Source organism: Serratia sp. CY81684 (assembly GCF_052166595.1).
Taxonomy (GTDB): Bacteria; Pseudomonadota; Gammaproteobacteria; order Enterobacterales; family Enterobacteriaceae; genus Serratia; species Serratia nematodiphila.
Genome location: NZ_JBJNOO010000006.1, coordinates 1 through 57,407 on the forward strand (window position 1 = coordinate 1; position 57,407 = coordinate 57,407).

Genomic DNA, 57,407 nt, shown 5'->3' on the forward strand with positions numbered 1-57,407 from the left:
AGGCTCAGGAACAGGTTATCTTCCCCCACGCTGGCGGCGATGGTGTTAAACGTCGCCTGGGCCGCGGCATGCCACTGGTAAAAGGTTTCACTGCGCTGAGGGCCCTCATCCTGCTCTGAGCGGTTCCACTTCTCGGCGAAGTTTTCCTCCGGCATGTGCGGGTTGCTGACCTGGAACTCTCCCTGCGTCGACACGATGAAATCCGGCATCAGTTCCAGTACGTCTAACAGAATATCCAGGTCGTTGTCGTAGGCGCGCCTGGCCGCAATGATGTGGTTGTAGGCATGGCAAGCCAGCGTGGTGATGATGACCGAAATTGGGCGGCAGCGCTGCTGGAGGTCATCCTGCTCGACGGCCCATTCGTCACGGTGGCGTTTGAGAATTTGTACGATGCGATTAAGCAATTTTTTGTCGGTGCTGTCCGGCAGCGGGAGCAGCGCCTCGGTGCCCACGCGGCTGGCGGAATCCATGACCAGAATGGTGCGGAGGGGCTGCACGCTGGCGCTGCTATCGAACCACTCGGCGTAGCCGCTGGGGTTGGACTCCTTCCAGGCGGTTTGCGCATCTACGACCCACAGCGGCTGGCCCGGATGTTGTGCGCCGGTGTGATCGCGGCCCGGCGTGATATCCAGATGATAATCTCCGGCATAGTTGATACGGAATCCACGGGGTAAATCGCTTAATAGATCTTTATAAGTGTTATGCGACTCCAGTCGCCGGCGAATGGCCGATATTACGCCGGTATAATCCGCCTGGGTGGCATGGGGCAGATAACAAATCAGGTCAATATCGTATTGCTCTTCATTTTTGGGCTTAACGGTGGTGTTGAGCCGCACGCTGCCCTGCGGGTAAATAACGGCATCTTGCAATAGCGGATCGTCGCCTTCAGACAGGAAGGTGCCGACCCCGTTATAGGCGCTTTTGATGTTGGCGTATTGGGTTTTGGTGAGATCCAGCGTTTCAATAATTTGCGATAATAAATCGGCGATACGCTGCTTTTTTCCTGCCGGCAGGCTTCTGGCGGTAGCGGAACCGTACATAGTATTTCCTTATGCTATGGGGGCCGCTGTACTGCGGGCGTGAGAACGCCACAGCGGCCAATAATAAAAAGGGGGGAAGCGATGGGCCGCAAGCAGGCCCACACACCGTATCAGTCATGACACTCGGGTGACGTCAGGGGCATTCCGGCAGGCTGAGCAGGTTATTGGGGTGTTCGCCGTCATTTTGCGTTTTGAGGTATTTATTCCCCGCCGCGCTGATTGAGACAATCACCCAGACGGAATGGCCATTCGCGGTGACCCAAAAGCGCCAGGTGCCCGCCTCGATACCGGCAATGGCGTCTGCTTGGGACAGAGACCAACGGGTGCCATCAGCATTGACGCCGCCGATAGCCTGAATGCGCTCATGCGCGTTTTGGCGATCGGATTTTCTGATACAGGTGACTTGATGGTCCGACATAACAACTCCTCGGTTAGGGGCATATTTACGCATAGGCGTAAGGGAAAATAAAAATAATGGGCCGGATAGCCCTCTACGTAACCTGGGTTGAAATCACTGCCATAAATGTATAGCCGGCTAATGGTGGTGCATTCAATAGCTAGCCTATTACGGGTGCTGAAGCTTCTAATTGTCTGTGGCGTTAATCATGTTTTTTGTCCTCATTAAAGTCAACATCAATAGGATGGTTTTTTTGATTTGTTATTATGTAATTTTTATAATTTGAGGAAATAATTTTTATAATTAATATTTATTTTAACAATGTATTGATGGCAGCTCGATTCTGAAGGCGTTTATTTTTGTAATTTAATTTAATTTAATTTAATTTAATCGCAATACTAGGTTTTATCTGTCATTGATAGGTTGCGCATCAGCCTGATAGCCCTATTAAATTCACGAGAGATATCAGGGCTAGGGCCGTGTTTTAGCTTGAGCGGGTGGGTATACCTCCGCTATGCGCAAGGTGTAGATCATGGTGGCGTTGGGGGGAACTTTCGGTGGGTAGCCTTTCTCCCCGTAAGCCTGTTCAGGAGGAACCACCAGGGTCATCGTACCGTGGTTTTGCAGCAGCGAAATGGCCTCTTTAAACAACGGTGGGAAATCCGCCACCGGCTGCGACAGCGTGGCGCCAGTTGCTTCCATATCTTGCACCACGGTGCCGTCGACCAGCGTTTCTTTTACCACCATATCCACCGAGGCGGTAGCGGGGATCTTCGCATCGCCCGCATAGTCGATACGGTACCAGAACCCGGACGATGCCCGGTGAACGCGCTTATCTTTCTTGAACTCCCCTAGATAGGCCGCGCCTTTTTGCCGTTGGGTTGCGCTGATTTTTTCTCTTGCGGATACCACCTTTTCCTCGGCGGTGGCCAGGATGTTATTGAGTTCATCATCCGACAACATCCGCTTGCCCGCAAAGGCATCTGCAATGCCAGCCAAGAGCATTCCCTTCTCCGATCTCACTCCCCAACGCTGCCGTTCTTCCTGCATTTGCAGAATTTCCTCTCCCAGTGAAACGCCTGCGGCGTAATCCTCACGCGGTTGTGCGCCTTTGAGCGCATCGGCCGTCACCAGAAGGGGGCTTCGCGCTTGCAAAGAAGCCATGTCGGCTCGCGTATCTGCCAGTTTCTTAACGGTTTCATCCAGTTCGGTTTGCATCAGTTGACGCTGTGACCGCCATTCAGCTTGCTGTTCCCGCAGCACCACGTCGCGCTTTTCTGCTTCCAGCAGCCAATTTTTTTGCTGGTTGGCTGCCGCTGATAAGGCCTGGTTTTCTGCTTTTGCTTTGGACAACTGTTGCTGCAATACCGCCCGATCCTGATCCCACCGCTGCTGTATCTGTACCAGGTTGGCTTTTGCCTGACGCTCTGTCGGTGTCACCCCCAACGCCTGGCGCAAGCTTTGCGCCAGTTGGGATAGCGCGGCCCAATCCGGCGTTGCCGTTACGGCGTTTTGTCGCAGACGGGTTATCTGTAATTTTAGCTGGGCTATTTCCGTGCGCTGTTGCTCGATAGCCTTATCCTTCATTCGCCAGGATTCGCGCTGTACTGGCGGTTTGTTGTCGGGCTTACCTTTCTCGGGGCTTGGGGTTGGGTGTTTTTCGGTGCGAGGGCGATCCCGCGCGGCAGGGGCTTTTTCTGCCGGGTAGCCTTTGTCGCTGTATTGCTCGGCAAACTGCAGCAAGGCCGGAATATCGGCATTACCCTTGCTTGGCGCCGATGAAGCCGCGGGCAGCAGCATCCCCCCAGCCAGGCAGGCCAAAAAACGGTAGGTCAGCCGTTTCCAGACGATCATTTTATCGCACCGCCGCGTTTCGCCAGTTCGGTAAGCAATGCCTGATTAATCTCGGCGCATTGATAGCTCACCTGATAACGATAGAGGGCATCAACGGTCTCTTGCGTGCGCTCGTTGACCTGGGGGCGCACACCGGCATATTGCGAAGCGCCGGACATCAGGTTGTCGAACACCTGTTTTTTAGTCGGGTAATCCGCCGTTTTCAGCGTCCCCAGTGCGTTTAAATTCTGTTGGCACTGCTTTAAATCCTGGGTTTCACGCTTGACCTTTTCATCCTGCAACGTGCTGGCCGAGGCGGTTTTTATCTGAGGCGTTTTGGTGGACTGGCAACCGCTTACCAACAGTACGCCCATCAATACTGCCGTGATGGGTAGAGACGAATGGCTCATGTTCAATTTCCTTTTCGTTGTTGATGGCTGGTTAAACCGCCTTGTAGCATCCAATGGAACAGTTCGTTAGTTCGCTTAAAATTCAATTTTTTCATCGCTGCGCGTTTGTGCGAGCTTATGGTCTTCTCCTTAATGCCCAAGAGGCTGGCAACGCCGGCATGTGTTTTTCCCTGCTGGAGTTGATACAGAACTTCTTGCTCACGCGGTGTGAGTGATTCGTGGTGGCAAACTTTGCTGCCTTGTCGCGTTCTTTCGGGCGAAGGTTGCGGGGCAAGTAGGGTGTTCCCAATAAGCTGCAACACGCTGTTCACCGATTGATGCCGGTATAAGATATTGGACTTGGCCAGGCCACGATAGAGATGCTGCAGGTGAGCATCTTTTCTTTCCGCGATGGCAAAATAAAGTGTTGCACTGTGGCCCCCTGGTCGATTGCCAGGTGAGATTAATGTACCGCAGCGAATGGCCTGAAAGACAATATCAGCAGCTATTCCCGCACAGGTACCAGTGTAAAAACGAATGTTTCTATGTTTTAAATGGTTGGATAGTGCCTTAATGAGCCCTATGGTGTAAAAGCTATCATCGTCGATTATGCGGATGGCCAATGTTGTCTTTATGGTGCCATTTTTCGTACCGGTCATGTGCTCTGCGCTCTGGTTTTCGTTTTTTGCCCTGGTCATTAATTTATTTTTAGATTCCGATTATCATTGTTATGTATGTACTTAGTTTGGTATGTACTTATCGACTAATCAGAATCAGCCATAGACTAACCAACGAGAAGTGTTCTGTTCAAGTTAACGATGTTTAATGGTCATGATTGGTGATAGTTTTTTATAATCTAGTTTTTATTAGATTTTTTCTCTGTGAATTTGGTTGTGTGGGGGGGGTATTAGATAGTTGGGCTGCAGGGGGCGTGAGGCTCTAAAGTGGCTTAATCAATTAATGACAGGTGATTAAGCCTGTTTATGAAGTTAATCTGGTGTTTTCACGCAAACAAAATGGGGGTTGGTTAGTCCTTTAATAAAATAGGCTTCATCATTTAATCTCTTGGTTTCCATATAGAAAGCGATGCCGGGTGCTTCTGGCAATACATACTGTTGCCAGAGGTGGTCTGGTAGGCTATCTATGGGGTGGTGCTCTTCCCGGGTGATCATGGTTTTCGAGTAGCCTTTAAAATCAGATTGCTTAATGACCATGAAAAGACGCCTGGAAATAACATAACTATTATCAGGATCTTTGAGGGAGCCCACCGCGAGCAATTCACTGCTGCCTTTATGGGCGGTGACGACGCTGATATCCAGATTAAGTTCAAGCGTTTTACCCTCTTTTGAAACGATGTGCGAACTCAAATGCGTGTTACAGCGAAAAGGTTTCCAGCTCTCGTGGTGGCGATAAACAAAAGCGCCACTCAAGACAACGATGATGACGCTCGATAAAACGATCACAATCTTTTTCATGTAAACCTACTCAACCTGTTTGAAGTTGTTACAGTTTGTATAGCTCATATCGCTGTTTTTGGCGCAAGCGGCCATAAAAGACACCTTAAGCAAGTTGTTGGCAGGGCGCGCTTCCATATAGTAAATGTCCCGATCGGTCTGCGTGCAATCGACCTCTTCATCAGCCAGCATCTTTTTCACTCGACCTGCTTGATCGGGCTCAGGTTTCCCTTCACCCAGAGTAAAGATCCGACATTTATCCTGAGTCCCGATGAGTGCGGGTTGTTCATTTTTGCTCAGGGTTAACCACGTCGTCGCCGCCGCGGTGACGCCCAGGGCAAGAAGGAGAGACAATGCCGCCATTTTCATTTTGCGTGATGGTTTTTTCGAACTTACGGCCACATCGCCCGCGACGATGTTTACCTCTGTCGCCTGCTGACTTATCGGCGGCAGAAGATCCATCTGTTCAGCCGATAGCGATTCCTTTGGCGGCTTGGTCTCCGGGTGGATTTCCGCATCCATTTTAAAGCCTATCCGCGGCACGGTGATCAGTATGTCTTTGCTTAGCCCAAGTGCTTCAAAGGCTTTTCTCAGCTCACTGATATGGTTGCTCAATGTGGCGCTGGACGGAGAAAACCCATAATCCTCCCAGACGTGCTTGATCAGCGCTTCACGCGTTAATTCAATTTTATTATTCCTTATCAGCTCGCTTAATAACCGTGTAGCCGGATTAGATAACCCTACCGTTAGTAAGTTATCGTTCTTAAGCATCAACAATTGACTGTCCGGATCGAAAATCAGGGTGAGATTTATTATATATTTCATTTGGATACCTGTTTAATTCTGGTGCGTAAGCATAAAATTAGTCAATGATAAGAATAGTCTTGCTTGGGTAGTGAGGGGGAATCTAAGGGAGGTTAACACTTGTAGTCAACACCCTTTAGAAAAATTATTCACCACCTGAAATGACATTGAATTTAAAGGAGTGTTATTTTTTAATTAATTCAAATCATTGGTTTTATATTCTTAATTTTATTTTAATTTTTTGTGATTTTGGAGTTTTAATCTAATTAATTGCAATTAATTAGATTATTTAGCTATTGTGTTTTTTTGTCGATATCATGATTTCCAGTTGCCGGTAGTGATAACACGGCCTTGAGAACGGAGGCGTAAGTTTCCTATTCCATGGGCCGGTTGTGTGAATCTGAATACATGGCGACTTCACACAAATGGGAAATGACCTTAATTAAGGATAAAGTAGAAATGAAATTGAATAAAATTATGATGGCAGCAGTATTGGCATTCGGCACTATTTCTGGCGCACAGGCTGCTGATCAAGGACACGGTAAAGTGACCTTCACCGGCTCCATTATTGATGCACCTTGCTCAATTGACCCTAAGTCTATTGATCAGACTGTAGATCTGGGCTCAGTGTCTAACGTTTCCCTGCTTAATGGTGGTAACTCTGACCCGAAACCGTTTGAAATCCATCTGGAAAAATGCAGCCTGGACACCGCTAAAACCGTGACCACCACCTTTGACGGTGCGGCTGGCAAAAATGGCCTGCTGGGTATGACGGGCGATGCCAAAGGCGCCAGCATTGCGATTACCGATGGTAGCAATAATGTCATTGAACTGGGCAAACCTACCACGGGCCAACTGATCAGCGCGGGTGCCACAGAAGCAACTCTGGCCTTCAGCGCTTATCTGAAAGGCGACGGCGGCGATGATAAATCTATCGTTCCGGGTAAATTCCAGAGCGTGGCTAACTTCATCCTGAACTACAAATAATTTGATTTATTGACTGGATTAATCATGCATGCGGGCAGAGGCCCGCATGCATTCTTGTCAGGGTGGCGTGCAGGAGAATAATGAGATGAAAAGGCTAAAAATGCGTTATTCGGCGTTTTGCCTGTTAATGCTGTTACCTATGGAGAGCAGCCTGGCTGCGGCAGGTTGGGGGCGGGTTAACATGCAAGGTGCCGTAATAGAAACGGCCTGCGCCATTGATACCGACAGCCGAGATCAGACTATTGATATGTCCACGGTGCCGTTGAGCCAAATAATGCGTGATGGGAAAGGTGCTACCCGACCCTTCAGTATTCGCCTGGTTAATTGTGTTTTGGATCGCATAGATGAAAATTTACCGAAGTGGCAACGATTTCAGGTGACATTTGATGGTCGGGAGGATAATGGATTATTCGGTGTCGATGGGCAAGCGCGCGGGGTTGCGCTACAACTTGCCGACAGCGAAGGCAATATCGTTTCGCCAGGCAACCCAACGCCGTTGCTGGACATTACCGAAGGGAACAGAGAATTAAATTATTCGCTGCGACTGGTCAGTAATCAACAGTTATTACGCAGTGGGGAATACACTTCGAGTATTAAATTTAAAATGGATTATTACTGAATAGATTCTAGCGATGCGTTAAACATTAAATTTTAATTCACAGGGTGTGCCTTTTACTTATTTCCTTTTCGTGGAAATAAAGAGGGTTTGCATTGATAGCCTTGGCGTAAAAATAAGAATAAAAGGGATTGATAAGCATGATGATGCCGAGCTGGACTTTATTGCCCTTCCGCCCGCGTGCTGTGGGTATTTATATTGCCTGCGCATTGGGTTTGTTTGGGTATTACGCCAGTGCGGAAGAGGTGCAGTTCAATACTGACGTTCTGGATGTTAAAGATCGCGATAATATTGACCTGGGCCAGTTCTCGCGTGGCGGTTATATCATGCCGGGCGATTACATGATGCTAGTGCGTGTTAATAAGCAGGAGTTGCCTGAGCAAAGTGTTATTTTTTACCCGGCGGAACAGGACGCGAACGATAGCGCTGCATGTATCAGCACGGCAATGGTGGAACAATTTGGCTTAAAACCAGACATGAAAGAAAAGCTGACCTGGTGGCATCAGGGCGAGTGCTTATCGTTGGAGAGCCTGCCGGGCACCGCGGTGCGCGGCGATTTAGGTACCGCCAGCCTGACCCTGAGCGTGCCGCAGGCCTACCTGGAATATGCCGCCGATAACTGGGATCCGCCGTCGCGTTGGGATGAGGGCGTGCCGGGCTTGCTGTTGGATTATTACCTCAACGCGCAGACCCAGCGGCAACAGCAACGCGGGCAGCAGGGGTATAACCTCAGCGGCAACGGTACGCTGGGCGCAAACCTCGGGGCATGGCGGTTACGGGCGGACTGGCAGACACGGCTGGATCATCAAACCGGCAGCGGTGAGGGCACACGCCAAAATTGGGACTGGAGCCGTTATTACGCCTATCGCGCAATACCGCATTTGGGGGCAAAGCTGTCGGTTGGTGAGAACTACCTGTATTCCGACATCTTCGATAGCTTCCGCTTTACCGGTGCCAGCCTGATCAGCGACGACAGCATGTTGCCGCCGAACCTGCGCGGCTATGCGCCGGAGGTCACCGGGGTGGCGCGCACCAACGCCAAGGTGGTGATCAGCCAGCAGGGGCGGGTGCTGTATGAAACCCAGGTCGCATCCGGTCCGTTCCGTATTCAGGACATCAACGATGCGGTTTCGGGGCAGTTGGATGTGCGGGTGGAAGAACAGGACGGCAGCGTGCAGGAATTCCGTATCGATACCGCCAGCATCCCGTATCTGACCCGACCGGGGACGGTGCGCTACAAAGTGGCCAGCGGCCGCCCTTCGGACTGGAAGCACAGTACCAACGGCCCGCTGTTTGCGACCGGTGAATTTTCCTGGGGAGTCAGCAACGGCTGGTCGCTGTACGGTGGCGGTGTAGCGGGCGGTGATTACAACGCACTGGCGGTCGGTATCGGGCGGGATCTGATGATGTTCGGCGCACTGTCGTTCGACGTGACTCAGTCGCGGGCACGCTTGCCACAACTGGAGGACGGCACCCTGACCGGCGGCTCCTACCGGCTGAGCTACTCGAAAAACTTCGACGAGTACGACAGCCAGGTCACCTTCGCCGGTTACCGCTTCTCGGAACGGAACTATATGTCGATGAGCGAATATCTGGATGCGCGTACCTACGGCACGCGTAACCAGAACAGTAAAGAGATGTACACCATCAGCTTCAGCCAGCACTTCCGCGATCTTGGGTTAAGTGCCTACCTGAACTACAACCATCAGACTTACTGGAACAGTACGGCGAACGATCGTTACACCCTGACGCTGTCGCGCAATTTTGATGTTGGCCAGTTCAGGAACCTGAGTCTGTCGCTGACGGGGTACCGCAATAAGTATAACGGCGTCAACGATGACGGCATGTATCTCTCGCTGTCGATGCCGTGGGGCGGCAGTGGGTCGCTCAGTTACAGCGGCAGTTTCGACCGCAACGACAACACCCACCAGGTGGGGTATTACGATCGGCTGGACAACGGCGACAGCTATCAGTTGAGCAGCGGCATCACCCGCAACGGCGCAACGGCGAGCGGTTATTACACCCATCAGGGCGATATAGCGCAGGTTAACGCCAACGCCAGCTATCAGGAAGGGCGCTATTCATCCGCTGGCCTGTCGCTGGAAGGGGGCGCCACCGCCACCCTGAAAGGCGCGGCGCTGCACAGATCGGGGATGATTGGCGGTACCCGCATGATGCTGGACACCGGCGGCGTTGCGGATATTCCGATCGGCGGTTATGGCGTGGTGACGCGTACCAACCGCTTCGGCAAGGCGGTGGTGACGGATGTCGGTAGTTATTACCGCAATCGGGTCAGCATCGATGTAAACAAGTTGCCAGAGAATGCCGAAGCGACACGATCAGTGGTGCAGGCCACCCTGACCGAAGGGGCGATTGGTTACCGCCGATTTGAAGTGATCGCCGGTGAGAAAGCGATGGCGGTGATCCGCCTAGCGGACGGCTCCACGCCGCCGTTTGGTGCCACGGTGCAAAACCACAAAAAGCAGGATGTGGGCATCGTTAACGACGACGGCAATGTGTACCTGAGCGGCATTAACCCGAACGAGGAAATGACCGTGCGATGGGATGGGCGGGCGCAGTGCGCGCTGACATTACCGGCGCAAATACCGCCAGGCGATGTGGCCAAGCTGTTGTTGCCGTGCCGCCTGTTGCCGGAGGCGGCGGCGGAATAACGACGGAAACGAAAACCTATTTAGCCACAGAGACAGGCCGGGGCTGCTTTTCTACCACTGGCCATTTTATTGAATTTAAAGAAGTGAGTAATTAACGATGAACCTAATGAAACAATCCTTTTTTCCGCTGATGAGCGGTCTGCTAGCCGGTGTGTTGGGCCTGCAGCAGGCTCAGGCGGCGATAGCGCTGGATCGCACCCGCGTGGTGTTCAACGGCAGCGAGAAATCGACCAGCCTGAGCGTTAGCAACGAGAACAAACAACTGCCTTACCTGGCGCAAGGTTGGGTGGAAGACGCCCAGGGCAATAAAATAACCACTCCGTTGACGGTACTGCCACCATTGCAGCGCCTGGAGCCGGGGGCAAAAAGCCAGATGAAGGTACAGGCTTTACCGGCTGCCAACCTGTTGGCGCAAGATCGTGAGACGCTGTTCTACTTCAACCTGCGCGAGATCCCGCCAAAGAGCGAAAAACCCAACACACTGCAACTGGCACTGCAAACGCGGATCAAACTGTTTTATCGGCCAAAAGCGCTAATCAGTGCCGAAAGCGCGGCACCCTGGCAGGAACAGCTGACGCTAACCAAATTTGGCGACAAATTTCAGGTGAACAACCCAACGCCGTATTACGTCACCATTGTGGATGCCAGCAGCAAACCAGGGGCGGTGGGGGCTAAGGGCTTTGAACCGCTGATGGTGGCGCCAAAAAGCAAAGAGACGTTGAATCTGGGGGCGTCTGCGCTGGGCAATGCGCCGGTACTGACCTACGTCAATGATTACGGCGGCCGCCCACAGTTGCAGTTCAGCTGTAGCGGGGCCGAGTGCAAGGCTAAACCAGTCAAGCCAAGCTGATAAGCGGGCGTAAAGAGGGAACTGAACATGCAACAGAGAAAACAGAGGAGCGGCTTCCTGTCTTGCCCTGAACGGCAATACCTGTTGGCCCGAGTGGCTGCGGTGATGATGGTGCCGGTGGTGATCGGCAGCATGCTGGCGCTGATGCCCGCGGCCAGCGCGGCAGATAACGGGAACGTTGACGGTGCCAATGGGGTGTTGCATGTGCGTGGTGCCTTGACCGAAAGCGCCTGTCGCCTGGAAATGGCCTCGGCTTATCAGGATGTGTGGCTGGGGGAAACTGGTACCGCCCGGTTGGCGCAGGTAGGAGCGCAGGGTACGCCGGTGGCGGTGCAGTTGCGTTTGCGGGATTGTTTACGCAGCCCGGCAAACAGTCGCGATCAGCGCAGCGGCAACCTGCTGTGGAACCTGAATCAACCTGCGGTTTCCGTTAGCTTCGTTGCACCGGCGGATACGGATAATCCGCAATTGATCGGGGTGCGTGGGGCTTCCGGCATCGGGTTACGGATGCTTGATGCACAGGGACGGGACATTCGTCTGGGGAGCCGTGGGGCGCCGCTGGTGCTGGCGGCGGGGCAAGATAGCCTGACCTATAGCCTGATGCCGGAACGGACGCGGGCTCCGTTGCGGGCAGGTGCTTATTTGGCCCATATCGACTTCAGGCTTAACTATGATTAGGGCGAAAGAGATGGCTGCTGAACGCGTATATCGATTGCCGCTGGTTATGGCATGCTTGGCGCTTGCGAGCTGGTGGGCAACCGCACCGGTGCTGGCAAAAACCGCTACGGCGACGGTAACCGTCAAGATTACGGTAGTGGAGCCGCCGTGCGACATCAACAACAACAACTTGATTGAAGTGAATTTCGGTAATGACGTGATGACCACCCGCGTTGACGGCGAATATAAAAAAATGCCGATCGTCTATGCGGTGCAGTGCCAGGGAGGCGCGGCCGGCGCTGCACGGATGCGTATTGAAGGTAACGGCGCCACGTTTGATTCCGAGGTATTAAAGACCAATAGAACAGATTTAGGCATCGAGCTGCTCAACGTTAATAGCGGCAAGCGGCTGCCAATTAATAGATGGTTGAACTTCAATTATCCCGCATTACCCGTGCTTGAGGCTGTGCCGGTAAAACGGGTTGGCGCCAAACTCAGCGGCGGAGTTTTTTCCGCCGGTGCGACGATGATGGTGGAATATCGATGAAACTTTATTCAGGTGTTGCCTTGTTGTTCGCCTGCTGCACACTGAGCAGAGCGGGAATGGCGGCGGAGAACATGACGTTTTTCGGCACCCTGGTCGAACCCCCTGCCTGCACGATTAATAACGGCGGACTGGTGGACGTCGATTTCGGCAATCGCGTGGGGATAAAAAAGGTCGATGGGGTGAATTATTTGCAGCCAATGAACTACCAGGTCAATTGTGATCCCAACGCGCAGGCTTGGGCAATAACGCTGGAAATCGTTGGCGTCTCGGCGGATTACGATCGGGCGGCGGTGGTGACTGGTGTCAAGGATCTGGCCATTCAGATTAAACAGAACGGTGTCCCGTTTGAGCTTAATAAGCCGATACCCATCCAACTGACGAACCTGCCCCACTTGGAGGCTGTGCCGGTAAAACGCCAGGGCGCGACGCTAAAAGAAGGGCCATTTGAGGCTACGGCTACCCTAAAGGCGGTTTACCAATGAACGGGTATCCGCGGTTTCTCAATACGGCGCTGATTGCCGGGCTATTGGCGCTGAGCTGTGCCGCACTGGCCGACAATGTACGTTTGCATGGCGCATTGGTGGCAGAGCCCTGTGTGATCGCGCCAGGGGACGAAAATGTGAGGCTCGATTTTGGCACGGTGATCGACAAATACTTGTACGCCAATGAACGTACCCACGGGCAGGCGTTCGATATTCGCTTGGGGGAGTGCGATTTGAGCCTGGGGAAAACGGTCAAGGTGACCTTCAGCGGAACGGAAAACCAGAGTCTTAAGGGGTTGCTGGCGATTGAGGGGGGCAGCCAGGCGTCTGGCATCGCGATCGGTATGGAAACGCAGGGCGGCCAACCTCTCCCGCTGAACAAGGCCGGTGAGGGATACCGGCTGGTTGCTGGCAATAATACCCTGACGGTGCTGGCCTATGTGCAGGGTGAGCCGGAGGCTATCGCTCGCCGCACCATAGAGCACGGCCCGTTCAGCGCGATTGCCACCTTCCGCTTGGAATATGAATAAGGCGGATATGGACTGGCTCGAGGCCTATCGCTGGGTGAAGAGTCGACGGCGACATGCGCCGCCCAATGCGGATATTTGGCATTTGCGTTTCCACTGGGCCGAGCGTAGAGCCGCCATTTATCGGCGAGTGCGCAACGGCGATTACCGTTTGCTGCCGATGCAGCTTTACCGCTATCGCGATCGCAGTTGGGTGCAATGGAGCGCGCAAGATGCGCTGGTGCTGAAATGGGTCTGCTTGCGGGTGGAAAATGACCTGCCCACCCATGAACGCTGCGTTCACCTCAAAGGGCGTGGTGGGGGTAAACTGTCGGTCGAGAATGTATGGCGTGAACTCACCTGCGGTGATTACGCCTTTGTTTATCGAACGGATATCCGCGGTTATTACCGGCATATCCGCAAGGCGCAAGTACTGAGCCTGGTGCAGCAGCATATTGATGATCCGGTGCTTATCGATCTGATTGAGCAGTATTTGTATTACAGCGTCGAGGACGGGGGCGAGATTTTTACCCCGCGGTACGGCATTTGTCGCGGTTGTGCGCTTAGCCCGCTGATCGGCGCCAGTCTATTGCATCATGTCGACAGTTATTTTTCCGCGCAGGAAGGAACCTTTTATTCGCGCTATATGGATGATTTTTTGCTGTTTACCCGTACACGCTGGCACCTGAAGCGCTGCGTGAAACGCCTGCACGGATTTTTTAATTTGGGTGGATTTGAAACCCACCCCGACAAAACTCGACTGGGGAGAATTGAACATGGTTTTGACTGGCTGGGCGTGTGGTTTACCCCTGAGGGCACCACCATCGCGCCGCGCGCGTTAGAAAATTACCGTACTCAACGCCTGCGGCTTTACGAGCAGGCCCGGGGGCGGGGACTGTCAGTGGCAGAATCCGACGCACGGGTGCAGGCGTATGAAAAACGCTGGAACATATGGGCAGATGGAATGCTCCGACGATGAATGATTGCTCTCAAAACGATAGCTGGCAAAGGCAGGGACTACTGTGAGAAAAATACTAGACATCAGGGTCGTGGTGGTGATGTCGGCCATCGCGGCGTTCGACGCTACATGTGAAGGTGTGGTGGAAGGTGGTTACCAGGTCCCTCCTCTTCCATACGTGACCGTATACCCTGGGGGGCCGACAGTAGTAGGGTCTGTTAACGGTTTACCGGGGAGCTGCGGGGTGTTTGGCCAGGTATGGGATAAGCCAGGGGCTGGTAGACGGTCTACAGTATATCGTAAGGACTTCGGCGAATCGGATTTATCCGGGAAAAGTTATTGCATGGGGGTGCAGATTGCCGGGAAGGGTGTGGGGGACCCACGGGAAACTGCCGAGCTCGTGTTCGAACGTATGAAGGCGGGTATGAGGGTGCCGCACTCGCAAGCAGGGACTCCTGGTAGTTATGTTGACGTTAACGAATCTCTTTGTTTATATGCTGCTGTCGTCGGTATAACTACATGGCCTGAGATGCGGAGGTTTCATTTTAGAAAGCATGGGTTCACCCTCCCTGGATGGCCTGATCATTGTACATTGCGGGCCGTGCCCAAACCCGTTTTATGCTCGATCGTAGGGCGTGGTGAAATCGTCCACCAGACTGCCTCTGTTGGTACGGTCTATCGTCGGAATAAGGTTTCTCTTGGGGTGGAATGTGATGGTACTGCGTCCGTGGTCCTGGATGTACCCCGCAACCCCGCGGTACTTCGAACCGAGAATAAACAAATCGAATCCGGTATTTATTTAAATCGAGATGGAGTTTATTCCGCGACGGTTACCGCGGCTCCCCATGGATCTGTGGACGTAATAAGTGTAGTGGACACAGATGTTAGATTTGCAGGGACGTATAACGGATCGGTAGTGGTGACTGCCACGTGGGATTAGCTAGACAGCTTAGTGGGTTCTGAATTGGGAATGTGGGTAACGGTAGATCTGGTGAAATGAAGTGATGACAGTCCCCCCCGAAAAACCGGTATGTGCATAGGAAGAATGTCTCGTGGACTGGACCGGCGAATGTTTATGAAAAAGTCATGTTTTACAGACAGATAGAACTCGGTCATCCAGAAGCAAGACGAATCGGAATGCCTATGGCTGAACTGTGCCGCGAGCATGGAATGAACAATGCCAGTTCTATGGGAGGCGTTCACCGTTTGGCGGGATGGATGCCTCCATGATCGCCCGCCCTGGAGGAGCTGGAACACGAAAACCGTTGTCTCAAACTGATGTATGCCGAAGAGCGGCTTAAATCGGGTATTATTATGGGGGCCATGGCAAAAACGTGGTGCAGCCCTCCCAGTGAAAGCAGCTGGTACTTGGACCGAGGTCCGAAGCCGACGCATCAACATACATTTTGCCTGCCTGTTGGTTCTGACAGAAAAAGCTGCTATCGCTACCAACCTGAGTTGAATGAAGAACATGTCGTTATTGCCGATTTGATGATTCGTATCACTGACAGGCAGCACAACTGGGGGTTTGGTCTGTGTTTTTTGTATCCTCGTAACGTGAAAAGCTTTAAGTTCAACCACAAAACAGTGTACCGGATTTACTGCGAGTTATCGCTGAACATGCGAATAAACCCCAAAAAACTGCTGAAAAGGGATAAGCCTTAACCGCTTGCCGTACCTGAATGCAGCAATGAATACTGGTCGATGGACTTCCTACGCGAGCGGTGAGCGGCTGGACTTTCTGTCCGTCTGCTGAATGTCATTTCCGGCTATCCCGTGACGCGCTGACCATTGAGGTCGATTTTTCTAGCCCGCCATTCGGGTTGTCAGAGTACTGGAACAACTCATTGAATGGAAAGGAAAACCCAAAGCAATCCGCTGTGATACCGGTCCAGAATATACCAGTAATACCTTGATATTATGGATAATTATGTAGGAGTCAGGACTGATTTCGTTCAGCCGGGTAATCCGCGGAGAAATGCTTATTTTGATCGTTACAAACGGACTGTGTGTTATGACTGGCTGGGGCCGCATCTGTTTACATCACAGGATGAATTACAAAACTAAGCCACCGGGTGGCAAGGTTTTTTATAATCACGAACGACCCAATATGGCGTTGAATGGTTACACACCGATGAAGCATCTTCAGCGAATGGCCTGATTCTACTTATTATGTAAGCATCCCGGTAAAACGGACCATTCACTTTTAGAGATCTTCCGACATACTGATTATGTCCCCTGAGGAGATCGTCATGCGTAAAGCCCGATTCACCGAGCACCAGATCATTACCGTTCTGAAGTCTGTCGAAGCCGGACGTACCGTTAAGGATGTTTGCCGCGAAGCGGGAATATCCGAAGCTTCCTATTACAACTGGAAAGCAAAGTATGGCGGGATGGAAGCTTCTGATATCAAAAAGATGAAGGATCTGGAGGACGAAAACCGGCAGCTCAAACAGATGTTTGCTGATCTCAGCCTTGAATGTCTGGCCCTGAAAGACGTTATCGAAAAAAAGCTTTAAAGCGAGCGATAAAGCGGGAGCTCGTCAGTTATCTGGCGGCACAGTTTGCCATGAGTATCCGCCAGGCATGCAGGACATTATCGCTGAGCAGGACGGTGTATTTTTATCAGCCCGATACCCGGCGTGATGAACCGGTGATCCGGGCTTTGACTGAACTGGCAGAACGCTATCCACGATACGGTTTTAAAAAGCTGTTCCAACTACTGCGCAGACAGGGCAACACCTGGAACCATAAACGTGTTCACCGGATTTATTGCCTGCTGAAACTGAATTTTCGTCGCAAAGGAAAGCAACGTCTGCCAGTGCGTAATCCGGCCTCGCTGGCCACAACGGGATCGCTGAACCAGAGCTGGTCCATTGATTTTATGCACGATGCGCTGGTCTGCGGCAGGCGCTTCCGGACCTTCAACGTGGTAGATGATTTTAACCGTGAAGCACTGGCGATAGAAATCGACCTGAATATCCCTGCTCAGCGAGTCGTCCGGGTGCTGGACAGGATCGTGGCAAACCGTGGTTACCCACTGAAGATGCGGATGGACAACGGGCCCGAACTGGTCTCACTGGCGCTGGCCCAATGGGCCGAAGAACATGGTGTGCAGCTCGAATTTATCAAGCCGGGTAAGCCTACACAAAATGCTTTTATCGAACGGTTCAACCGGACATACCGAACAGAAATCCTGGATTTTTATCTGTTCAGAACACTGAATGAAGCGCGGGAAATTACAGAGCGCTGGCTGAAGGAATATAACAACGAGCGGCCTCATGAATCCCTGAACAACCTGACGCCGGCAGAGTACCGGCTGATGGCTGAAACACCGGATATCTCAAAAAGTGCATGGAACTAAAGCCGGGATGCTTACAGTTCACTCCTGACTGTTGGTTCAAATGCGACACTTACGTTAAACCCATTAGGTAAAGCGCCGAACACGAATATCCTTAATTTAGAGTAACACTCTTGTAGGAGTTCGAAGTGGTAGTGTACGCACTGAAGTGACTGGTTTTAGCCGAGTTTTTGATAAGTAATCACCGGTGAATGTATTGATTTTTTTGTTAAAAATTGAAAGGTGTGATCCCTGTGACCTGTTTTGTCATTAATCTTTTTTGATCAGTACCTGTTTGTTTGATTCGATTGAAAATTGACCATTTAAAATATGGTGGTATAAGGATTTGTATAATACAGAAATTAACTTTTATAAATGCCTTTTATATCAATGTGATGGGTTTTAACTATCCCTCCTGTGATCTTCCGCCAATCAATATCTCCCAACCTCCTCTGTGATTGTCGGCTCCGGTAGAGTGAGTTTGCTTCTTTCGCTTTGTGTTAGTGCAGCTTGCGTGGGTAGAAGAAACGTTCATGAAGAAGGACTATGAGGCAGTAAGCCGTTGACGTAAAAACCGCTTACGCGGCCTTTTTATTTCTGAGAAACAGGGCAAGCAGATACAGGGCGCCCAGCGGCAGGGCCATGACATAACAGAATGCATAATACAGGATCAGCACGCCATTTTTGCCTATGGTATCGGCGAACAGTCCGCGGTGCCAAAATTCTTCACTCGTGAACTGCAGGGCGGCCGTTTCAGTGCCTTTTTTAGCACAGGGATACAGTAAAAAGCTCAGGATGGAGAGGATCAACGAAAGTGCGATATTCACCATGTCCTGGAAAGAATAGATGTAATAAAGCGCGATAAAAAAGTAAGTCACGCCCCACGCCTGACTTTTCCAATAATACACTTTGGTCATTTTCGCCTCCCTGCGCATGAGTTCCTTTCTGTTTCGTGCTTGGCGAAATGGAACATCGATGCCATTGCCCGCGCCGCTCGGTTTACCCAAGACGTCTGAGTATGCGCAGGGCTTCGGCAAAATGCCATATTACCGGCTTATCTGGCAGGCGTATTTGGGTTCTGCCGCGAGCGTCTCTTCTCCCCAACCCCTAACCCCCTCACTCCCTCTGCAAAAAGAACTGCTTGATGGTCTGCCGCAGCCAGCGATGCGCCGGATCGCGATCCAGGCGCGGGTGCCAGGCCTGCACGATAAACACCGATTCCAGCTCGAGCGGTAGCTCGATCTCCGCCAACGGCAGGCGGATGTTGCTCACCCCCTGCAGTACGTGGCGCGGCAGCGGCAGGATAAAGTCCGATTTCATGGTCAGCATCATCGCCGAATGGAAGCCCGGCAGGGTCAGGGCGACGTTGCGCTGCAGGCCGAGATCGCGCAGCGCGTCGTCGATTGGCCCCTGCGAGCGCCCACGGCGGGAGACGCTGATATGCGGGTAATGAGTCAGGGTTTCGGGCGTTACCCGGCCGATGATTGGGTGCCCAGGGCGCACCAGCGCCTGAAAGGTGCTGGTGAACAGGCTCTGCGTCTTGATTTCCGGGTGCCAGTCGCGCGAGGAACCGATCACCAGATCCACCTTGCCGCTGCGCAGCGCGTCATCCTCGCCGTCGCTTTCAGCGATAAACTTCAGGCCGCTTAACGGCGCCATGTCCCGCAGCGTCTCCAGCAAGCCGCCCGCCAGCGCGCCGATAAAAATGTCGTTGGCGCGAATGGTGAAGGTTCGGGTCAGCTTGCCGGGTTCGAACGCATCATTCGGTGCGATCAGCGCGGCGGCCTGCTCGATGATCTCGCCGAGCTGGCGTTTCAACTCCAGCGCGCGCGGCGTCGGCACCAGATGCTTGCCGGCCCTGACCATGATCGGATCGTCGAACTGCCGGCGGATGCGCCCCAGAATGCGGCTCATCGCCGGCGCGCTCAGATTCATCTTCTCGGCGGCGCCGCTCACGCTCCCTTCTTCCAGCAGCAGATTCAGCGCATAGATCAGGTTGAAATCAATTTTTTGCGGCATGGCCTCTCCGGTGGTGGTGCGTTCAATGGATTGCGTTTTGTGCAATTAGTTAATTACATCATTTCATTTTAAACAATCGAAATAAGTCCGGATACTGCCCACGACAACAAAGATTGAGGCTGAAACAGCAGGAGTGGGGAATGGTTGAGGTGTCTGTTACGCCGCACCACAAGAATCGATGGCTCGCCAGCGCCGGCGAAATCAACGGCCGCACCTGGCTGGGGTTGTTCGGCGTGTTTTTGGCGGTGATGGCCAGCGGCGTGGGGGAAAACGCCAGCAAGTTCGCGCTGGCGGATATACAGGGCGGCATGCTGCTGAGTTTCGATGCCGGCAGTTGGCTGACCACCTGTTACGTTACCGGCTTTGTGATCGGTTCCGGGTTCACGCCCTGTTTTTGGCCGACCTTTTCGTTGCGCCGGGTGGCGTTGACGATGTGCGGCATTTACCTGGCCGGCGGGCTGCTGACGCCCTGGTTGGGAGAACAGTATGGCGTGTTGCTGGCGGTGCGCAGCCTGCAGGGCTTCGCCGGCGGCGCGTTGCCGCCGATGCTGATGACGGTGGTGCTGCGTTTTATGCCGCCGCTGATCAAGGTGTTGGGGCTGGGCGCCTACGGCTGGGTCTCGGCATGGAGCGCTACGCTGGGCGCCACCGCCGCCGCCTTCGCCTTTCACTGGGGTTGGAGCGGATACTTCTACTGGAACCTGCCGCTGATGGCGATCGCCGCTGTGTGTATCGGCTACGGTCTGCCGCAGGATCCGCTGCGGCTGGAGCGCCTGCGGCAGTTCAACTGGCGCGGCTTGCTGCTCGGCGGCATGGCGCTCGGCATGCTGACGGTGGGCATCTCACAGGGGGAGCGGCTCGACTGGCTGAACTCGCCGCTGATCTACGTTTTATTGTTGGGCGGCGGCGGATTATTGGCGTTATTTCTGATGAACGAATGGTATCACCCGCTGCCTTTTTTCAATTTGCAGCTATTAAGTAAAAGGAATTTGTCCTTCTCCTTAATTACGTTGGGTGGCGTGCTGTTAATTATGGTGTCGCTGGTCAATATTACGTCGGGATATTTATCCGCGATCCAGGGTTATCGTCAGGAACAAACTTCCGACTTAATGCTGTGGGTGGCGTTGCCGCAATTAATTACGCTGCCGATTGTCGCCATTATTTGCAATACGCCGCGGGTGGATTGCCGCTGGGTGCTGGCGATCAGCCTGCTGTTGATGGCCACCGCCTACGTGCTGGCCGCCCAGCTGACGCCGGAATGGAACGGCGACACGTTCCGCGTTATCGCGCTGTTGCAGGCGGTCGCGCAACCGATGGCGATCATCCCCCTGCTGATGCAGGCGACCGGTGGGCTGTTGCCGACCGACGGGCCGTTTGCGGCGGCCTGGTTTAACGCGGTGAAAGGCTTTGCGGCCACCGCGGCCGGCGGCGCCATCGCGCTGCTCAGCCGACAGCGCGGGGACTATCACGCCGGCACGATCGCCGACGGTTTTGGCTCGGCCTACAGCAGCGCATCGGGGTCGGCGGAGCAGCTGGCGCAACTTGCCGCCCGGCAGGGCCACGTGCTGGCCAGCGCCGATCTTTATCTGTTGGTTGCCGGCCTGGCGTTATTACTGACCGCGCTGATTTTAGTTATGCCGACCCGTATTTACCCGCCGCGTTCGGTCGCCGCCTGACATTTTATCATCAGAAATAAATATTAAGTGGAGTCACTTTTATGGCTAACAAAAAAGTCGCCGTCGCCGTATTGGCGGTTACCGTCATTACGCTGGGGTTATTAATGAATAAGTTTTTTATTAAAGAGACACAGCAGAATACCAACGACGCCTATATTCGCGCCGATATCTCGCGTATTTCTCCGCAGATTGCCGGTGAAATTGCGCAGGTGTTGGTCAGGGACAACCAGTGGGTTAAACAGGGGGAGTTGCTGGCGGTGATCGATCCGCGTGAATTCAACGTTGCCCTTGCGCAGGCGACGGCGCAGGAGCAATCCGCCCGCGCCCGGCAGGACGACGCCAGGGCCAACCTCACCCGGCAGAGCGCGCTGATCGCCGCCGCGCTGGCGGAGCGGCAGGCGGCGCAGGCGGAGCTGGCGTTTGCGCGTCAGGAGCAGAACCGCTACCAGAGAATGGCCAGCAGCGGCGCGGGGTCGCAGCAGGCGGCGCAGCAGGCGACAACGCGGGTGCACACGCTTTCCGCCAATGTGGCGCAGGCGGAGGCGACGCTCAAAGCGGCGCGAAACATGGAGCAGGTGCTGCAGGCCAAGCTGGCGGACAGCGATGCCGAGCTGATGCTGGCGCAGGCCAAGAAAGCGATGGCCGAACTGAACCTGTCTTACACCCGCATCACCGCGCCGATCGGCGGCGTGATCGGCAAGAAAAGTCTGCGGGTCGGGGAGTTCGTCAAACCGGGCGATGCGCTGCTGGCCATCGTGCCGCAGGACAAGCTGTACATCATCGCCAACTACCAGGAAACCCAGTTGGAAAACATTGCGCACGGGCAGTCGGTAGACATCCATATCGATACCTTTCCCGGCCAAACGCTGAAAGGGCAGGTGGACAGCATCGCGCCGGCTTCCGGCGTCAGCTTCGCGGCCGTGGCGCCGGAGAACGCCACCGGCAACTTCACCAAGATCGTTCAGCGCATCCCGGTGAAGATTGTGTTTGATATCAACAAAGAGCATGCCGCCTTGCTGAGCGCCCTGCGCGTCGGCATGTCCGCGGACGTCAGCATCAATACGCTGGACGGAGGCGTGCAATGAACAGGGCCGTGATCCCGCTGCTGTTGATGGCGCTGAGCGGCTGCCGGGCGGTAGGGCCGGACTACGCTCGGCCGCAGAGCGCGCTGCCCGAGAGCTGGGGTGAGCAGGCCGGCGGCGGGGCGCTGCCGGTGGCCTGGTGGTCGATATTCAACGATGCGTCGCTGACGCAACTGGTGCAGCGCGCGGCGGCCGGCAACCTGGATCTGCAGCTCGCCACGGCGCGCATGCAGCAAAGCCGCGCACTGCTGGGCGTGACCGAGGCGGCGCTGATGCCGGATCTGAGCCTGGACGGCGCCTATCACCGCCAGCGAGCTACCTCGGTGGGCAGCATGGATCCGTCCGGCAACGGCGGAGAGGCGGATTACAACCTCTGGCGCGGCGGCTTCAGCGCCGCCTGGGAACTGGACATGTGGGGCAAGCTGCGCCGCGCGTCGGAAAGCGCGCGCGCCGGCTTTGCCGCTTCGCAGGAGAATCGACGCGCGCTGTTGACGTCGGTGACGGCGGAGGTGGCGAGCAACTATCTGCGCCTGCGCGCCACGCAGCAGCAGCTGGCGGTGGCGCAGGAAAACCGCGCCACGGCGCTGCGCACGCTGCAGTTGACGCAAAGCCGCTATCAAAGCGGCGCGGGCAACGAACTGGATATCGATCAGGCGCAGGTGCAATTGGCGCAGGTGGATGCTCTGCTGCCGACGTTGGCCGACCGGCAAGAACGGCTGATTAACGCCATCGGCCTGTTGCTGGGCGAGCGGCCGGGCGCGCTGAACGCGATGCTGTCGCCGCCGGGGCCGCTGCCGACGCTGGCGCGCGCGGTGCCGATGGGGGGGCAGTCGGATCTGGCGCTGCGCAGGCCGGATATTCGCGAAGCGGCGGAGCGTTTGCATCAGGCGACCGCCGAGATCGGCGTCGCCACCGCCGACTACTACCCGCGCATCACGCTGACCGGCAACGCGGGCTACCAGGCATTGGCCTTGTCGGATATGGGCAGCTGGTCCACGCATACCTTCGCCATCGGCCCCGTTTTGTATCTGCCGTTGTTCGACGGGGGAAAAATCACCCAGCGGGTACGCCTGAGCGAATATCGCCAGCAGGAAATGGCCATCGCCTACCAGCAAACGGTGCTGCGCGCCTGGCACGAGATCGACGACGCGCTTTCCGGCTATCGCGCCCAACAGCGCCGCCAGATGCACCTGGCCGAAGCGCTGGCCGCCAACCGACACGCGTTTGCGCTGGCGCGCGACAGCTATCTGAACGGCGCCAGCGATTTTATCCACGTCCTGAGCACGCAGCGCGCGCTGCTGGATCTGCAGTCCGCGCAAATTGTTTCAGAGGAGGAGACGGCGATCGCCGTGGTGAATATCTATCGAGCGCTGGGCGGCGGCTGGGAACTCACCTACCCGTCTGCGGCGCCACAGGAGAAGGCTGATGCACAACACGCTGAATAAGATTGTCGACGAGATGCTGGAAAGGGACACCCGCCGCAAACGGGAGGCCCGGGTGAGCGCCGTGCGGCAAGTCACCGCTCGGATCAGGCGCATCACGTTGAGCGGCGACGATGTGGATAAGTTTATCGCCGATCCGCGCGCGCAGGAGCCGGCCAGCTGGGTCAAGGTGTTCTTCCCGTGGCGCGACACGCTGGCCGGGCGGGCCTACACCCTGAGCGGCATCGACAAACTCGCCCGCACCTTCGATATCGACATGGTGCTGCACGGCGAAGGCCCGGCGTCGAACTGGGCGCGCGACGCGATGCCGGGCGACAAGCTGGGGTTCGCCGGCCCTTGCTCCGGCGGCTTTCGGCTGTTGCCGCAAACTCGCTGGCTGCTGTTGCTGGGTGATGAGACCGCGCTGCCCGCCATGCGCACCATTCTCGCCTCGCTCTCCGCCCCGTTGCCGGTGCTGTGGTTCGCCGAGGTGGGCGATGCGCAGGAGATCCAGGACGTCGATTGCTCCTTTTTGCAGGTGAACAGCTGGCAAATCCGCACCCGACATTTCGACAGCGTGATGAACAGTCCGCTGGTGCAGGCCGTCAGCCATTGCGAGCTGCCGGCCGGCGAAGGGCAGGTGTGGTTGGCCTGCGAGCACCAGGTCGCCGCCTATCTGAAGGCGCGTTTTATCAACGAAATGGGCATTTCCCGCGCCGCCTTGTTTGCCAAAGGTTATTGGAAAAAGGGCGAAGCCAATTTCAAGGGCGCGATTTAACTCGGGCGAGTGAGGATGGTTATGATTGAGAGAGTGTTATTGGCGGTGGACTGCTTTGAACACAGCGGCAACGCCCTGGAATTTATGGCGCGCCTGCAAGGCAGCATCGGCGGCGTGATTGTGCTGACGGTGGTGGACAATGCCTTCACGCTCAGCCGCAGCGGCCTGCGTTTCGACAGCGATGAGCGCGAGGAGTATCCCGCCGCCCAACGGGAAGAAGCGCTGGCGGAAAAGCAGGTCGGGCAGGTGACGCGGGCGCTGAAACAGCAGGGCTTCAATGCCCAGGGCTTGCTGGCCGCGGGCTCGCCCATTGAGGTGATCCCGGAACAGATGGCGCTGTTCAACTGCGATCTGTTGATCATCTCGCACCGCCACCTGTCTTCGTTGGGGCGCTGGCTGAACGCTTCCGTCACGCGTGGCCTGCTGGATGAGATCGGTCAACCGGTATTGGTGATCCCGCGCTAAGCTATGGGTAAGGGCAGCCGCATGCGGCTGCGCGCGTTCGGCGACGAAGGCCGCACATACCGGAGGTCAACATGCGAAGTCTGGAAGATCACCTTGCCGCTTATGCTGCCTATCACCGCGATGCGCGCAATATCGCCACGCATTTTATCGGTATCCCCCTGATCGTCATCAGCCTGCTGGCGCTGCTCTCCCGGCCGGCGTGGGGCGCGGGAGGGCTGCCATTTTCGCCGGCCTGCGCGGCGGTTATCGTCTCGGCGCTCTATTACCTGCGGCTGAACCTGCGCCTTGGCATCATGATGCTGGCGTTGCTGCTGCTGTGCCTCGGGTTCGGTGCCTGGGTGGCGTCGCTGTCGACGGCGGCGTGGTTGAGCGTCGGCATCGGCGGCTTCGTCATCGGCTGGCTGTTTCAGTTTGTCGGGCACTTTTGGGAGGGGCGAAAACCGGCGTTTATGGACGACGTGACGGGCCTTATCATCGGCCCGCTGTTCGTGCTGGCGGAAGCCTGCTTCCTGGCCGGCGGGCTGCGCGAACTGCAGCGGAACATCGAACTGCGCGCGGGCAAAGTGCGCAATGGGAGGGGATGAGGTGGCGTTGATTCCCACGGTGACGGCATTTCCGCTGCAGCAGGCTTTTATCCCGCTGCTGGAGGCGCTGACGGCGGGGCTGCCGCGCCAATTCCCGGCGCTCATCCACAGCATTTACCTCTACGGCAGCGTCGCGCGCGGCGAAGCCCTTCCCGGCGTGTCCGATCTGGACATCACGCTGTTGCTCATCAAGCCGGCCGATAGCGGGGCGTTGCAGCGCCTTGAAGCGTGGCGGCAAGCCTTTCAGCTGGAGCAGCGGATCGTGAGCAAGGTCGACTTTGACATCGGCAGCGTTGATGAAGCGTTGGCGCCGGAGCATCACGATTCCTGGGGATTTTGGCTGAAGCATCACTGCCGATGCCTGTGGGGCGAAGACGTGTCCGCCGCTTTTTCGCTGTTTCGTCCCGATCGGCGCATCGCGCTGGCGGTCAATGCTGATTTACGGCCCGCGTTGGCGCGTTATCGGGAGCAACTGCTGCAGGCAAGGACGGTATCGGATGAGAGGCGCTTAAAGCGCGAAGCGGCCAGAAAGCTGATCCGCGCCACCAATATGTTGCGCGCCGAGGGGAGCCCGTTCTGGCCGATAACGCTAACCGACTATGCCGATCAGCTGTTGGCGCTTTATGCAGAGCAGCGCGATGAAATGGACTATTGGTTAGCGCACGCGGCAGGGGAGGCGAATGACGCGGATTTTAGCGACAGAATGATGCAATTTCTTGACTGGATCGAAGCACAGAAAAAAATAACGCCGGCTTGAGCCGGCGTTGTCGGCGAGCGTTACCCGATCGCCGGGTAATCGGTGTAGCCTTCACGGCTGCCGCCGAAAAATTTCTCTTTAATGGGCGCATTCAGCGCCAGCCCGTGTTGCAGGCGGTGAGGCAGATCCGGGTTGGCGATGAACGGGCGGCCGAAGCCGATCAGATCCGCCCAGCCTTTGGCCAGCGCTTCTTCAGCGCGTTCACGCGTGTATTTGCCCGAGTAAATCAGCGTGCCGCGGAAAATCAGGCGCAGTGATTCTTTGAACGCCGCCGGCATCACCGGGGCGTCATCCCAGTCCGCTTCGGCGATGTGAATGTAAGCGGCGCCGATATCGTTCAGCACGCTGGCCGCCGCCAGATAGGTGGCTTCCGGGGTATCGTCCTGCGAGCCCATCAGGGTGGTCAGCGGCGCCAGGCGCACGCCCAGTTTCTCTTTGCCGATGGCGTCCGCTACCGCCTGCGCCACTTCCCGCAGGAAACGCAGGCGATTTTGCAGTGAACCGCCGTATTCGTCGTCGCGCTGATTCTCCCGCGAGTCGATAAACTGATTGATCAGATAGCCATTCGCGCCGTGCAGCTCTACGCCGTCGAAACCGGCGGCGATGGCGTTGCGGGCCGCCTGAGCGTAGTCATTGACGATCGCCGGGATTTCTTCCCGCGTTAAGGCGCGCGGTGCGGAGTGTTGCACCATTTCACCCACGCCATGTTCCGGCCCGCGGCCTTCGACATCTACAAATACCTTGACCCCATCGGCCTGGATGGCGGAGGAGGAGACCGGCGCGGCGTGGCCAGGCTGTAGAATGGTATGCGACACGCGGCCGACGTGCCAAAGCTGCGCGAAGATCTTGCCGCCGGCCTGATGTACGGCGTCGGTGACTTTTTTCCAACCGGCGATGTGTTCCGGGGTGTAAATGCCGGGCGTCCAGGCATAACCCTGGCCTTGCTGGCTAATCTGCGTGCCTTCGCTGACGATCAGCCCGGCGCTGGCGCGCTGGGCATAATATTCAGCCATCATGTCGGTGGCGACGTCGCCGGCGCCGGCCCGAGAGCGGGTCATGGGCGGCATGACGATGCGATTGTTCAGCGATAAACCGTTTAAAGAATACGAGTCAAAAAGCATGGCGCTTCCCTCTGTGTGAATGGGGCCGTAGGGCATTGATGTTTTACTGAGGCCATTATATTTCGTCGTTTAATTCTAAAAACGCGCACAATAACAAAACACTTTTGCTCTGTGTTCAATAGTTGCGGTAGCCGCCAGCTTGCCGCAGGTGGCGGGAATGAACCCGATGTGCGCTCGGGCGACGGCGGCTATTGCCTGTCGGCGCGTGGTTGAGATAGAGTCGGCTGCTGTTTTTCCCCACGATTTTTAACAAAATCGCAAAAGTCTTTTAGCCTCCCGCCTGCTTATCTTTGGTGTGATCAATGTCATACTTTTGGCATCTTAACTTTCCCGCGCTTCGGCAGCGGTTAACCGGAGTTGTTGAATGAAAATTAACTTTCCCTTATTAGCCCTGGCGGTGGGGGCGTTCGGCATCGGCACGACCGAGTTTTCCCCGATGGGGTTGCTGCCGACCATCGCCAAAGGGGTGGACGTCTCCATCCCGATGGCCGGCATGTTGATCAGCGCCTACGCCGTCGGCGTGATGGTCGGCGCACCGCTGATGACGTTGCTGCTTTCTCACCGGGCACGCAGAAGCGCGCTGATCTTCCTGATGGCGATCTTTACTCTGGGTAACGTGCTGTCGGCCGTTGCGCCTGACTACACCACCCTGATGCTGTCGCGCATCATCACCAGCCTGAACCACGGCGCGTTCTTTGGCCTCGGTTCGGTGGTGGCCGCCAGCGTGGTGCCGAAGGAGAAACAGGCCAGCGCCGTGGCGACCATGTTTATGGGCCTGACCATCGCCAATATCGGCGGGGTGCCCGCCGCGACCTGGCTGGGTGAAACCATCGGCTGGCGCATGTCGTTCCTGGCGACGGCCGGGCTGGGCGTGATCGCCATGCTGGGGCTGTGGTTCTCGTTGCCGCAAGGCAGCGCCGGCGCGCGCCCTGATGTGAAACGCGAGCTGTCGGTATTGGTGCGCCCGCAGGTGCTGTCCGCCTTGCTGACGACCGTGCTGGGCGCGGGCGCGATGTTCACGCTCTATACCTATATCTCGCCGGTGTTGCAGCACATCACCGATGCGACACCGCTGTTCGTGACGTCCATGCTGGTGTTGATCGGCGTCGGTTTCTCCATCGGCAACTACCTCGGCGGCAAGTTCGCCGACCGCTCCGAAAGCGCGACGCTGAAAGGTTTCCTGTTGCTGCTGGTGGTCATTATGCTGGTGATCCCGTTCCTGGCGCGCAGTGAAATCGGCGCTGCGGTCAGCATGGTGATTTGGGGCGCGGCGACCTTTGCCGTGGTGCCGCCGCTGCAGATGCGCGTGATGCGTGTCGCCAGCGAAGCGCCGGGCCTGTCGTCCTCGGTCAACATCGGCGCCTTTAACCTGGGCAATGCGCTGGGCGCCGCCGCCGGTGGCGCGGTAGTCTCCGCCGGGCTGGGATACAGCTTCGTGCCGGTGATGGGGGCGATTATTGCCGGATTGGCGCTGTTGCTGGTGCTGTTCACCCACCGTCAGGCCGAAAAAGTGGCCTACGCCAACGGTTAAACGATAACGTGCGGCGGGGTTCCCCGCCGCGCTCACTCAAAGCCGAGCAGGCTGAACGCATCGTCCTGCGGGGCGTAGCCGAGCAGGCGACGGGTCTCTTCCAGCGACAAACGCGTGTAGCGGTTATTGGAAACCCCGTGCACCACCGCATATTGCACCCCTTCGACACGAATGCAGCGCTCCAGCAGATCGGCGGCGTCGCGATGGCTGAGAAACGCGCTCATGTCGCGGGCGCTAAGCTGTTCGCCCCGGCTCAGAGTGGTGAAGTTGGCGATGCGCACCGACAGGGCGGAAAGCCCTTCCTGATGGGCGAAGTAGGCGGCGATGCCTTCGCCGAACGCCTTGCTGGCGCCGTACAGGTTTTTCGGTTTCGGCGCGTCATCCGGGCGGATTTGGTAATCGAGCGGATAGCCTTCCACCGCCTGTGCGCTGCTGGCGAACACCACCCGGCGGCAGCCGGCGTCTTTCGCCGCGCGGAAAATATTGAAGGTGCCGAGAATGTTGTTGTCCATCAACGAACCGCAAAAGTCGGCATCGGGGGAGGGATCGGCGGCCAGATGCAACACGGTGTCGATATTGGCGCAGGCCGCGCGGCAGGCGTCGAGATCGGCGATGTTGAAGCTGATGACTTCGTCGCCGGGCTGCAGATCGCGCAGCAGGCTGATATCCCTTTCCGCCAGCCGCAGCGCGTAGCGATCGCCCATCGCCTGGCGAAACGCCGTGGCTACCCGGCCGCCGGCGCCGGTGATCAGAATCCGTCCCAACTCAGTCCGCAACGTCATGGTCGCTGTCATCCTTACAATCGATTACGCGTTGACCAGTAATAATCGCCCGCGTGACTTTTGTCCAGTCGTTTTAATTAGTCATTCTGATGTTTCTTTCACCATCGTCAATTGCTCATGGTGATTTTTGCGCGGGTGAATATCGTGGAATGTTAACGATGTGCAATCAAGTTTGGCGATCTATTTGCCTTATGGATTGCCGATTGTGACTAAAAAGCGGGGATTGACAGTGGATGGACGAGCGCTTTGCTTTCGCCTGACAGTGAATTATTAGGTTAGTTAATCTTATGTTTTTGCCTGAAGCGGGCGATATTCCGCCCCCTCTCTATTCCGCCTGCGCGATATATCACTGCTGTGCTGAAGCCGATAGAAGGCGACAGGCCTTATTTGATACCTCAGGTCGGTTTTGCCCGCCCGATCACAGTTCGGCAATTTGCCGACGCAAAGCCTTGCCCCGGCAAAATCCGCGGTGTTAACGTCATAACTCAACCGATTTAGGGTTGTTACTGCTACGGCAGGCAAAACCTAAACCTCGCGTTTCTGTTCCCCGATGGGGCAGAGGCCGCGAGGTTTAGGTTTTTTTTTGCGCCGAATTTCGCCTCAGCGCCAGGCCAGCGCGGGGCGGGGAGCGGCAGAACGCGAAGTCTAAGGATAACAGTATGAAATATGACACATTAGCCAGTGAGATTTTGGCCGGCGTCGGTGGCCGCGACAATGTGAAAAGCCTGGTGCATTGCGCTACCCGCCTGCGTTTCAAGCTGCGCGACGACAATCGCGCCAACGCGGCAGCGCTGAAGAAAAATCCGGGCGTCATCATGGTGGTGGAGAGCGGCGGCCAGTTCCAGGTGGTGGTGGGCAACCACGTGGCGGAGGTGTTCGACGCGGTTAACCGCGTTGGCGGATTGGCCGAAGGCGCGCCGAGCGACGACGCGGGCGGCAAAAAAGACAACCTGCTCAGCCGCTTTATCGATCTGGTGTCCGGCATTTTCACCCCGCTGCTCGGGGTGATGGCCGCTTCGGGGATCCTGAAAGGCTTCCTGGCGCTGAGCCTGGCCTGCGGCTGGCTGCTGGAGAGCGGCGGCACCTTCAAAATGTTGTTCGCCGCCAGCGACGCGCTGTTCTACTTCTTCCCGATCATGCTCGGCTATACCGCCGGGAAAAAATTTGGCGGCAACCCGTTCGTCACCATGGCGATCGGCGGCGCGCTGACGCACCCGCTGATGATGGCGGCCTTCGAAGCGGCGCAGCAGCCGGGCGCGGTGCGCGAGTATTTCTTCGGCATTCCGCTGACCTTCATCAACTACAGCTCGTCGGTGATCCCGATCATCTTCGCGGCCTGGGTGTCCTGCCGCCTGGAGCCGCTGTTTAACCGGGTGATCCACAGCGCGCTGCGCAATTTCATCACGCCGCTGCTGTGCCTGGCGATCACCGTGCCGTTGACCTTCCTGCTGATCGGCCCGGCGGCAACCTGGCTCAGCCACCTGCTGGCCAACGGCTATCAAAGCATTTACGCCTTTAACCCGATCATCGCCGGCGCCTTTATGGGGGCGATGTGGCAGGTGTGCGTGATCTTCGGCCTGCATTGGGGATTGGTGCCGTTGATGATCAACAACCTGAGCGTGCTGGGGCGCGACACCATGGTGCCGCTGCTGTTGCCGGCGGTGATGGGGCAGGTCGGCGCCACGCTGGGCGTGATGCTGCGCACTCGCGACGCCAAACTGCGGGCGCTGTCCGCTTCGGCCATCGGCGCCGGGATTTTCGGCATCACCGAGCCGGCGGTGTATGGCGTCACCTTGCCGAACAAGCGTCCGTTCATCTTCGGCTGCATCGGCGGCGCGCTGGGCGGCGCGGTGATCGGCTACTTCCATACTTCGGTTTACTCGTTCGGCCTGGTGAGCGTGTTCACCTTCGCGCAGATCATCCCCGGCGGCGGCATCGACGCCACGGTATGGGGCGCGATCGGCGGCACCCTGCTGTCGTTCGTGTTCGCCGCGCTGGCCAGCTATCTGTTTGGCGTCGCACCGGCGGAAGACGCGGCGCAGCCTGAAGCCGCCGCGCCGCTCAACCGTAAGCAGGCCATCCTCAGCCCGATCGCCGGCGACATCGTGCCGCTGGATCAGGTGAACGACGCGACCTTCGCCAGCGGCCTGCTGGGGAAAGGCGTGGCGATCGCGCCGCAGCAGGGGCGCGTGGTGGCGCCGGTGAGCGGCAGCGTGGCGTCGCTGTTCAAAACCAAACACGCCATCGGCATCGAATCGGACGACGGTGCGGAGATTCTTATTCACGTCGGCATCGATACCGTGAAGCTGGACGGGGCGCATTTCACCGCCCACGTGCGGGAAGGCGAGCGGGTCGCCCCGGGCGATCTGCTGATCGAGTTCGACCAGGCGGCGATCCATGCCGCCGGCTATGACACCACCACGCCGATCATCATCAGCAACAGCGATGATTACGTGGACGTGTTGACCAGCGGCCTGTCTCCGGTGCAGGAACAGGCGCCGCTGCTGACTTTATTACGCTAATTGAGGAGCAAGCGATGAACGGCAAGTTTCCGCAACATTTTCTGTGGGGCGGCGCGGTAGCGGCGAACCAGGTTGAAGGCGCGTATCAGACTGACGGCAAGGGGCTGTCGACCTCCGATCTGCAGCCGCAGGGCATCTTCGGCGCCATCACGCCGCGCGCGGCGGGCGACAGCGGCATCAAGGACGTGGCGATCGATTTCTATCATCGTTACCCGCAGGATATCGCGCTGTTCGCCGAGATGGGCTTCAAATGCCTGCGCACCTCGATCGCCTGGACGCGCATTTTCCCGCAGGGCGATGAAGAGACGCCGAACGAAGCCGGGCTGGCGTTTTACGATCGGCTGTTCGACGAGATGGCGAAGTACGGCATTCAGCCGCTGATCACGCTGTCGCACTATGAAATGCCTTACGGCCTGGTGAAGCGCTACGGCGGCTGGGGCGATCGCCGCACCATCGACTTCTTCGAGCGCTACGCGCGCACGGTGTTCGAACGTTACAAGCACAAGGTCAAACACTGGCTGACCTTCAACGAGATCAACATGTCCCTGCACGCGCCTTTCACCGGCGTCGGTCTGCCGCCGGAGAGCGACAAGAGCGCCATCTATCAGGCGATCCACCATCAGCTGGTGGCCAGCGCCAAAGCGGTGAAGGCCTGCCACGAGATCGTGCCGGAGGGCAAAATTGGCAACATGCTGCTGGGCGGCATTCTGTATCCGCTGAGCTGCAAGCCGGAGGATCTGCTGGAAACCCAGCGGCAAAACCGCGACTGGCTGTTCTTCGGCGACGTGCAGGCGCGCGGCTATTATCCGGCCTATATGCAGCGCTTCTTCCGTGAAAACGGCATTCAGGTGGCGATCACCGAGGAAGATCGGCGAACGCTGCGTGAAACCATCGATTTCATCTCGTTCAGCTACTACATGAGCGGCTGTGTCACCGCCGACCCGGAGCAGTATGAGACGGCGCGCGGCAACATTCTCGATATGGTGCCGAACCCGCATCTGGCCAGCTCGGAATGGGGATGGCAAATCGACCCGATCGGGCTGCGCTACCTGCTCAACGTGCTATACGACCGCTATCAGAAACCGCTGTTCATCGTCGAAAATGGGCTGGGCGCCAAAGACCGCGTCGAGGCCGACGGCAGCATCAACGACGATTACCGCATCAACTACCTCAATGATCATCTGGTGCAGGTGGCGGAAGCGATCGACGACGGCGTCGAGGTGATGGGCTACACCAGCTGGGGGCCGATCGATCTGGTCAGCGCTTCGAAGGCCGAAATGTCGAAGCGCTACGGCTTCATTCACGTCGACAGGGACGATGCCGGCAACGGTAGCCTCGAGCGCCGCCGCAAGAAGAGTTTCTACTGGTACCGCGATGTGATCCACAGCAACGGCACCAGCCTGAAAGACCGACGCTAACCCTTCAGCCCGGCGGCAAGCGCCGGGCGTTAACCTAACCTTATTCGCTGCTGTTCATGATGGGAAATTCTCTCCCAGGGAATGCTGTTGCCCGCAGTCAGCCGTTATGCGGAGAAATATAATAATGATGAAAAGCTTATTACCTCGTTCCATGACCCTGGCGGCGCTGGCGCTGCTCTGTAGCCAGGCGCAGGCGGAAACGCTGCAAACCGGCAAGGACGTCGAAGCCCCCACTGCCAAATGGGAAGGGGTGGCGCTCGGCTTTGAGCCGCCGCAGCCCGGGCTGTTGGGGGATATGCTGGGGATCAGGCCGATCCTGGAGGATCACGGCTTCCACTATAATCTCGGCTACCTCAGCCAGCTGTCGTATAACGCCGGTGGCGGTTACAACCACGATAAACAGGCGTCGTATATCGACCAGTTTTCGCTGACCTTCAGCCAGGATTTGCAGGCGCTGACCGGCATTCCGGACGCGGCGATCGAAGGCAATATCGTCAACCGCAACCATGACAACAACCTGACCCGCGATCGCCTGCAGGATCCGCGCGTCGGCCTGACCGATCTGTCGCAGGAGAGCTTTGGCGGGCAGTCGATTACCCGGCTGGGTTGGTTGACCTTTAGCCGCTCCTTCCTCGATCGCCGGCTGCAGTGGCGCATCGGCCTGATGAACAAGGTGCAGGATTTCGATCAGATCATCCCCTGCGATTTTCAGACGCTGACGCTGTGCGGCGGCAAGTCCGCCAACTCGTTGACCTGGTACAACTGGAACGTGCATTACTGGGGCACGACGCTGCAATACAAACTGACCGACGGCCTGACGCTCAAGGGCGGCGTGATGGAACAGAACCCGAGCGCCCCCAGCCGCAGCCACGCCTGGAGCTGGTCCACTAAGGGCAGCAAAGGCTTCCTGTTGCCGATGGAGCTGGAGCTGAAAACCCACGCCGTCAACCAGCTGCCGGGGGTGTATAACCTGGGCGTGCTGTTCACCAACGCGCGCCAGAGCGATCTTTATGAAGGGGTGTCCGGCGGGCCGGGCGCCAGCGATCCGCAGGGCTATCGCAGCCACGATCGCACCTGGTTCCTGTATACCGGTTTCAACCAGCAGGTGACGCGCCATGCGGACGACGTCAACCGCGGTCTGAGCGTGTTTTACAGCCTGGGGCTGGGAGATCAGCGCAGCAACTACCTGCATTGGTCTACCTCGACCGGCATCCGCTATCGCGGGCTGTTCGATGCGCGGCCGGACGACTGGCTGGGGCTCGGCGTCTCGGTGGTGAAGCTGAGCGACCGCTACAAAGACAATCAGCGTTATCTCAACCAGATGAGCGGCATCAGCGATTATCACGATCCGAACTATCGGCCGGTGCCGGGCCACTCGGTGACGGCGGAGCTCTATTATCGCGTTAACGTCACGCCGTGGCTGCAGCTGCAGCCGGGCCTGCAATACTGGCATCACCCGGCGGGCGTCAGCGAGACGCAGGACGCCTGGGTGACGGCGTTGAAAACGGTGGTGACCTTCTGATCAGGCCGCGTCGCTCTCGCGGTAGCGCCGGCGGGCGTGCTCAAACCAGCTGGCCGGCACGTTGTGCGGCGGCTGCTGCAATCTGAGCAGCCCCTGTTCGACGATATGGCTGGCCTGGCGCCACAGCGTCGGGTCGCCTTCGGTCAGCACTTCCAGCAGGCGCTGTTTCTCGATCAGATAGGTTTGGGCGAAGTGGCTGTCGTAGTCCAGCAGCGAGCGGGTGTTGTCGATCAGATCCGCCAGCTTGATGGTTTTGGCCTGCGGCGACGCGCCGGCGCTGTGGCGCCGATCGCGGTTTTTACGCTCGAAGCGGTTGCCGTCCTCGGCGCGGCTGACGTTGGTCAACATCCGCACCAGTTCCGCCACTTTTGGCCCAAAGTGGCTTTCGATATCGCCGAGGGTGGTGGGCGTATCTTCCACCGTGTCATGCAGCCAGGCGGCCGCCAGCATCTCTTCGGTGTGCGGCACGTTGCGCACCAGCTCCATCACCGCCTGTGGGTGGACGATGTACGGATCGTCGGTGTATTTGCGGCGCTGATCGATGGCCGCATGCGCCTTGGTGGCGTAGCGGCGCGCGCGTTCTGCAAGCGTATTCGTCATTTCCTTTCCCTCCGAGCATCCTCTGCATGAAAAAAAGGTAGCATACCTCACAAGAAATAGCTTGCGATTACATCGTGCACTATCTATATTCACAAACATGAAAAGCACCGATACCGCACAACCCAACGCGAAGAACCTGCTGCAGCTCGATCAGCAGCTCTGTTTCGCGCTGTACTCCGCCAACCTGGCGCTGCACAAAGTCTACCGCAAGCTGTTGAATCAGCTCGAACTCACCTACCCGCAATACCTGGTGATGATGGTGCTGTGGGAGCGCGATCGGGTGACGGTATCGGATATCGGCGAGCGGCTGTTCCTCGATTCCGCCACGCTGACGCCGCTGCTGAAGCGGCTGGAAACCGCCGGTTTGCTGGTGCGCTATCGCGCCACCACCGACGAGCGGCAGGTGATCATTGCCCTCACCGAAGCCGGCCGCGCGCTGCGTGAGCGGGCGCAATCGGTGCCCGAGGCGGTGATGTGCGCCACCGACTGCAGCCTGGACGAGATCGTCTCGCTCAAACAGCAGTTGGAAAAGCTGCGCGGCAGCCTGATCGATCAGATTTGATCCTCCAGCGCCGGACGCAAGAACGGCAGGGGTGGTCTACACTGGTTAATAAGTGTCAAAAATAAGTAGTGCACGATTTAATCGCAAAAGATAAATATGTGACCGGCTTTACCTCGTGGAAGCCGTAGTCATCTCGCCAACCAGCAAGAAGGAATGAACGATGTCTATTGAGAAAGTGGTTTACCGCGCTCACGCCACTGCAACCGGCGGCCGCGACGGCCGTGCGACCTCCTCCGACGGCGTGTTGGACGTGAAACTGGGCGTGCCGAAAGAGATGGGCGGCGCCGGCGGCGAAGTCACCAACCCCGAACAGCTGTTCGCCGCCGGTTACTCGGCCTGCTTCCTCGGCGCGTTGAAGTTTGTCGCGGCGAAAGAAAAGGTCAAAATTCCGGCCGAAGCCAAGATCGACGGCACCGTCGGCATCGGTGAAATCCCGAATGGCTTCGGCATCGAAGTGCAGCTGGATATCTCGCTGCCGGGTATCGAGCGCAGCGTGGCGGAAGATCTGGTGAAAAAGGCGCATGTGGTGTGCCCATACTCCAACGCCACCCGTGGAAATATCGATGTAACTCTGAACGTTAAGTAAGATTTTTGCCGATATCTGGAAGAAATGGAGGGTTTATCCCTCCATTTTCTTGCGTGCCCTGTCTGAAAACCGCTCAAAAAAACGGTAAATTTTGTCCGTTTTGTGAGAATTCTCTTGATTATTACCCGCAAAATAACGCTTATTGCCGGTTGGCTGAACCAGAAGCCGCAATCAGTGTCTGACTGAGTCAGAACCGCTACACCGTCCCCGGAGCCACCGCGTTACATGAACAAAGTTAAATCGCTATCACAGCAGAATTTATCGTTATTGTTAGCGATCTATATCGGCATCTTTCTAAACCTGTCCGTTTTCTATCGCCGTTTTGATTCGCTGGCGCACGGCATTCAGGGAATTAAGCTTATTTCGGCGGTGACGGAAGTCATCGCTATCGTCCTGTTTACGTTCTTCATTATGCGGCTGGTATCGCTCGGCGGCCGGCTGTTTTATCGCATCGTCGCCTCGCTGCTGGTGTTGATTTCGGTTGCCGCCAGCTACTACATGACGTTTTTCAATGTGGTGATCGGCTACGGCATCGTGGTGTCGGTGATGACCACCGATATCGATCTGTCGAAAGAGGTGGTTGGCCTGCACTTCGTGCTGTGGATGGTGGCGCTCAGCGCCTTGCCGCTGCTGCTGATCTGGAAAAACAACCTGCGCTATACCCTGATAGAGCAGCTGAAAACCCCTGGTCATCGCATCAAGCCGCTGCTGGTATTGCTGGCGGTGGTGGCGCTGGTCTGGCTGCCGCTGCGCATGCTGGACGACGAGCAGAGCGTGCAAGAGAAGCTTTCCAACGTCGATTTGCCGAGCTACGGCGGCGTGGTGGCGCACTCGTATCTGCCGTCCAACTGGCTGTCGGCGCTGGGGCTGTTTGCTTACACCCGCTATGACGAAAGCCAGGATCAGAGCACGATGTTCGATCCGGGCAAACACTTCACCTACGTACCGCCGGCGGACATCGACGACACCTACGTGGTGTTCATCATCGGCGAGACCACGCGCTGGGATCACATGGGCATGCTGGGCTACGAGCGCGATACCACGCCGCGGCTGTCTAAAGAGAAGAATCTGGTGGCGTTCCGCGGCGAGTCGTGCGATACCGCCACCAAGCTGTCGCTGCGCTGCATGTTCGTGCGTGAAGGCGGCACCGAAGACAATCCGCAGCGCACGCTGAAAGAGCAGAACGTGTTCGCGGTGCTGAAGGATCTGGGCTTCTCTTCCGAGCTGTTCGCCATGCAGAGCGAGGTGTGGTTCTACAACAACACCGAGGTGAACAACTATTCGTTCCGCGAGATGATCGCGTCCGAGAAGCGCAACGACGGCAAGGCGGTCGACGATATGCTGCTGGTGGACGAAATGAAGGAGTCGCTGGCGCGCTATCCGAAGGGCAAGCACCTGGTGATCCTGCATACCAAAGGCTCGCACTACCTGTACTCGCAGCGTTATCCGCGCAGCTATGCGCGTTATCAGCCGGAGTGCATGGGGGTGGACGATTCCTGCACCAAGGCGCAGCTGATCAATGCGTTCGACAATACGGTGCTGTATACCGACAGCTTTATCAGTAATGTGATCGACCAGGTGCGGGACAAGAAGGCCATCGTGTTCTATGCCGCCGATCACGGCGAATCGATCGGCGAGAATACGCACCTGCACGGCACGCCGCGCGAAATGGCGCCGCCGGAGCAATTCCGCGTGCCGATGATCGTGTGGGCGTCGGACAAGTTCCTCGAAAACCCGCAGCACCTCGGCGCTTTTGAGCAGCTGCAGGCGCAGCAGCGCATCGGCAAAACGCATCGCCACGTCGAGCTGTTTGACACCATCCTCGGCTGCCTCGGCTACACCTCTCCTGATGGCGGCATCGTGGATAAAAACAACTGGTGCCATCTGCCGCAGGATAAAACGGCGCCTGCCCGCCTGTGATCCCTCCCGCCGGGTGCCTGCCTTGCGCACCCGGTAATTTCACCCAATACATTCTCTTCATCAATTATTCCGGTGTGCGCATACGGTATACTTGCGCACTTCCCCTGCTAACCGGAGATTTCCATGACCCTGCGCGTGGCGTTTATCGACGATCATGACATTGTGCGTTCGGGCTTTGTGCAACTGCTGTCGCTGGAGGCCGATATTCAGGTGGTGGGCGAGTTCAGCAGCGCAGCGCAGGCGCGCGCCGGCCTGCCGGGGCTGGAGGCGGAAATCTGCATTTGCGACATTTCGATGCCGGACGGCAGCGGGCTGGATCTGCTGGCGGACATTCCCTCCGGCATCCGCGTGGTGATGCTGTCGATGCACGATAACCCGGCGCTGGTGGAAATGGCGCTGGAACGCGGCGCCAGCGGCTTTCTCTCCAAGCGCTGCAAGCCGGAAGATCTGATCACCGCGGTGCGCACCGTCGCCGGCGGCGGCGTCTACCTGATGCCGGAAATCGCGCAGCAGCTGGCGCGGGTGAGGGTCGATCCGTTGACCCGCCGCGAGCGCGAGATCGCGCTATTGCTGGCGCAGGGCCAGGAGGTGCGTGAGATCGCCGCCGCCTTGGGGCTGTCGCCGAAAACGGTGCATGTGCACCGCGCCAACCTGTTCGCCAAGCTGGGCATCAACAACAACGTCGAACTGGCCAGACGGATGCTGAACCTGTGACGCAGCGTCTGATCACCCAGCTGGCGCTGTTTTTCATCTACGCCGCCAGCGCGTTTTGCCTGTGGGGCATCGGCACCGCGCTGATCGACCCCCCCTGGCAGGCGCTGCTGCTGTTTCCGTTCGGCCTGCGCATGGGCATTTTGCTGCAGAGCCCGTACCGTTTCTGGCCGGGGATCCTGCTGGCTGACCTGCTGCTGATGGCGTTGCTGGCGGATCAGTTCGGCTACGGCCCGGCGCTGTGGGCGTCGGTGGCGGTGCTGGTGTTGACGGTGCTGCTCAGCCTGCTGGCCTCGCCGTGGCTGTTGCGCCATCAGCAGAGCGACAGCGAATGGCGCTGGCCGCTGTTGCAGGGCGCGGTGGTCGCCATCGCCGCCTTGCTGCAGGCGTTGGTATGGCAGCTGGTGAGCGGCGAAGGCGCCCGCGCGCTGCTGCTCGGCCTGACCGGTGGTTTCACCATCGCGCCAACCTGCCTGCTGTTGTGGCACTATCTGGCGCGCCAAATCTGGGTGCCGCTGGAGCCGGGGCTGATCCACAAGCCGGTGGAGCTGCGTCTGGGCCACCTGGCCAGCTATCTGTTGCTGTTTGCGTTCAGCATCTGGCTGCAGCAGCAGGTTAACGCCGCCGAGCTGCGCCGTTTCGCGCCGTTCTGCCTGGCGATCCCCATCGTGTTCATGTCTTATCGCTATGGCTGGCAGGGCGCGCTGTTGGCGACGCTGCTCAACGGCGTGGCGCTGATGGTCAACGAGCCGCCGCAGCCGGAGTCGCACCGCGATCTGCTGCTGTCGCTGCTGGCCCAAAGCCTGACCGGGCTGCTGCTGGGCGCCGGCATTCAGCGCCAGCGCGAGCTGAATCAGCAACTGCGGCTGCGGCTGGCGGAGAATCGGCAGCTGGCGCGGGCGCTGGTGACGGCGGAGGAGCAAACCCGGCGCGAGGTGGCGCGCGAGCTGCACGATGAAGTGGGGCAGACCATCACTGTGATCCGCACTCAGGCCAGCATCGTCAAGCGTCTGGCGCCGGAACCGGCGGTGATCGGCTGCGCCGACACCATCGATGCGTTGGCGCTGCGGGTCTACGACGGGGTGCACGATGTGCTGACCCAGCTGTGGCCGGCGGCGCTGAACAACCTGCCGCTGTCGGCGGCGGTGGCGGCGATGCTGCGGGAGTCGCTGCCGCAGGACGCGTCGCTGGTGAGCAGCATGCAGTGGCAGGTGCCGGACGAGCTGCTGGATGAAACGCTGAAAATCACGCTGTATCGGGTGTGTCAGGAAGGGGTGACCAATGTGTGCCGCCACGCCGGCGCCAGTCGCCTGGAGCTGGATGCGCGCCTGCAGCCGCGCAAAGGCGCCGCGCCGCAGATCGCCCTGACCATCCGCGACAACGGCGTGGGCTTCGATGCGGAAAACCATCAGCCGGGGTACGGCCTGCGCGGCATGCAAGAGCGCATCAGCGCCCTCGGCGGCAGCCTGCGGTTCACCGCTGAGCGGGGCGCCTGTTTGAGTGTGATCTTGCCCACAGTTTCACCGGCGCAAACGCAAAACTAGGAAAAACTCCTAACCGCCTCGAGAATCCGGCGTAAGCCCCCTGCGCGCGCGAGGAGCATCATAACGGCACTTTAATTCAATCCTCTGAGGTTCCACATGTGGTCTTTCCTTAAAAGCCGCCCGGATGCGCCGCAGGTCACCGATCAACGGCAGATCGACGCCAGCTACAAATACTGGCGCATTCAGCTGATGTGCACCATGTACATCGGTTATGCCGCGTTTTACTTCACGCGCAAAAGCTTCAACTTCATCATGCCGGCGATGCTGAGCGATCTGGGCCTGACGATGTCCGACGTCGGCATCCTCGGCACGCTGTTCTACATCACCTACGGCTGCTCGAAATTCATTTCCGGTATGATCAGCGATCGCTCCAACCCGCGTTACTTTATGGGGCTGGGCCTGATCATGACCGGGGTGCTGAATATCTTCTTCGGCCTCAGCTCGTCGCTGCTGATGCTGGGCACGCTGTGGATCCTCAACGCCTTCTTCCAGGGCTGGGGTTGGCCGCCGTGCTCCAAAATCCTCACCAGCTGGTATTCGCGTTCCGAGCGCGGCAGCTGGTGGGCGATCTGGAACACCTCGCACAACGTCGGCGGCGCGCTGATCCCGCTGTTGGTCGGCTTTATCTCGCTGCACTTCAGCTGGCGTTACGGCATGATCATTCCCGGCATCATCGGCGTGGTGCTCGGCCTGCTGATGTGCTGGCGCCTGCGTGACAAGCCATCCACCCTGGGGCTGCCGAGCGTCGGCAAATGGCGCAACGACGCCATGGAGCTGGTGCAGGAATCGGAAGGCCAGGGGCTGAGCAACCGCGAGATCATCAAGCGCTACGTGCTGACCAACAAGTACATCTGGCTGCTGGCGGTCTCTTACGTGCTGGTGTATATCGTGCGTACCGCGATCAACGACTGGGGCAACCTCTACCTGACGCAGGAAAAGGGCTATTCGCTGATGACCGCCAACTCGGCTATCTCGCTGTTTGAAGTGGGTGGCTTTATCGGTTCGCTGGTGGCCGGTTGGGGTTCCGACAAGCTGTTCCGCGGCAACCGCGGCCCGATGAACCTGATCTTCGCTATCGGTATCTTCCTGTCGGTGGCGGCGCTGTGGCTGATGCCGGGCGTGACTTACCTGCTGCAGGCCTGCTGTTTCTTCGCCATCGGCTTCTTTATCTTCGGTCCGCAGATGCTGATCGGCATGGCGGCGGCGGAGTGCTCGCACAAGGATGCGGCGGGCGCCGCGACCGGTTTCGTCGGCCTGTTCGCCTACCTGGGCGCGGCGCTGTCCGGCTACCCGATCGCGCGGGTGATGGAGATCTGGCACTGGAACGGCTTCTTCGTGGTGATTTCCATCGCCGCCTGCCTGTCGGCGCTGTTCCTGCTGCCATTCCTGCGCGCGCAGACGCCGGCGCTGAAACCGGCCAACGCCTGAGTAAAATACGCTGCGCAGCCCCCGGCGCAGCGTATTATGGCGCTTTTATCACCACTTGAAATGCAGGGGAAAAAAAGTGATTGACGCCTATAACCGCCAGCAGTAAGATGCGCCCCGCATCGGCGAGTAGCGCAGCTTGGTAGCGCAACTGGTTTGGGACCAGTGGGTCGGAGGTTCGAATCCTCTCTCGCCGACCACCATTCGAAAAACCTGCTTTTAAAGCAGGTTTTTTTTCGTCTGCAGTTTATGAGGATGAGCACCTCCTCCGATACGGTCGGCTTCGCTTTATGGCGTGCGTCAATCCACCGTCCTCGTGAAATATATTTATCCTTTACGCTTAATTAATTCACACTCCTTATTCCCATTGGGCTCTTTTTCTCATATTTAAATAAATTCATGCTTGCCGAATAAAACCCGGTTTATAGCGCTCTTGTTTTCACATTTTTTTTACCTATAGTCTGAATGGACAACGCGGGATATGTTATTCCCGCTGCGTGGAAAATATCGTGATTATTTATTAACGTTAATCTTCGAGGATTATTGCGGAATTTTTTCGCTTCGGCAATGCATCGCGACGATTAACTCTTTTATGTTTATCCTCTCGGAATAAAGGAATCAGTTATGCGCAAATTTAATAAACCGCTGTTGGCGCTGTTGATCGGCAGCACGCTGTGTTCCGCGGCGCAGGCCGCCGCGCCGGGCAAGCCGACCATCGCCTGGGGCAACACCAAGTTCGCCATCGTTGAAGTTGACCAAGCGGCTACCGCTTATAATAATTTGGTGAAGGTAAAAAATGCCGCCGATGTTTCGGTCTCCTGGAATTTATGGAATGGCGACACCGGTACGACGGCAAAAGTTTTATTAAATGGCAAAGAGGCGTGGAGCGGCCCGTCAACCGGTTCTTCCGGTACGGCGAATTTTAAAGTCAATAAAGGCGGCCGTTATCAAATGCAGGTGGCATTGTGCAATGCCGACGGCTGCAGCGCCAGCGATGCCACCGAAATTGTGGTGGCCGACACCGACGGCAGCCATTTGGCGCCGTTGAAAGAGCCGCTGCTGGAAAAGAATAAACCGTATAAACAGAACTCCGGCAAAGTGGTGGGTTCTTATTTCGTCGAGTGGGGCGTTTACGGGCGCAATTTCACCGTCGACAAGATCCCGGCGCAGAACCTGACCCACCTGCTGTACGGCTTTATCCCGATCTGCGGCGGCAACGGCATCAACGACAGCCTGAAAGAGATCGAAGGCAGCTTCCAGGCGCTGCAGCGCTCCTGCCAGGGCCGCGAGGACTTCAAAGTCTCGATCCACGATCCGTTCGCCGCGCTGCAAAAAGCGCAGAAGGGCGTTACCGCCTGGGATGACCCCTACAAGGGCAACTTCGGCCAGCTGATGGCGCTGAAACAGGCGCATCCTGACCTGAAAATTCTGCCGTCGATCGGCGGCTGGACGCTGTCCGACCCGTTCTTCTTCATGGGCGATAAGGTGAAGCGCGATCGCTTCGTCGGTTCGGTGAAAGAGTTCCTGCAGACCTGGAAGTTCTTCGATGGCGTGGATATCGACTGGGAGTTCCCGGGCGGCAAAGGCGCCAACCCGAACCTGGGCAGCCCGCAGGACGGGGAAACCTATGTGCTGCTGATGAAGGAGCTGCGGGCGATGCTGGATCAGCTGTCGGCGGAAACCGGCCGCAAATATGAACTGACCTCCGCCATCAGCGCCGGCAAGGACAAGATCGACAAGGTGGCTTACAACGTTGCGCAGAACTCGATGGATCACATCTTCCTGATGAGCTACGACTTCTATGGCGCCTTCGATCTGAAGAACCTGGGGCATCAGACCGCGCTGAATGCGCCGGCCTGGAAGCCGGACACCGCTTACACCACGGTGAACGGCGTCAATGCGCTGCTGGCGCAGGGCGTCAAGCCGGGCAAGATCGTGGTCGGCACCGCCATGTATGGCCGCGGCTGGACCGGGGTGAACGGCTACCAGAACAACATTCCGTTCACCGGTACCGCCACCGGGCCGGTCAAAGGCACCTGGGAGAACGGCATCGTGGACTACCGCCAAATCGCCGGCCAGTTCATGAGCGGCGAGTGGCAGTACACCTACGACGCTACGGCGGAAGCGCCATACGTGTTCAAGCCTTCCACTGGCGATCTGATCACCTTCGACGATGCCCGCTCGGTGCAGGCCAAAGGCAAGTACGTGCTGGATAAGCAGTTGGGCGGCCTGTTCTCCTGGGAGATCGACGCGGATAACGGCGATATTCTCAACAGCATGAACGCCAGCCTGGGCAACAGCGCCGGCGTTCAATAATCGGTTGCAGTGCGTTGCCGGGGGATATCCTTTCGCCCCCGGCTTTTTCGCCGCCGAAAGTTTTTTTACGCCGCACAGATTGTGGCTCTGCCCCGAGCAAAACGCGGTCATCGGACTCACCCTTTTGGGTAATCCTTCAGCATTTCCTCCTGTCTTTAACGGCGATCACAAAAATAACCGTTCAGATATTCATCATTCAGCAACAAAGTTTTGGCGTTTTTTAACGGAGTTAAAAACCAGTAAGTTTGTGAGGGTCAGACCAATGCGCTAAAAATGGCCGCTTAGCATAAATTTTCATGCTGGAACTGTTAACAAAAGGTTTTTTTTATGTTTGTTTGCTGTTTCTCACAGTCTGCGTAAATCCCCACTGGTTATATTGACGACACCCCAAACAGTTGGCAACTTGATAGCCTCAGGGGTAAGAGCGAGAGTTGTTTGAGTGAATTCCACGCGCTCAGACGTCCCCGCCGCGATGCGTTCCATCCGGCATTCTCTCCTCGTACGCCTTCTGCCTTCGGGCGCCGATCGCACAGGCCACGCAATAAAAAATACAGGTCTGGCGGCAATTACACACATCACATCACACAATGGAGCACTAACGATGACACGTTCCTTGGGTAAATCGGGGATTCTGAAATTCGGTATTGGGCTGATCGCGCTGACCGTGGCGGCCAGCGTACAGGCCAAGACGTTGGTTTACTGTTCTGAAGGTTCCCCGGAAGGGTTCAACCCGCAGCTGTTTACCTCCGGCACCACCTATGACGCCAGCTCGGTACCAATCTACAACCGGCTGGTCGAATTCAAGACCGGCACCACCGAGCTGCAGCCGGGCCTGGCTGAGAAGTGGGACGTCAGCGAAGACGGCAAAACCTACACCTTCCACCTGCGCAAAGGCGTGAAGTGGCAGAGCAGCAAAGACTTCAAACCGACGCGCGATTTCAACGCCGACGACGTGGTGTTCTCCTTTGAACGCCAGTTGGATGCGAACAACGCCTATCACAAAGTGTCCGGCGGCAGTTACGAATACTTTGAAGGCATGGACATGCCGAAGCTGATCGCCAAGATCGAAAAAGTGGACGACAACACCGTGCGCTTCGTGCTGAACCGCCCGGAGGCGCCGTTCCTGGCTGACCTGGGCATGGACTTCGCATCCATTCTGTCCGCCGAATACGCTGACGTGATGATGAAAGCCGGCACGCCGGAGAAAGTCGATCTGAACCCGATCGGCACCGGCCCATTCCAGCTGCTGCAATACCAGAAAGACTCCAAGATCCTGTACAAGGCGTTCGACGGTTTCTGGGGCACCAAGCCGAAGATCGATCGCCTGGTGTTTTCCATCACGCCTGACGCCTCCGTGCGCTACGCCAAACTGCAGAAAAACGAATGCCAGGTGATGCCGTATCCGAACCCGGCCGATATCGCCCGCATGAAGCAGGACAAGTCCATCAACCTGATGGAACAGCCGGGCCTGAACGTGGGTTACCTGTCGTTCAACGTCGAGAAAAAGCCGCTGGATAACCTGAAGGTGCGTCAGGCGTTGACCATGGCGGTCAACAAGCAGGCGATCATCGATGCGGTTTATCAGGGCGCGGGCCAGGCGGCCAAGAACCTGATCCCGCCGACCATGTGGGGCTATAACGACGCGGTGCAGGATTACGCTTACGATCCGGCCAAGGCGAAAGAGCTGCTGAAAGAAGCGGGCATGGCCGACGGTTTCAGCATCGATCTGTGGGCGATGCCGGTACAGCGTCCTTACAACCCGAACGCGCGCCGCATGGCGGAAATGATCCAGGCCGACTGGGCCAAGATCGGCGTGAAAGCCAAAATCGTGACCTATGAGTGGGGTGAATACCTCAAGCGCGCCAAAGCGGGCGAGCACCAGACGGTGATGATGGGCTGGACCGGCGACAACGGGGATCCGGACAACTTCTTCGCCACGCTGTTCAGCTGCGCGGCGGCGAAAGACGGCTCCAACTACTCCCGCTGGTGCTACAAGCCGTTTGAAGATCTGATTCAACCGGCGCGCGCCGAATCCAACCACGACAAGCGTATCGAACTGTACAAACAGGCGCAGGTGGTGATGCACGATCAGGCTCCGGCGCTGATTGTCGCACACTCCACCGTGTATGAGCCTGTGCGTAAGGAAGTGAAAGGCTACGTCGTGGATCCGCTCGGTAAGCATCACTTCGAGAATGTCTCTGTAGACTGATTTCGACCGCTTTACCGGAGACGCACGAATGGACTTGCAGGGGCGCAACAGGTTTGCGCCTCTGCTGACCAGTCTCCGGCGTATGGCCGTCGAATCGTTCAAAGGCATGTGAGCGTTAATAAGCCTGGCGGACGATGAGCTGCCGGGCATTGATACAGAGAGTTCGGGATATGTTGCAGTTCATACTCCGACGTTTGGGGTTAGTTATCCCAACGTTTATCGGCATTACGTTGCTGACTTTTGCATTCGTCCATATGATCCCCGGCGACCCGGTGACCATCATGGCCGGGGAACGCGGTATCTCCGCCGAGCGCCACGCGCAGCTGATGGCGGAAATGGGGCTGGACAAGCCGCTCTATCAACAATATTTCTCCTACGTGTCCAACGTGCTGCACGGCGATCTGGGCACCTCACTCAAAAGCCGCATCTCCGTCTGGAGCGAGTTCGTTCCGCGCTTCCAGGCCACGCTGGAGCTGGGTTTCTGCGCGATGCTGTTCGCGGTGCTGGTGGGCATCCCGGTCGGGGTGCTGGCGGCGGTCAAACGCGGTTCGGTCTTCGATCACACCGCGGTGGGCATCTCGCTGACCGGCTATTCGATGCCGATTTTCTGGTGGGGCATGATGCTGATCATGCTGGTGTCGGTGCAGCTTAACCTGACGCCGGTGTCGGGGCGCATCAGCGACACGGTATTCCTCGACGACAGCCAGCCGCTGACCGGCTTCATGCTGATAGACACCCTGATCTGGGGCGAGCCTGGCGACTTCGTCGACGCGGTGATGCACATGATCCTGCCGGCCATCGTACTGGGCACCATCCCGCTGGCGGTGATCGTGCGCATGACCCGTTCCTCGATGCTGGAAGTGTTGGGCGAAGACTATATCCGCACCGCGCGCGCCAAGGGCGTGAGCCGCATGCGAGTGATCGTCGTCCACGCGCTGCGCAACGCGCTGCTGCCGGTGGTGACGGTGATCGGGCTGCAGGTCGGCACCATGCTGGCCGGCGCTATTCTGACGGAAACCATCTTCTCCTGGCCGGGGCTGGGCCGCTGGCTGATCGACGCGCTGCAGCGCCGCGATTACCCGGTGGTGCAGGGCGGGGTATTGCTGGTCGCCTGTATGATCATTCTGGTTAACCTGCTGGTAGACGTGCTCTACGGCGTGGTCAACCCGCGTATTCGCCACAAGAAATAAGGGGCGCTCTCATGTCTCAAATCACTGAGTCTGCAGTTAAAGGTGCGCCGAAGCCGATGACCCCGTTTCAGGAGTTTTGGCACTATTTCAAGCGCAATAAAGGGGCCGTGGTCGGCCTGGTGTATATCGTTCTGATGCTGGTGATCGCGCTCGGCGCCGGCGTGCTGGCGCCGCATGCGCCGGCGGACCAGTTCCGCGACGCGCTGCTCAAGCCGCCGGTGTGGCAAGAAGGCGGCAGTTGGCAATATATCCTCGGCACCGACGACGTGGGCCGCGACGTGCTGTCGCGCCTGATGTACGGTGCACGGCTGTCGCTGTTGGTCGGCTGTCTGGTGGTGGTGCTGTCGCTGATCATGGGCGTGATATTCGGCCTGCTGGCCGGTTACTTCGGCGGCGTGGTGGACGCGATTATCATGCGCATCGTCGACATCATGCTGGCTCTGCCGAGCCTGTTGCTGGCGCTGGTGCTGGTGGCGGTATTCGGGCCGTCGATCGTCAACGCCTCGCTGGCGCTGACCTTCGTCGCCCTGCCGCACTATGTACGTCTGACGCGCGCGGCGGTGCTGGTGGAGGTCAACCGCGACTACGTCACCGCTTCGCGGGTGGCGGGCGCCGGCGCGCTGCGCCAGATGTTCGTCAATATTCTGCCTAACTGCCTGGCGCCTTTGATCGTGCAGGCTTCTCTCGGTTTCTCGAACGCCATTCTGGACATGGCCGCTCTCGGCTTTCTGGGCATGGGTGCGCAGCCGCCGACGCCGGAGTGGGGCACCATGCTCTCCGACGTGCTGCAGTTCGCGCAAAGCGCCTGGTGGGTGGTGACCTTCCCCGGCCTGGCGATCCTGCTGACGGTGCTGGCATTTAACCTGATGGGGGACGGTTTGCGTGACGCTCTCGACCCCAAACTCAAGCAGTAACAGAGGACGAGAGAGATGGCGTTATTGAATGTAGACAAGCTTTCGGTGCACTTCGGTGACGAAGGCACCCCGTTCCGCGCGGTAGACCGCATCAGTTACAGCGTGGAGCAAGGTCAGGTGGTCGGCATCGTCGGTGAATCCGGCTCCGGAAAATCCGTCAGCTCGCTGGCGATCATGGGCCTGATCGATTTCCCCGGCAAGGTGATGGCCGACAAGCTGGAGTTCAACGGCCAGGATCTGCGCAAGATCTCCGAAAAAGAGCGCCGCCAGCTGGTGGGCTCCGAAGTGGCGATGATCTTCCAGGATCCGATGACCAGCCTGAACCCGTGCTATACCGTCGGTTACCAGATCATGGAGGCGCTGAAGGTGCATCAGGGCGGCAACCGCCGCACCCGCCGTCAGCGCGCTATCGACCTGCTGACGCAGGTGGGTATCCCCGATCCGGCCTCGCGGCTGGACGTATACCCGCACCAGCTTTCCGGCGGCATGAGTCAGCGCGTGATGATCGCCATGGCCATCGCCTGTCGGCCGAAGCTGCTGATCGCCGACGAGCCGACGACCGCGCTCGATGTGACTATCCAGGCGCAGATCATCGAACTGTTGCTGGACCTGCAACAGCGCGAAAACATGGCGCTGCTGCTGATCACTCACGATCTGGCGCTGGTGGCGGAAGCGGCGCATCACATCATCGTGATGTACGCCGGCCAGGTGGTGGAATCCGGCAAGGCGGCGGAGATTTTCCGCGCGCCGCGCCACCCGTACACCCAGGCGCTGCTGCGCGCGCTGCCGGAGTTCGCCGCCGACAAGGCGCGGCTGGCTTCGCTGCCGGGCGTGGTGCCGGGCAAATACGATCGCCCGGCCGGTTGCCTGCTCAACCCGCGTTGTCCGTATGCCAACGAACGCTGCCGTAACGAGGAGCCGGAACTGCGCAGCATTCCCGGCCGTCAGGTTAAATGTCACACACCGCTGGATGATGCGGGGAGGCCGACCGTATGAGCCAGAATCAACCTTTACTGCAGGCGATTGACCTGAAGAAGCATTACCCGGTGAAAAAGGGCCTGTTCGCGCCGGAGCGGCTGGTCAAGGCGCTCGACGGCGTGTCCTTCACCCTGGAGCGCGGCAAAACGCTGGCGGTGGTCGGTGAGTCGGGCTGCGGCAAATCAACGCTCGGCCGCCTGCTGACGATGATTGAAGTGCCGACCGGCGGCGAGCTGTATTACCAGGGGCAGGATCTGCTGAAGCCGGACGTCTCGGCCGAGAAACTGCGGCGCCAGAAGATCCAAATCGTGTTCCAGAATCCTTACGGATCGCTCAACCCGCGCAAGAAGGTCGGGCAGATCCTCGAGGAGCCGCTGTTGATCAACACGTCGCTCAGCGCCGCCGAACGGCGGGAAAAAGCGCTGGAGATGATGGCGAAGGTCGGTCTGAAGACCGAGCATTATGACCGCTACCCGCACATGTTCTCCGGCGGCCAGCGCCAGCGTATCGCTATCGCCCGCGGGCTGATGTTGAATCCGGATGTGGTGATCGCCGATGAACCGGTGTCGGCATTGGACGTGTCGGTGCGCGCGCAGGTGCTGAATCTGATGATGGATCTGCAGCAGGAGCTGGGGCTGTCCTATGTGTTCATCTCGCACGATCTGTCGGTGGTGGAACACATCGCCGACGAGGTGATGGTGATGTACCTCGGCCGCTGCGTGGAAAAGGGCAGCAAAGAGGCGATCTTCAACAACCCGCGCCATCCGTACACCCAGGCACTGCTGTCGGCGACGCCGCGGTTGAACCCGGATATGCGCCGCGAGCGCATCAAGCTGACCGGCGAACTGCCCAGCCCGATGAATCCGCCGCCGGGCTGTGCGTTCAATGCCCGCTGCCGCCGCGCTTTCGGCACCTGCGTGCAGCTGCAGCCGCAGTTAAAACAGTACGGTGAGCAGATGGTGGCCTGCTTTGCGGTCGATCAGGACGAACATCCGGGGACGTAAAGCGTCGAACGTCATCGCTTAAATTCACGCCGGCATCACGCCGGCGTTTTTTATTACTTAATCAAAGGGTTAATAAGTAGAAAACTACCACAGTCCGCCATTTTAATTATCTCCCTAATTAAGTTCTGATAAGAGTTATTTTTTTCTAAGAATCTTCGCATGAAAATAATAATAGAATTATGGAATTCAACGGGTTGTTGTTAATAACATTATATCGGCCTATCGGCTTCACCATTTTTATTATAAAAGCCCAAAAAAAACGCGCCGGCGGCGCGCTTTAGGTTGATGAGGCCGCGCTTATTGCGGATAAGGCACCCAGTCGCCGCCGTTCAGGCGAATGTAAGGTTTCCCCTGATATTGCATCACGATGGCGTTGTCGTTTTCGGAGATGACCGGGGTCTGCGGCAGCCCCTGGGTCAGCGCCTGCCAGTCGACGCTGGATTCGCTGAAGACCTTGCCGTCCACCAGACGTGATACCAGCTCCGACAGCGCCAGATAGCTGCTCGGCGTTTTGATCTGCAGCGGGCTGCCCTGATGCGGCGCCTTCATGCCCACCAGTTTGATGCCGACCGGCGTATGGGTGATGTTCGGGCTGGGAATATCGCGCAGACCGGACATCTGCATCTTGTCGCCCACCAACGCCGCACCGTGCTCCGGCACGATCACCACCACCACTTTGCGGCCGGATTTTTCCAGCTGATCGAGGAAGGTGTTCAGCTGATCGAACAGCTTCTGCGCGCGCGGCTGATAGTCGGCGCTCTTGTTGGAGCCGACGAAGCGGTTGCCGTCGTGCAGCGGGATGACGTTGAGGAAGGTGGCGGTGCGGGCGTCTCCGGCTTTTTGCTGCTGATCCAGCCAGCGGGTCAGCAATTCCAGATCGTTATAAATCGGCTCACCGTCGAACGACGTCAGCTCGTTGCCGATACCGGCCTGCGACATTAACGGCGCCTGCATGTCGCCCTGTTCACGCAGCTCTTTCAGGTAGTTGCCGAACACTCCGGAGTGATCGAGCATCAGCTGTTGCTTGAAGCCGAGCTTCGCCAGGTTGTCGAACAGGTAACACTGCTGGTTCACCGGCTGGTACAAATCATGATGCGAAAGCTGGCCGCAGCTGGCGCGCAGCAACCGTATCGAGGCCGGGCCGCTGTAGGCGGTGGCCGAGTTGAAGCTGTCGAACATGATGTCCATCTTCGACCACAGCGGATGATTCTGCAGGTTGACCGCTTCCATATCGGCCCAGGCCAGCGAACAGATGTTGATCACCAGCAGATCGAACGGTTGGGCGTCGGCGGGCAAAGTGGCCGGGAACGCGGTGGCGCGGCCTTTTTCCCGCTCGTAGAACTGGTTCAGGTAGGCCGTCAGGTTGGCGCTGGTCGGCGGCAGGCTGTCTGCCGGCGCAGCGTCCCCCGCCGCCGGCGCTGATGTGGCCGGGGTATTGGCGCCGCCGGCGGCAGCCGTGGAAGTGGCGGGCAGCAGTGAAACCGCCGGCCCGGCGATGTTGACGATATTGAGCCACGCCAGCGCCGCCACGGTGAACACCGTGACGCGCACCCACTGTGCGACGAACAGGTAGGCGATAAACAGCACGAAGGCCGCGCCGATCATCTGCCAGTTGATAAAGCGGTTGATCAGCTCCAGCAGATACTGGGCGCTGAAGCCGGCCAGCTGCGAGCCCTGGCTGAGGATGCTGTTGATGCCCGGCAGCCAGGTGTCATGGTAGAACAGCGCGATGCCGATCGGGATAGCGAGGTAATGGCGCCAGCGATGCAGGCGTTGCGAAGGGATCGGCATCAGCAGAAACGCCATGAACACCAGGTTCGGCAGCGCGTGGAAATTCAGGTAGCCGAACCACAGCAGGGCGAATTTGGCCAGAAAGTAGAGGTTCCAGCCGCCCAGCCCGCGCCAGTAGCGCCACAGAGCGTTATCGGATTGCGTCTTCGAGTTTGGATTCATGGCTGCTTCTTACGTTTAATCTGAGATGAGGAGCCTGTGCGCACCCATAAACCGGCGGATTTCAAATAGCGCGGCGATAACAACAGGTTTTGCCAGTATTGACGCAAATGCGGAAAACGCCGGTGAAAGGCGTAGCCCAGCGGAATGAAGATCAGCGCGCACAGCAGGATCAGTTGCACGATGTCGTTAAGGTTCAGCATGCGGTTCCTCCTGCGGGCCAAGCGGCAGCGTGAAGGCGACCGGCTGCCGCCGTTCCGCGGGCACCTCGGCCGCCGCCACGCGGTGGCGCGGCGCGGCACCGGCGGTGCCGGTGGCCGAAATCTGCCAGCGCCCCTGGGCCATGCGTTTGATTTCCGAAATGATATCGACGTCCTGGTGCCACACCACCCGGTTGCTGAAGGCTTCATCCACCGGCAGGCGGAAGATGAACTTCAGCGCAGTATCCAGATCGTTGATGCGGCAGGTGGAAAGGAACAGCACCAGCCGCCCCTGCACCACGGTCATCACGTCGCCGAACCGCCGCAGGTGGCACAGGGTCATCGCCTGTTCGGCGCGCAGACCGGTGGCCGGGCGCAGCGCCACCATCACGCCTTTGCCGTCCTCGGGCAGCAGCGTGTTGCCCATCAGCGAAAGCACCGCTTGGCTGAACGCTTCCGGCCGCATGTAGCCTTTGAGCTGCAGCGGACGCAGCCCGGCCAGCAGCGCATCGATGTCGGCGGGCACATGCCGTGAGAAGCGCTGCCCTTGGATGCCCTCGAGCATGGTCAGAAAACGCGACAGCGGCGCGACGTGCGGCACGATCAGGTTGGCGCCGCAGGCCAGCAGCAGCCGTTCGTCGCTGTAGCGCAGGCTGGCGCTCATCTCGCGCACCGCGATTTTCAGGCCGTTGCCGCGGCTGCGGCGCAGGGTGTGGATCTGGTGCGCCAGATGATCGATTTGGTCGCTTTGATACAACGCGAAAATCAACGTCGCCGAGAGTCTCAGCATGCCGTGCTGCGCCAGTTCGTCGTTGCTCTCCAGCAGTTGCCAGTTGGCGGACAGCGGCGGCGCGCCTTCCAGGATGCTGCGCTCGGCCAGATACTGGCTTTCGTCGCTGCGTAAGGCGGTGGGGGAAGGTTGGCTATTTTCATCCTCGCCCTGCCAGCCGCCTTCCGCCGCATACAAGGTCAGCAGCTGGTTGGCGTTGATGCCGTTTTCGGTGCTCCACCAGTTCACCAGGTATTGCGCGCTGTCCTGCTGCCATTGCAGGCTGGACAGGCCGTTCAGGATGCGGTGCTGTGCGCTGAGCTGCCCTTTGAGCTTATTGATGCCGCCGCCGTGGCTGAGGATCAACAGCGTACAGCCCTGCCGCCGCAGCCAGGCGGCGAGGGTGCGCGTCCACTCGCGCAGCTCTTCGGTGGTGAAGGTTTGCCACAGGCTGGCGTGGGCAAGCAGGATAAGTAAGCGATTTTGCGGCCGCAGGGCGCGCATCAGATCGTCGTTCAACTGTGTCAGCGCGGCTTTTTTCTCCGGTAATTGATACAGCGGCAGCTTCTGCAACGCGGGCGCAGCCAGCTCGGCCAGCAGGCGCTCGGGTTTGTCGCCGCTGCAGATCAGGGCGACTTTGTGAGTGGCCGGTTGAGCGGCGATGACCTGGCGACACAGCAGCGCGGCGTCGCTTTGCCTGTCGATATTGATCCAATAAAGCCCGGGGGCCTGCATCACCGACAGCTCTTCCCAAATCTGCCGAATGCCTAGAGAAAAAGAGTGCGCCATAGGATGTGTTCTACTTTCGTTGAAAGCCGACTAAAGGCGTTTATATTTAAAGATAGCCATTTTTACGCTGGCAATAACAAATCTCCGACGCTCTTCAACAATATTTGTTGAGAATCATCTTATTGCCTCTCTCTTTTTGTATCGTTGCTATAGTTAATTAACATAGCCTATTTTCGCCAAGGCGGAAGAATGAATAACGCACCCACCCATTTTCGTGCAGCGGCGCCTGGGGAGAGCCAGGATGACCTGCAGGCGCTCAGCCAGGCTTTTTCATTGCCGAAATTACGCTATGTCGATATTTCGCGGCAGGAGCGGTTAACGCAAATGATGACGCGCTGGCCACTGTTGGCCGAATTGGCGCAGACCACGGGGAGCCACTGATCTATGCCGGTGCTCGCGCTGCAAGGGTTGCGGGGTGGAATGGGGACGACCTCGGTCACGGCGGCGCTCGCCTGGGCGTTGCAGCAGCTGGGCGAGTCGGTGCTGGCGATCGACTTCACGCCGGATAATCTGCTGCGCTTGCATTTCAACACCCCGTTCGAGCTGGCGCGCGGCTGGGCCCGCGCGGAGCGGGATGGCGGCGTTTGGCAGGAAGGCGCGCTGCGTTATTGTGAAAACCTCGACTTTCTGCCTTTTGGCCGCCTGAATGGGGCGGAACGGCTGGAAGTACAACGTCAATGTCAGCAGCAGCCCGAGCGTTGGCGCGACAATCTGCGCCAACTGATCGCCGGCGATCCGCAGCGCTGGATCCTGCTGGATGTCCCGGTCGGGGACGGCGTGCTCGCGCAGCAGGCGCTGCAGCTTGCCGACAGCGTGTTCGTGCTGTTGAACCCCGACGCCAACTGTCAGGTGCGGCTCCATCAACAGACGCTGCCGAATGACTGCCGTTTCCTGGTCAATCACTACTCCTCCGCCAGCCAGCTGCAGCAGGATCTGCATCAGCTGTGGCTGCAAACCCTGAGCGGCCTGCTGCCGGTGGTGATCCACCGCGACGAAGCGTTGGCGGAAGCGCTGGCGGTCAAACAGCCGTTGGGCGAGTATCGCCCCGAGAGCCTGGCGGCGGATGAAGTGCTGACGCTGGCCAACTGGTGTCTGATCAACCTCAAACGGGGCGTTGCCCCATGAGCCGGGTGCTGAGCCTGCTGCTGGTACCGCCGGTGCGTCAGGCGGTGCAGGCGCGCTACCGCGGCTATCGCCGCAACGGCGCGTCTGCGCTGACCGCCTTTTTCGCCACGCTGCTGGTGGCGCTGGGGTGGATGCTGCTGCGCTTCGAGTCACCGGCCTGGCAGCGCGTGCGCGTCGGCCGCGCTTACTGGTTCCCGCATCTGTCCGCCGAACGCCCGCGCCCGGCGGATGCGCTGCGCTATCTGCTGCAGGGCCTGTGGCTGCTGCTGTTTCGCAGCGGTCGCGCGCCGGTGCCGCGCGACTATTTCGCCGGGTGGCGGCGGCTGCAGCAGCGCTACGCCGATTGGCTGCAGAGCCTGCCGCAACGGCTGAAAAACGCCGGCGTGGAACAGCGTTCGGTAGAGCGCCTCGGCCGCATGAACCGCGGCATGCGACGCGCGCTGTTTATTCTGGTCGGCGTGCTGGCGGCGATCCTCGCCATACTGTGCATTTCGCAGCCGTTCGATCTGTCGGCGCAGTTCGTGTTCGTCGTGCTGCTGTGGGGGATCGCGATGGTGGTGCGCCGGGTGCCGGGGCGTTTGCCTGCGCTGATGCTGATCGTGCTGTCGCTGACCGTGTCCTGTCGTTACCTGTGGTGGCGTTATACCGCCACGCTGAACTGGGACGATCCGCTCAGCCTGGTGTGCGGCCTGTTGCTGCTGGTGGCGGAAACCTACGCCTGGGTGGTGCTGGTGCTGGGCTATTTCCAGACCATCTGGCCGCTTAACCGCCAGCCGGTGCCGTTGCCCGAAGACAGCGCCACCTGGCCGACCATCGATCTGATGGTGCCGACCTACAACGAAGACCTCGGGGTGGTGAAGCCCACCCTCTATGCGGCGTTGGGCATCGACTGGCCGAAAGAGAAAGTGAACATCTATATCCTCGACGACGGCAATCGCCCCGAATTCCGGGCGTTCGCCGCCGAAGTGGGGGTGAAATACATCGCCAGGCCGACCCACGAACACGCCAAGGCCGGCAACATCAACAATGCGCTGAAGCAGGCCACCGGCGAGTTCGTGGCGATTTTCGACTGCGACCACGTGCCGACGCGCTCCTTCCTGCAGCTGACCATGGGCTGGTTCTTCAAAGACAAAAAGCTGGCGATGCTGCAGACCCCGCACCACTTCTTCTCGCCGGATCCGTTCGAACGCAACCTCGGCCGCTTCCGCCAGACGCCCAACGAAGGCACTTTGTTCTACGGGCTGGTGCAGGACGGCAACGACATGTGGGACGCCACCTTCTTCTGCGGTTCTTGCGCCATTCTGCGCCGCAGCGCGCTGGACGAGATCGGCGGCATCGCGGTGGAAACCGTCACCGAAGACGCCCATACCTCGCTGCGTTTGCACCGGCGCGGGCACACCTCGGC

The 57,407-nt window shown here is 58.0% G+C and carries 51 protein-coding genes, 1 tRNA gene and 1 pseudogene (1 of these 53 running past the window's edge); 38 read left to right on the top strand and 15 right to left on the bottom strand.

Annotated elements, in window-relative coordinates:
* The 7 genes from ACJ8QF_RS20855 to ACJ8QF_RS20885 all read right to left on the bottom strand — a co-directional run.
* Positions 1-1,040 (bottom strand): SMODS domain-containing nucleotidyltransferase (locus ACJ8QF_RS20855; RefSeq protein ID WP_442537836.1); only part of this gene is annotated, 1,040 nt, incomplete at its 3' end.
* 133 nt (positions 1,041-1,173) lie between these two features.
* Complete coding sequence (locus ACJ8QF_RS20860) at positions 1,174-1,458, bottom strand: DUF3892 domain-containing protein (RefSeq protein WP_176326450.1); 285 nt, start codon at positions 1,456-1,458, stop codon at positions 1,174-1,176.
* Between the two features lie 450 nt (positions 1,459-1,908).
* Positions 1,909-3,291, bottom strand: coding sequence for an FKBP-type peptidyl-prolyl cis-trans isomerase N-terminal domain-containing protein (locus tag ACJ8QF_RS20865; protein WP_255201737.1), 1,383 nt, complete (start codon positions 3,289-3,291; stop codon positions 1,909-1,911).
* Positions 3,288-3,680, bottom strand: a complete 393-nt coding sequence (locus tag ACJ8QF_RS20870; RefSeq protein ID WP_147827632.1) for a hypothetical protein — start codon at positions 3,678-3,680, stop codon at positions 3,288-3,290. Before ACJ8QF_RS20870 ends, ACJ8QF_RS20865 begins: the two co-directional genes overlap by 4 nt.
* Before the next feature lie 2 nt (positions 3,681-3,682).
* Complete coding sequence (locus tag ACJ8QF_RS20875) at positions 3,683-4,318, bottom strand: helix-turn-helix transcriptional regulator (RefSeq protein WP_176326449.1); 636 nt, start codon at positions 4,316-4,318, stop codon at positions 3,683-3,685.
* A 330-nt stretch (positions 4,319-4,648) separates the two neighbouring features.
* Positions 4,649-5,134 (bottom strand): hypothetical protein, encoded by a 486-nt coding sequence (locus tag ACJ8QF_RS20880; RefSeq protein ID WP_147827630.1) that lies wholly within the window; start codon positions 5,132-5,134, stop codon positions 4,649-4,651.
* A 6-nt stretch (positions 5,135-5,140) separates the two neighbouring features.
* A complete protein-coding gene (locus tag ACJ8QF_RS20885; RefSeq protein ID WP_147827629.1) occupies positions 5,141-5,938 on the bottom strand; it encodes a winged helix-turn-helix domain-containing protein in 798 nt (265 codons plus the stop codon).
* A 438-nt stretch (positions 5,939-6,376) separates the two neighbouring features.
* Between ACJ8QF_RS20885 and ACJ8QF_RS20890 the strand changes: the two genes are divergently transcribed.
* The 11 genes and pseudogenes from ACJ8QF_RS20890 (at position 6,377) to ACJ8QF_RS20940 (ending at position 17,556) form a co-directional block, all read left to right on the top strand.
* Entirely contained in the window at positions 6,377-6,904 is a 528-nt protein-coding gene (locus tag ACJ8QF_RS20890) for a fimbrial protein (RefSeq protein WP_164096045.1), read from the top strand.
* An 85-nt stretch (positions 6,905-6,989) separates the two neighbouring features.
* The gene (locus ACJ8QF_RS20895) at positions 6,990-7,523 is read left to right on the top strand and encodes a fimbrial protein (RefSeq protein WP_147827628.1); all 534 of its coding nucleotides are present in this window, start codon (positions 6,990-6,992) and stop codon (positions 7,521-7,523) included.
* Positions 7,524-7,660: 137 nt separating this feature from the next.
* Positions 7,661-10,192 (top strand): outer membrane usher protein, encoded by a 2,532-nt coding sequence (locus tag ACJ8QF_RS20900; RefSeq protein WP_217904332.1) that lies wholly within the window; start codon positions 7,661-7,663, stop codon positions 10,190-10,192.
* Between the two features lie 106 nt (positions 10,193-10,298).
* Positions 10,299-11,042 carry a fimbria/pilus periplasmic chaperone gene (locus ACJ8QF_RS20905; protein WP_276529439.1) on the top strand — a complete coding sequence of 248 codons (744 nt, stop codon included), beginning with the start codon at positions 10,299-10,301 and terminating at the stop codon, positions 11,040-11,042.
* 27 nt (positions 11,043-11,069) lie between these two features.
* Positions 11,070-11,720, top strand: coding sequence for a fimbrial protein (locus ACJ8QF_RS20910; RefSeq protein ID WP_411292231.1), 651 nt, complete (start codon positions 11,070-11,072; stop codon positions 11,718-11,720).
* A gap of 10 nt (positions 11,721-11,730) precedes the next feature.
* Complete coding sequence (locus ACJ8QF_RS20915; protein ID WP_255201736.1) at positions 11,731-12,246, top strand: fimbrial protein; 516 nt, start codon at positions 11,731-11,733, stop codon at positions 12,244-12,246.
* Positions 12,243-12,728, top strand: a complete 486-nt coding sequence (locus ACJ8QF_RS20920) for a fimbrial protein (RefSeq protein ID WP_176326447.1) — start codon at positions 12,243-12,245, stop codon at positions 12,726-12,728. The genes ACJ8QF_RS20915 and ACJ8QF_RS20920 overlap by 4 nt, the downstream gene beginning before the upstream one ends.
* Positions 12,725-13,258: a fimbrial protein gene (locus ACJ8QF_RS20925; protein WP_176326446.1), complete on the top strand. Its 534-nt coding sequence runs from the start codon at positions 12,725-12,727 to the stop codon at positions 13,256-13,258. The genes ACJ8QF_RS20920 and ACJ8QF_RS20925 overlap by 4 nt, the downstream gene beginning before the upstream one ends.
* Before the next feature lie 7 nt (positions 13,259-13,265).
* A complete protein-coding gene (locus ACJ8QF_RS20930; protein ID WP_255201735.1) occupies positions 13,266-14,213 on the top strand; it encodes a reverse transcriptase domain-containing protein in 948 nt (315 codons plus the stop codon).
* Positions 14,214-15,278: 1,065 nt separating this feature from the next.
* A pseudogene (locus ACJ8QF_RS20935) lies at positions 15,279-16,353 on the top strand (DDE-type integrase/transposase/recombinase).
* A gap of 91 nt (positions 16,354-16,444) precedes the next feature.
* Positions 16,445-17,556, top strand: a protein-coding gene (locus tag ACJ8QF_RS20940) for an IS3 family transposase (protein WP_176326444.1) whose coding sequence is annotated in 2 segments (ribosomal slippage) — positions 16,445-16,706 and positions 16,706-17,556 — 1,113 coding nt in all. Because the reading frame shifts where the segments join, the coding sequence is not laid out codon by codon here.
* A 554-nt stretch (positions 17,557-18,110) separates the two neighbouring features.
* Here the strand turns inward: ACJ8QF_RS20940 and ACJ8QF_RS20945 are convergent.
* On the bottom strand, positions 18,111-18,449 hold the full coding sequence (locus ACJ8QF_RS20945; RefSeq protein ID WP_004934067.1) for a colicin E1 family microcin immunity protein: 339 nt from the start codon (positions 18,447-18,449) through the stop codon (positions 18,111-18,113).
* A 199-nt stretch (positions 18,450-18,648) separates the two neighbouring features.
* On the bottom strand, positions 18,649-19,551 hold the full coding sequence (locus ACJ8QF_RS20950) for a LysR family transcriptional regulator (RefSeq protein WP_049242627.1): 903 nt from the start codon (positions 19,549-19,551) through the stop codon (positions 18,649-18,651).
* Positions 19,552-19,691: 140 nt separating this feature from the next.
* Between ACJ8QF_RS20950 and ACJ8QF_RS20955 the strand changes: the two genes are divergently transcribed.
* The 7 genes from ACJ8QF_RS20955 (at position 19,692) to ACJ8QF_RS20985 (ending at position 26,314) form a co-directional block, all read left to right on the top strand.
* Positions 19,692-21,227, top strand: coding sequence for an MFS transporter (locus tag ACJ8QF_RS20955; protein ID WP_442537837.1), 1,536 nt, complete (start codon positions 19,692-19,694; stop codon positions 21,225-21,227).
* A gap of 41 nt (positions 21,228-21,268) precedes the next feature.
* A complete protein-coding gene (locus tag ACJ8QF_RS20960; protein ID WP_442537838.1) occupies positions 21,269-22,312 on the top strand; it encodes an HlyD family secretion protein in 1,044 nt (347 codons plus the stop codon).
* Complete coding sequence (locus tag ACJ8QF_RS20965; protein ID WP_442537839.1) at positions 22,309-23,754, top strand: efflux transporter outer membrane subunit; 1,446 nt, start codon at positions 22,309-22,311, stop codon at positions 23,752-23,754. The genes ACJ8QF_RS20960 and ACJ8QF_RS20965 overlap by 4 nt, the downstream gene beginning before the upstream one ends.
* Positions 23,735-24,508 (top strand): siderophore-interacting protein, encoded by a 774-nt coding sequence (locus ACJ8QF_RS20970; protein WP_004934080.1) that lies wholly within the window; start codon positions 23,735-23,737, stop codon positions 24,506-24,508. The genes ACJ8QF_RS20965 and ACJ8QF_RS20970 overlap by 20 nt, the downstream gene beginning before the upstream one ends.
* Positions 24,509-24,529: 21 nt before the next feature.
* Positions 24,530-24,973, top strand: coding sequence for a universal stress protein (locus tag ACJ8QF_RS20975; RefSeq protein WP_015376224.1), 444 nt, complete (start codon positions 24,530-24,532; stop codon positions 24,971-24,973).
* 71 nt (positions 24,974-25,044) lie between these two features.
* Positions 25,045-25,557 carry an Mpo1 family 2-hydroxy fatty acid dioxygenase gene (locus tag ACJ8QF_RS20980; RefSeq protein ID WP_380692294.1) on the top strand — a complete coding sequence of 171 codons (513 nt, stop codon included), beginning with the start codon at positions 25,045-25,047 and terminating at the stop codon, positions 25,555-25,557.
* A 1-nt stretch (position 25,558) separates the two neighbouring features.
* Complete coding sequence (locus tag ACJ8QF_RS20985) at positions 25,559-26,314, top strand: nucleotidyltransferase domain-containing protein (protein WP_166444727.1); 756 nt, start codon at positions 25,559-25,561, stop codon at positions 26,312-26,314.
* 20 nt (positions 26,315-26,334) lie between these two features.
* On the opposite strand, the gene ACJ8QF_RS20990 is transcribed toward ACJ8QF_RS20985, so the two are convergent.
* Complete coding sequence (locus ACJ8QF_RS20990; protein ID WP_004934091.1) at positions 26,335-27,435, bottom strand: alkene reductase; 1,101 nt, start codon at positions 27,433-27,435, stop codon at positions 26,335-26,337.
* Positions 27,436-27,799: 364 nt separating this feature from the next.
* Between ACJ8QF_RS20990 and ACJ8QF_RS20995 the strand changes: the two genes are divergently transcribed.
* The gene (locus ACJ8QF_RS20995; RefSeq protein ID WP_004934092.1) at positions 27,800-28,966 is read left to right on the top strand and encodes an MFS transporter; all 1,167 of its coding nucleotides are present in this window, start codon (positions 27,800-27,802) and stop codon (positions 28,964-28,966) included.
* Positions 28,967-28,998: 32 nt separating this feature from the next.
* On the opposite strand, the gene ACJ8QF_RS21000 is transcribed toward ACJ8QF_RS20995, so the two are convergent.
* Positions 28,999-29,748: an NAD-dependent epimerase/dehydratase family protein gene (locus tag ACJ8QF_RS21000; protein WP_442537840.1), complete on the bottom strand. Its 750-nt coding sequence runs from the start codon at positions 29,746-29,748 to the stop codon at positions 28,999-29,001.
* Between the two features lie 659 nt (positions 29,749-30,407).
* On the opposite strand from ACJ8QF_RS21000, the gene bglF reads away from it, so the two are divergent.
* The 3 genes from bglF to ACJ8QF_RS21015 all read left to right on the top strand — a co-directional run bounded on the left by bglF (position 30,408) and on the right by ACJ8QF_RS21015 (position 35,210).
* The gene (bglF, locus tag ACJ8QF_RS21005) at positions 30,408-32,270 is read left to right on the top strand and encodes a PTS beta-glucoside transporter subunit IIABC (RefSeq protein WP_131165288.1); all 1,863 of its coding nucleotides are present in this window, start codon (positions 30,408-30,410) and stop codon (positions 32,268-32,270) included.
* 14 nt (positions 32,271-32,284) lie between these two features.
* A complete protein-coding gene (locus ACJ8QF_RS21010) occupies positions 32,285-33,688 on the top strand; it encodes a glycoside hydrolase family 1 protein (RefSeq protein ID WP_442537841.1) in 1,404 nt (467 codons plus the stop codon).
* A 151-nt stretch (positions 33,689-33,839) separates the two neighbouring features.
* Positions 33,840-35,210, top strand: coding sequence for a carbohydrate porin (locus tag ACJ8QF_RS21015; protein WP_410003316.1), 1,371 nt, complete (start codon positions 33,840-33,842; stop codon positions 35,208-35,210).
* On the opposite strand, the gene ACJ8QF_RS21020 is transcribed toward ACJ8QF_RS21015, so the two are convergent.
* Complete coding sequence (locus ACJ8QF_RS21020; protein ID WP_442537842.1) at positions 35,211-35,810, bottom strand: HD domain-containing protein; 600 nt, start codon at positions 35,808-35,810, stop codon at positions 35,211-35,213.
* Between the two features lie 97 nt (positions 35,811-35,907).
* On the opposite strand from ACJ8QF_RS21020, the gene ACJ8QF_RS21025 reads away from it, so the two are divergent.
* The 13 genes from ACJ8QF_RS21025 (at position 35,908) to dppF (ending at position 51,169) form a co-directional block, all read left to right on the top strand.
* Positions 35,908-36,372: a MarR family winged helix-turn-helix transcriptional regulator gene (locus tag ACJ8QF_RS21025; RefSeq protein WP_004934111.1), complete on the top strand. Its 465-nt coding sequence runs from the start codon at positions 35,908-35,910 to the stop codon at positions 36,370-36,372.
* 160 nt (positions 36,373-36,532) lie between these two features.
* Positions 36,533-36,958: an organic hydroperoxide resistance protein gene (locus ACJ8QF_RS21030; RefSeq protein WP_004934114.1), complete on the top strand. Its 426-nt coding sequence runs from the start codon at positions 36,533-36,535 to the stop codon at positions 36,956-36,958.
* A gap of 225 nt (positions 36,959-37,183) precedes the next feature.
* Positions 37,184-38,878, top strand: coding sequence for a kdo(2)-lipid A phosphoethanolamine 7''-transferase (gene eptB / locus ACJ8QF_RS21035; protein ID WP_004934115.1), 1,695 nt, complete (start codon positions 37,184-37,186; stop codon positions 38,876-38,878).
* Between the two features lie 123 nt (positions 38,879-39,001).
* Positions 39,002-39,592, top strand: a complete 591-nt coding sequence (gene uhpA, locus ACJ8QF_RS21040) for a transcriptional regulator UhpA (protein WP_004934117.1) — start codon at positions 39,002-39,004, stop codon at positions 39,590-39,592.
* A complete protein-coding gene (gene uhpB / locus ACJ8QF_RS21045) occupies positions 39,589-41,133 on the top strand; it encodes a signal transduction histidine-protein kinase/phosphatase UhpB (RefSeq protein ID WP_004934119.1) in 1,545 nt (514 codons plus the stop codon). The genes uhpA and uhpB overlap by 4 nt, the downstream gene beginning before the upstream one ends.
* Positions 41,134-41,229: 96 nt before the next feature.
* Positions 41,230-42,561 carry an MFS transporter gene (locus tag ACJ8QF_RS21050; protein WP_004934121.1) on the top strand — a complete coding sequence of 444 codons (1,332 nt, stop codon included), beginning with the start codon at positions 41,230-41,232 and terminating at the stop codon, positions 42,559-42,561.
* A gap of 120 nt (positions 42,562-42,681) precedes the next feature.
* Positions 42,682-42,758: transfer RNA gene (locus tag ACJ8QF_RS21055), tRNA-Pro, on the top strand.
* A 424-nt stretch (positions 42,759-43,182) separates the two neighbouring features.
* Positions 43,183-44,874, top strand: a complete 1,692-nt coding sequence (locus ACJ8QF_RS21060; protein ID WP_004934124.1) for a glycosyl hydrolase family 18 protein — start codon at positions 43,183-43,185, stop codon at positions 44,872-44,874.
* Between the two features lie 601 nt (positions 44,875-45,475).
* Entirely contained in the window at positions 45,476-47,083 is a 1,608-nt protein-coding gene (gene dppA, locus ACJ8QF_RS21065) for a dipeptide ABC transporter periplasmic-binding protein DppA (RefSeq protein ID WP_004934126.1), read from the top strand.
* 170 nt (positions 47,084-47,253) lie between these two features.
* The gene (dppB, locus tag ACJ8QF_RS21070) at positions 47,254-48,273 is read left to right on the top strand and encodes a dipeptide ABC transporter permease DppB (RefSeq protein WP_004934128.1); all 1,020 of its coding nucleotides are present in this window, start codon (positions 47,254-47,256) and stop codon (positions 48,271-48,273) included.
* 11 nt (positions 48,274-48,284) lie between these two features.
* The gene (gene dppC / locus ACJ8QF_RS21075) at positions 48,285-49,187 is read left to right on the top strand and encodes a dipeptide ABC transporter permease DppC (RefSeq protein WP_004934130.1); all 903 of its coding nucleotides are present in this window, start codon (positions 48,285-48,287) and stop codon (positions 49,185-49,187) included.
* A 15-nt stretch (positions 49,188-49,202) separates the two neighbouring features.
* The gene (gene dppD / locus ACJ8QF_RS21080) at positions 49,203-50,183 is read left to right on the top strand and encodes a dipeptide ABC transporter ATP-binding protein (RefSeq protein WP_275095317.1); all 981 of its coding nucleotides are present in this window, start codon (positions 49,203-49,205) and stop codon (positions 50,181-50,183) included.
* Positions 50,180-51,169 (top strand): dipeptide ABC transporter ATP-binding subunit DppF, encoded by a 990-nt coding sequence (gene dppF, locus ACJ8QF_RS21085; protein ID WP_004934133.1) that lies wholly within the window; start codon positions 50,180-50,182, stop codon positions 51,167-51,169. Before dppD ends, dppF begins: the two co-directional genes overlap by 4 nt.
* 297 nt (positions 51,170-51,466) lie before the next feature.
* Here the strand turns inward: dppF and bcsG are convergent, their stop codons facing one another.
* Genes bcsG through bcsE form a run of 3 tightly spaced genes read right to left on the bottom strand, consistent with a single transcriptional unit; the run spans position 51,467 to position 54,877 of the window.
* On the bottom strand, positions 51,467-53,122 hold the full coding sequence (gene bcsG, locus ACJ8QF_RS21090) for a cellulose biosynthesis protein BcsG (protein WP_442537843.1): 1,656 nt from the start codon (positions 53,120-53,122) through the stop codon (positions 51,467-51,469).
* Entirely contained in the window at positions 53,119-53,322 is a 204-nt protein-coding gene (gene bcsF / locus ACJ8QF_RS21095) for a cellulose biosynthesis protein BcsF (RefSeq protein ID WP_004934139.1), read from the bottom strand. The genes bcsG and bcsF overlap by 4 nt, the downstream gene beginning before the upstream one ends.
* Complete coding sequence (bcsE, locus tag ACJ8QF_RS21100) at positions 53,309-54,877, bottom strand: cellulose biosynthesis protein BcsE (protein WP_442537844.1); 1,569 nt, start codon at positions 54,875-54,877, stop codon at positions 53,309-53,311. Before bcsE ends, bcsF begins: the two co-directional genes overlap by 14 nt.
* 189 nt (positions 54,878-55,066) lie before the next feature.
* On the opposite strand from bcsE, the gene bcsR reads away from it, so the two are divergent.
* The 3 genes in view from bcsR to bcsA are tightly spaced (at most 3 nt apart) and all read left to right on the top strand, a layout consistent with a single transcriptional unit that may run on beyond the window.
* Positions 55,067-55,258, top strand: coding sequence for a cellulose biosynthesis protein BcsR (bcsR, locus tag ACJ8QF_RS21105; RefSeq protein WP_004934148.1), 192 nt, complete (start codon positions 55,067-55,069; stop codon positions 55,256-55,258).
* Positions 55,259-55,261: 3 nt separating this feature from the next.
* A complete protein-coding gene (gene bcsQ, locus ACJ8QF_RS21110) occupies positions 55,262-56,002 on the top strand; it encodes a cellulose biosynthesis protein BcsQ (protein WP_031300299.1) in 741 nt (246 codons plus the stop codon).
* Positions 55,999-57,407: the 5' portion of a UDP-forming cellulose synthase catalytic subunit gene (gene bcsA, locus ACJ8QF_RS21115; protein WP_004934153.1), read on the top strand. It continues 1,195 nt past the right edge of the window; the window shows 1,409 of its 2,604 coding nt (coding positions 1-1,409); the start codon lies at positions 55,999-56,001; its stop codon lies beyond the right edge, outside the window. Before bcsQ ends, bcsA begins: the two co-directional genes overlap by 4 nt.

Bases quoted from the DNA above. Each gene is read 5' to 3' on its own strand.
- bglF (WP_131165288.1), top strand. From the start codon at position 30,408: ATGAAATATGACACATTAGCCAGTGAGATTTTGGCCGGCGTCGGTGGC.
- bcsR (WP_004934148.1), top strand. From the start codon at position 55,067: ATGAATAACGCACCCACCCATTTTCGTGCAGCGGCGCCTGGGGAGAGC.
- ACJ8QF_RS20915 (WP_255201736.1), top strand. From the start codon at position 11,731: ATGGCTGCTGAACGCGTATATCGATTGCCGCTGGTTATGGCATGCTTG.
- eptB (WP_004934115.1), top strand. From the start codon at position 37,184: ATGAACAAAGTTAAATCGCTATCACAGCAGAATTTATCGTTATTGTTA.
- ACJ8QF_RS20910 (WP_411292231.1), top strand. From the start codon at position 11,070: ATGCAACAGAGAAAACAGAGGAGCGGCTTCCTGTCTTGCCCTGAACGG.
- ACJ8QF_RS20890 (WP_164096045.1), top strand. From the start codon at position 6,377: ATGAAATTGAATAAAATTATGATGGCAGCAGTATTGGCATTCGGCACT.
- ACJ8QF_RS21020 (WP_442537842.1), bottom strand. From the start codon at position 35,810: ATGACGAATACGCTTGCAGAACGCGCGCGCCGCTACGCCACCAAGGCG.
- ACJ8QF_RS20970 (WP_004934080.1), top strand. From the start codon at position 23,735: ATGCACAACACGCTGAATAAGATTGTCGACGAGATGCTGGAAAGGGAC.
- ACJ8QF_RS20960 (WP_442537838.1), top strand. From the start codon at position 21,269: ATGGCTAACAAAAAAGTCGCCGTCGCCGTATTGGCGGTTACCGTCATT.
- ACJ8QF_RS21000 (WP_442537840.1), bottom strand. From the start codon at position 29,748: ATGACGTTGCGGACTGAGTTGGGACGGATTCTGATCACCGGCGCCGGC.
- ACJ8QF_RS20945 (WP_004934067.1), bottom strand. From the start codon at position 18,449: ATGACCAAAGTGTATTATTGGAAAAGTCAGGCGTGGGGCGTGACTTAC.
- ACJ8QF_RS20865 (WP_255201737.1), bottom strand. From the start codon at position 3,291: ATGATCGTCTGGAAACGGCTGACCTACCGTTTTTTGGCCTGCCTGGCT.
- ACJ8QF_RS20955 (WP_442537837.1), top strand. From the start codon at position 19,692: ATGGTTGAGGTGTCTGTTACGCCGCACCACAAGAATCGATGGCTCGCC.
- dppC (WP_004934130.1), top strand. From the start codon at position 48,285: ATGTCTCAAATCACTGAGTCTGCAGTTAAAGGTGCGCCGAAGCCGATG.
- ACJ8QF_RS20900 (WP_217904332.1), top strand. From the start codon at position 7,661: ATGATGATGCCGAGCTGGACTTTATTGCCCTTCCGCCCGCGTGCTGTG.
- ACJ8QF_RS20950 (WP_049242627.1), bottom strand. From the start codon at position 19,551: ATGCCGCAAAAAATTGATTTCAACCTGATCTATGCGCTGAATCTGCTG.
- bcsG (WP_442537843.1), bottom strand. From the start codon at position 53,122: ATGAATCCAAACTCGAAGACGCAATCCGATAACGCTCTGTGGCGCTAC.
- bcsF (WP_004934139.1), bottom strand. From the start codon at position 53,322: ATGCTGAACCTTAACGACATCGTGCAACTGATCCTGCTGTGCGCGCTG.
- ACJ8QF_RS20925 (WP_176326446.1), top strand. From the start codon at position 12,725: ATGAACGGGTATCCGCGGTTTCTCAATACGGCGCTGATTGCCGGGCTA.
- dppA (WP_004934126.1), top strand. From the start codon at position 45,476: ATGACACGTTCCTTGGGTAAATCGGGGATTCTGAAATTCGGTATTGGG.
- ACJ8QF_RS20895 (WP_147827628.1), top strand. From the start codon at position 6,990: ATGAAAAGGCTAAAAATGCGTTATTCGGCGTTTTGCCTGTTAATGCTG.
- ACJ8QF_RS21010 (WP_442537841.1), top strand. From the start codon at position 32,285: ATGAACGGCAAGTTTCCGCAACATTTTCTGTGGGGCGGCGCGGTAGCG.
- ACJ8QF_RS20930 (WP_255201735.1), top strand. From the start codon at position 13,266: ATGGACTGGCTCGAGGCCTATCGCTGGGTGAAGAGTCGACGGCGACAT.
- ACJ8QF_RS20995 (WP_004934092.1), top strand. From the start codon at position 27,800: ATGAAAATTAACTTTCCCTTATTAGCCCTGGCGGTGGGGGCGTTCGGC.
- ACJ8QF_RS20905 (WP_276529439.1), top strand. From the start codon at position 10,299: ATGAAACAATCCTTTTTTCCGCTGATGAGCGGTCTGCTAGCCGGTGTG.
- dppF (WP_004934133.1), top strand. From the start codon at position 50,180: ATGAGCCAGAATCAACCTTTACTGCAGGCGATTGACCTGAAGAAGCAT.
- ACJ8QF_RS20880 (WP_147827630.1), bottom strand. From the start codon at position 5,134: ATGAAAAAGATTGTGATCGTTTTATCGAGCGTCATCATCGTTGTCTTG.
- bcsE (WP_442537844.1), bottom strand. From the start codon at position 54,877: ATGGCGCACTCTTTTTCTCTAGGCATTCGGCAGATTTGGGAAGAGCTG.
- ACJ8QF_RS20860 (WP_176326450.1), bottom strand. From the start codon at position 1,458: ATGTCGGACCATCAAGTCACCTGTATCAGAAAATCCGATCGCCAAAAC.
- ACJ8QF_RS21050 (WP_004934121.1), top strand. From the start codon at position 41,230: ATGTGGTCTTTCCTTAAAAGCCGCCCGGATGCGCCGCAGGTCACCGAT.
- ACJ8QF_RS20875 (WP_176326449.1), bottom strand. From the start codon at position 4,318: ATGACCGGTACGAAAAATGGCACCATAAAGACAACATTGGCCATCCGC.
- ACJ8QF_RS20885 (WP_147827629.1), bottom strand. From the start codon at position 5,938: ATGAAATATATAATAAATCTCACCCTGATTTTCGATCCGGACAGTCAA.
- ACJ8QF_RS20990 (WP_004934091.1), bottom strand. From the start codon at position 27,435: ATGCTTTTTGACTCGTATTCTTTAAACGGTTTATCGCTGAACAATCGC.
- ACJ8QF_RS20920 (WP_176326447.1), top strand. From the start codon at position 12,243: ATGAAACTTTATTCAGGTGTTGCCTTGTTGTTCGCCTGCTGCACACTG.
- ACJ8QF_RS20965 (WP_442537839.1), top strand. From the start codon at position 22,309: ATGAACAGGGCCGTGATCCCGCTGCTGTTGATGGCGCTGAGCGGCTGC.
- dppB (WP_004934128.1), top strand. From the start codon at position 47,254: ATGTTGCAGTTCATACTCCGACGTTTGGGGTTAGTTATCCCAACGTTT.
- ACJ8QF_RS20980 (WP_380692294.1), top strand. From the start codon at position 25,045: ATGCGAAGTCTGGAAGATCACCTTGCCGCTTATGCTGCCTATCACCGC.
- ACJ8QF_RS21060 (WP_004934124.1), top strand. From the start codon at position 43,183: ATGCGCAAATTTAATAAACCGCTGTTGGCGCTGTTGATCGGCAGCACG.
- ACJ8QF_RS21025 (WP_004934111.1), top strand. From the start codon at position 35,908: ATGAAAAGCACCGATACCGCACAACCCAACGCGAAGAACCTGCTGCAG.
- bcsQ (WP_031300299.1), top strand. From the start codon at position 55,262: ATGCCGGTGCTCGCGCTGCAAGGGTTGCGGGGTGGAATGGGGACGACC.
- ACJ8QF_RS21015 (WP_410003316.1), top strand. From the start codon at position 33,840: ATGACCCTGGCGGCGCTGGCGCTGCTCTGTAGCCAGGCGCAGGCGGAA.
- dppD (WP_275095317.1), top strand. From the start codon at position 49,203: ATGGCGTTATTGAATGTAGACAAGCTTTCGGTGCACTTCGGTGACGAA.
- ACJ8QF_RS20975 (WP_015376224.1), top strand. From the start codon at position 24,530: ATGATTGAGAGAGTGTTATTGGCGGTGGACTGCTTTGAACACAGCGGC.
- ACJ8QF_RS21030 (WP_004934114.1), top strand. From the start codon at position 36,533: ATGTCTATTGAGAAAGTGGTTTACCGCGCTCACGCCACTGCAACCGGC.
- ACJ8QF_RS20870 (WP_147827632.1), bottom strand. From the start codon at position 3,680: ATGAGCCATTCGTCTCTACCCATCACGGCAGTATTGATGGGCGTACTG.
- uhpA (WP_004934117.1), top strand. From the start codon at position 39,002: ATGACCCTGCGCGTGGCGTTTATCGACGATCATGACATTGTGCGTTCG.